This window comes from Tepidibacter sp. (assembly GCF_025210165.1).
Classification (GTDB): Bacteria; Bacillota; Clostridia; order Peptostreptococcales; family Peptostreptococcaceae; genus Tepidibacter_A.
The window spans coordinates 1-57,671 of the sequence record NZ_JAOASI010000084.1; the positions used below are offsets into that span (position 1 = coordinate 1).

The window sequence follows — 57,671 nt, forward strand, 5'->3', positions numbered from 1 at the left end:
GCCAACTATAGGAGTAGCTAAATCGTATCTAAAGATAAAAGGAATAGATTTTAATATGCCTGAAAATGAAAAGGGTTCATATAGTGATATAGTAATAGAAGAAGAGGTATATGGAAGAGCATTAAAAACTAGAAAAGATGTTAAACCGATATTTATTTCCTGTGGAAATCATATAGATTTAGAAACTAGTCATAGAATAGTAATAAATTTAATAAATAACGAAAGTAGAATACCCATTCCTGTAAGATTAGCAGATCTAGAAACACATATACTTAGAAATGAATTGAAATAATTAATATGATGATTAAAGGGCAGATTGAAGAAATCCAATGTGTCCTTTTGAGGATGAATTTATAAATTGTATTATGGTAGAGGAAGATTATAATAAATAGATATTATGTACTTTAAAAATTGAAAAGGAACATCCCTTGAAGGTAAAGTAATAGATACAAAAGCTGAACTCGTGAAACTTCACCTTAATATATATATAATGGTTACTGCTGGAAGAGATTCATTCGTAGTTTCAGTATCAGGAGCTATATTTGGACTATTTGCTAAATAAATTCACAGAAATAGGAAATGAACTTGGAAAAAAGGTTTTAATAAAGTTCAAAAAGTAGCTAAAGAGTTAGAACTATAATTAGAAAGAAAATTGAAGATTTATTAAATGAAAAACTATAATTTATAAGAGGAGATTTGATTAATATGGAACAGAAACTTGATTTTTTAAGAAGATATAATAATGGTAATGTTAGTATATTAACAATTGATGAAATTGATAATATTGATTGTGACTTAATACCTAATATTTGGCGTAACCTTTTTAAAGAAAATGATATAAAAAGTAGAATTAATATTATTTTAGCGATTTGGAAAAATCATTCAGGAGTTGAATTGAGTAATACAATATCCTATTTATGTGATAAACTAGAAAATATAGAGATGATTAAGATTAACAATAGATATTCTATTTTATATACAATTAAAAATTCAATTGGTAATATATTATATTATGAAGGTAGGAATCCAAATGAAAAATTTAATAATGAAATACTAGAAGAATCATGGAAAGAGATACCTGATGGTATTAGAAATTTTTATCAAAATGTTCACAATGGATTTTACTATTATTCTAGTGTATCAATGGGACTAGTACCTTTAGAGTCTGTAACATATTTAGATGATTACGAATGGGGTATTATTGAAGAATTAAAAGAAGAAATTCAACTGGATTTAAAAACTACTTTTGGTTTTTTCAGTAATGGAATGGGTACTTATGTTGCTATTGATTATAAAAATTGTACTAATGATAATGCTACTTTATGGTCAGCAAAGAAAAAACCTACATATAATATTAATTTTTGGGATGTAGTAGATGAATGGATTGTTATTGGATTTGAAGTATAATTCTTATTAAAACAGTTACAGCAGGACAAGTTGAAATCGACTATATGTTAGGTGGTGTAGGAGAGATAAATGCAGGTGCGTTTAAGCCTGGAGGATTTGTAAATAAATAAAAAGGAGATGTTAAAATGATAATAAATGATGCAGTTTTTGGCGAACTTGAATATGATTATGGATGGACTAAAAATACTACTATTGAATTTTGTAGAAAAAGCTATGATATAGCATTAATAGTAGATGGTGAAGAAGATGGTATATTTGATAAGGAACAGTATGAAGCATACAATTCATTAGTGAAAAATTGGGAGCAACTACAACAAAATTTATTGCAGAGCATTTTAGAGTATTATAAAAAAGAGAGACATGAATTGGGATATGACATTGAATTTAATGTAAATTATCCTTTAATTGAAAAAATAGATAAACTACTTGAAATGATAAATTTAGTTGGAATAACTATTCCGTATGGAATTTGTTTTGAGGGTAGAGATATAGGAATAATCTTTGATTGTACATGGGATATAGAAAATGGACTAGGAATTCGCCTTATAGATGAAAATATAATTGAAGTAGGTTACCAGGATGTTGCAATTTAAATAGGGGCATTTTTTTATTTTAAAAAGTATTGACATATATATAAAAATATAGTATTATGTATGTGTCGGAAGACAGTGTAAAAAATATTAAAAAAATTTCATAATGATGGGGATTCGCCAAGTCGGTAAGGCTCAGGATTTTGATTCCTGCATGCGTTGGTTCGAGTCCAGCATCCCCAGCCAGTTAAAAAACCTCAAGAATTTTATTCTTGAGGTTTTTTGTTTTTTCAATAATTTCTAATATATCTTTTTAAGGATTGGTTAAATTAATAAAAAGATATAAATAAAACAAGGAGGAATTTTGATGAATAATAATAAAAACCTTATAAGAACACGTCCAAAATCAAATTCAGAGCTTAGAAAGATGTATTCTGAACAGGGAAGTGACATTGGAATTGTAGATAGCAAAAAAATTGATCCAAACAATAAAAGACTTACAAAAAGATCAAAGCTTTCACATAAAAAATCAGGATCTTCTAACGAAAAAGCATAAAAAATAAAAATAGATCTTAATTTTAATTAAGATCTATTTTTATAACGAATAGCAAGTGATATTCATTCTCGAATTGTGGATAGATATGATTTTCGCTTAGAAGTTATTAATAAAAGAAATACATAATTTTAAAATATATTATATAATTTTTTTGAAAATATGATATAATTTTCATGAACAAAATTATATGGATAATATTGGGAGGGTTGTTTATGAATGATATTATAAAGAACATAAAAGAGAGAAGAAGTATTAGAAAGTTTAAAGAAGAACAAATAAAGGAAGAAGAGATACAGACTATAATAGAAGCTGGAATATATGCTCCAAGTGCACATAATCAACAGCCGTGGCATTTCACCGTAATCCAAAACAAAAACATAATATCTGAAATGAATGAAGAATCTAAAAAAGCAATGAAGAATCATAGTGATGAATGGATAGCTAAATTAGGAAATAATGAAAAATTTGACATACATTACAATGCTCCAACTGTAATATTGGTATCTGGCAAAAAAGATTGTTATAGCCCGATTGTAGATGTATCGGCTGCAATTCAAAATATGTTATTAGCTGCAGACAGTATAGGGGTTGGATCTTGTTGGGTAGGTCTTAGTAAATTTGGTTTAATAGAAGAAGACAAGGTTAAACAGTTTAATATTCCTGACGGATATGAACCATACTATACAGTAGCCTTAGGGTATAAAGCTTTAGATAAAAAACAAAATGCACCAAAAAGAAATGAAGATGTAGTTAATTATATAAAATAAGAAAATTGATAGTATAATTTTAAATTTGTATTTTATCAAAATGAAAATAAATATTAGTATATTTTAACATTGAAAAGGCTATTGAGCTGTATATAACACAGTTTAATAGCTTTTTTGATGTGAAAATAAAAAACATGTTGCATTATCAAATTGACAATGCTAGAATATAATTATCAATTTGATAAAAACACAAATTTTAAGGAGGATTCAAAATGATATTTAACAAAAAAGGAATTATACTAGCATTAACAATATTTATTTTATTAGTAGGAGTTATAGGATGCTCTTCAAAGAATGTAGATGAAACAGATAAGAATGTAATAAAAATAGGAACATCTGGAGGATATCACCCTTACACATTTAAAAATGACAAAGGAGAATTAGATGGTTTTGAAATAGATGTATGGAATGAAATTGGCAGTAGAATAGGATACGAAGTGGAATATGTAACATCTGAATTTAGTGGATTATTTGGAATGATTGATATTAAAAAAATTGACACAATAGCAAATCAAATAACTATAACAGATCAAAGAAAAGAAAAATACATATTCCCAACACCGTATGTATACAGTGGAGCACAATTAATAGTTAAAAAAGGAAATGAAGATGTTAAATCGTTAGAGAATTTAAAAGGTAAAAAAGTAGGTGTAAGTCTTGGATCGAATTATGAACAAATTATAAGAGAGTTTGATGTAAATAATGAAATTGAAGTAATTACTTATGAAGACTTTTTAGGATCACTTCAAGATGTAGCGCTTGGAAGAATAGACGCTGTTTTAAATGATAAGTTAGCAGCTATGACTAATGTACAAAAATCAGGGCTGGATATTCAATTAGGTGGGAATCCTATAAGTAAAATAGAGAATGCATTCCCCTTTGTTGATAGTGAAGAAAATAGAGAATTAGTAGATAAAGTAAGTAAAGCGATTGAAGATATGAGAAATGATGAAACCTTAGAAAAAATATCTAAAAAGTGGTTTGAAATAAACATTACTAAAGAATAGAAGATGGTGGATTAAATGAGCATTAATTTTTCGGTAGAGTATTTTATAAGCAGATTTCCAGAATTTATTAAGTTTTTACCTATTACATTAAGTTTAGCATTAATATCAATAGTTATTGGATTAGTGCTAGGAACTAGCATAGCTTTAATTAGAACGTATAAAATAAAAATATTATATCCTTTATCTAATATATATGTTTCATTTTTTAGAGGAACACCACTGCTTGTACAGTTATTCATATTTTATTATGGACTTCCACAAGTTATTCCATCGTTAGGTGGAATAAATGCATACACAGCAGCTTTTATAACTTTGAGCGTTAATAGTGCAGCGTATATGTCTGAAATTATTAGAGCAGCTATTAATTCTGTAGATAAAGGACAGATGGAAGCTGCTTTATCAGTTGGGATGACACCGTTTCAAGGTATGACAAAGATAGTTTTCCCTCAAGCTTCAAGAATTGCTATACCATCTTTAGGAAATACTTTTATAAGCCTTATGAAAGAGACTTCATTAGCTTTTGTATTGGGAGTTTCCGAAATGCTTGCAGCGGCTAAGATGGGCTCAGCAGCAAGCTATAGATTCTTTGAAAATTATTTGGCAGTAGGAATAATGTATTGGCTAATTACAATTTTATTTACTTATATTATGGATAAATTAGAAAGAAATATCTCTAAGTCATATTAGGAGTGAAAAAATGATAAATATAAAAAAAATTCATAAAAAATTTGATAATGTACATGTTTTAAAAGGTATAGATTTAAATGTTAAAAAAGGGGAAGTTGTAGTTATTATAGGACCTTCAGGATCAGGTAAATCAACATTTTTAAGATGTATAAACTATTTAGAAAAACCAGATAGTGGAATAATAAATATTGATGATATATCTATAGATGCAGCTAATCCGTTTAAAAAAGACATAAATAGTTTAAGAAAATCAACTGCAATGGTTTTTCAAAATTATAATTTATTCAAAAACAAAACAGCACTTGAAAATGTTACTGAGTCTTTAATAGTAAATAAGAAAATGAGCAAAAAAGAAGCTAAATTTTTAGGAATAGATTTATTAACTAAAGTTGGACTTTCTGATAAAATAAATAATTATCCATCTACACTATCAGGAGGTCAAAAGCAAAGAGTAGGTATTGCTAGAGCTATGGCATTAAATCCTAAAGTTATATTATTTGATGAACCAACATCAGCGCTTGATCCTGAACTTGTGGGAGAAGTATTAAATGTTATTAGAACTTTAGCTCAAAAAGATATGACTATGATTATAGTTACTCATGAAATGGGATTTGCAAAAGAAGTTGCAAATAGAATTATCTTTATGGATGATGGAAGTGTAATAGAAGAAGGAAATCCTGATGAAATATTTAATAATCCAAAGAATCAAAGAACTAAAAGATTTTTAAAACAGATAATAAATAAGTAAGTACGATAAAAGGAGGATGTCTTATTCTAGAATAATAATAATTTGAAGGAGAAAATTGTATGATAAAAGTAGATTTTTATGAAATTGGAAACATAGAAGATAAAAAGTTAGAATTTGCAGTTATAGTGGCAGAATTTAAAAATGAATATATATTTGTTAAACATAAAGATAGAGATACTTGGGAGTTACCAGGAGGGCATAGAGAAGTAGATGAAAGCATAGATAAGGCGGGAGAAAGAGAACTATTTGAAGAAACAGGAGTGAGAACATATAGTATTGAAGGGGTGTATGATTATTCAGTAACAATAGATAGTAATACTAGGTTTGGAAGATTGTTTTATGCAAAAATAGAAAAGCTTGATGAATTACCAGAATTTGAAATAAAAGAAATAGGATTCTTTAAAGATATTCCAGATAATTTAACTTATGCTAAGATTCAACCAGAACTATATAAAAAAGTACTAAAATATTTTTAAACCCCCATGAAACTAGGTTTGAATTTTAAAACCTAGTTTCTGTTTATTCAAAATATTTGTTATAATGAATAGAAAATTATAATTAGACTAACTGTTAAGGGGTGAAAAGTTTGTATTTTGCATATTTAAATTCTCCAATGGGTTTATTAAAAATTGTAAGTGATGAGGATTCAATTTTAGAAGTTCTTCATGTTAATGAAGAGAAAAGTAATTCAGAGTATATTCCTCAAATTTTAAAAGATGCTATAAATCAGTTTAATGAATATTTTAAAGGGGATAGAAAAAAATTTGATTTAAAAATAGATTTAAAAGGAACAGAGTTTCAAAAGAAGGTTTGGAATGAGCTTACTAATATAGAATATGGTCAAACAAGAAGCTATAAGGATATAGCTATTAAAATTGAGAATGAAAAAGCAGTAAGAGCAGTAGGAAGTGCAAATTCTAAAAATCCTATAAGTATAGTAGTACCATGCCATAGAGTTATAGGTTCGAATAAAAAGTTAACAGGGTATGCAGGTGGACTTGACAGGAAAAAGTGGCTACTAGATCATGAAAATTTTCACAAATAAAACAGTTGGATAATCCAACTGTTTACTCATTTCTAAAAGTTAACTCTTCACTCAAATTCTTAGGTATATCTTCAATTAATATATTGTCATCTTTAGTAGAGGGATGTTCGTCTTTATTTATCATATAAACAGAGAATAATAGTAGGAAACCACCTATGATTTGATTAAAACTTATAACTTCATGAAGAATAGTAAAACTTGCCAAAACTCCCACTAATGGTATCAAGTTTAAATAAACAGCTGCATCTGATACTCCAAGGTGAGACATAGCAAAAATATACAAAGTATAAGCTAGAGCAGAACACAATACTCCTAGAAATAAAAGGTGCATTATTATTGATATATCAAAGCTTTTAAAATCAATTTTTTCAAATAAAGAAAATGGTATTAAAAATATTACTCCGAAAATACTTTGATAATAAAGTATAGTCATTTGTGAATATTTTTTAAACAAAGGTTTTATAACCATACAGTATAATATCCATGAAACTACGGTTGCAAACATCATAAAATATCCTAGAAAACTTGATGAAGATGAATTTTGATTTACTCCAGTTAATATAAATACTCCTATAAATGATAGTAAAACATAGAATATTTTTTTTCTTGTAAGTTTAATTTTATATACTAACGATTCTGCTAAAAGAGAAAATATAGGTATGGCTCCAAGTATAATAGAGGCTTGAGATGCTGGTATTAGTTTTATTCCTGTATTTTGAAAATAATAATAAAAGGATATTCCTAAAAGTCCTGCTAACATCATTTTAGGAATATCTTGTTTTTCAATTTTAGAAAAATCTTTTTTTATAATTCTAAATAAAAATAAGGTCGTAATAGCTATACTAAATCTAAGTATGGCAAGTGATATAGGTGGAATAGCAATTACGGTTACTTTTATACTCAAAAAAGAAATTCCCCAAAGCAAAGAACATGTTATAGCGCTGAGTATTGCCATTATCTTATTTTTTTCCAACTTACTCACTCCTTTAGATAAAAATTTATCAATTATATTATACTATTAATTTACAACAAATGGAACGTAAAAATAGTTATTTCAAAAGGATAGAACAAAATAAGATGATGGAAACTAAAGAAATAGTTAATATGATAAAAAGATAGTGCTTATTCAAGGATATAATATAATGTGATAAAATACATATAAGCATAAGTCGAGATTTGGAGTGATTATATGGAGCTTAGTAGAAAAATTTTAATTACTAATAAAAAGGGTATTCATGCGAGAACTGCTGCGATGATAGTTTCGTTTATAAGCAGGTTGGAAAAAAAATATAATATAAAGCTGTATATACAAAATGAATCAGACATAAAAGTGCCAATTTCGAGTATGTTATCTTTAACATCTCTTAAGATAAAACAAGGAGATACTATATATATAACTTGCGTTGGAGATAAGTGTAATGAGGTCTTGGAAAAGGTAGAAAAATATATATCAGGTCAGATAGACCAAAAAATCAATGATATAGAAGAGTTTGACAAGGTGTTAGAAGAAAATACTATAAATATAAATACAGAATTAGAGTCTATAAAAGAGATAAAAGATAAATTTGGAAGCATATTAAATCATATAAATGATGGAATATGTCTAATGGACAATAAAGGGACTATAACTTATGTAAATACAGCATACCAAAGTATATTTGATATTAAGAGTGAAGATATAATAGGAAAAAATGCTAAAAATATTTATCCAAATAGACCTAGTGTTAAAGCTCTTGATAAAAAGAGAAATATACTAAATTCCTTAATGATTGAAAAAAATGGTAAGAAGATAATATCTAATTCAAACTGTATATTTGTAAATAAGATATTTGAGGGAGTTTTGACAACTTATAATGACATTACTGATTTAAAGGATATTATGCATAGCTTAGATAAGGCAAATCAAAAAATTGAGTATTATAAAGAAGAGCTTAAAAAGAAAAATAAGGTCCATGAGGCTTTTGATTTTATAATAGGGAGGAGTTCTTCTCTTCAGGATGCAATTAATATGGCATCAAAAGCTGCTAAAACATCTGCAACAGTAGTAATAAGAGGAGAAAGTGGTACTGGAAAAGAACTTGTTGCAAAGGCAATACACCAGGCTAGTAAAAGAAATAAAGGTCCATTTATAAAGGTAAATTGTGCATCAATACCAGAAAATCTACTTGAAAGTGAACTATTTGGCTATGAAAAAGGAGCTTTTACAGGAGCTATTAAGAGAAAAATAGGAAAATTTGAGCTTGCAAATAATGGGACTTTATTTTTGGATGAAATAGCAGAGATAAACTATAATCTTCAAGCAAAATTATTAAGAGCTATACAAGAAAGAGAAATAGAGAGAATCGGAGGAAATGAGACAGTCAAAATAGATATAAGAATAATAACTGCAACACATAGAAATCTAGAACAGATGATAGTAGACAACGAATTTAGAGAAGACTTATACTATAGATTAAATGTAATACCTATAATGTTACCTCCTCTTAGAAATAGAAAAGGGGACATACCTTTATTAGTTGAGCATTTTATACAGAAAATATGTGATAGTGAAGAAATAGAGATAAAGACAATATCAAATGAAGCACTGAGATATTTACAAGAATATACATGGCCTGGAAATATACGAGAGATAGAAAATATAATAATGAGAGCTATTACTCTAAGTGATGAAGATCAAATAGAAATAGATGTTCTTCCAAACTTTATAAAATCTATATTTAAGCCAAAAAATACAAATTTAATAAACTTAAAAGATGGAGATGTGGCTAGTATGGAAGAATATGATAAAGAAATTATAAAGATGGCACTTCAAAAACATAAAACATTTAATAAATCTGCAAAAGCCTTAGGTATAACGCATAGAACCGTATCGTTAAAAGCTAAGAAATACAATCTATGAAAATTGATAAAATTTATCGGTGGTTGATAAATTTTATCAATTTTTCGAAAATATTAAAACAGAAATAACATATTATTGATTAATTTTTCATCTGTTTTATTCTGAAAATTCCTAAAATAGTAATTATATTAATAAATTATTTTTGTTATTTAAAAAAATATGATTTTTGGCATGAAAATTGCTTTGAAATACAATAATATTCTTAATAATGAAAAAACACAGAGGTATATATAAATAAATAAAGAATAAAATAATGGAGGAGGATTATAAAATGGTACAACAAAGTATAGTAGTTAAAGAGAGTAATGGATTACATGCAAGACCAGCAGGTGCAGTTGTAAAAACTGCAGGAAAATTTGAATGTTTAATAAATATTTTATATAAGCAAAAAAAAACTAATGCAAAAAGTATAATGGGAGTTATGTCTTTAGGTGTTAGAGAAGGTGAAGAAATAACTATTGAAGCTGATGGTGTGGATGAAAAAGAAGCATTAAAGCAGATAATTGAATTAGTAAAAGCAAACTTTGAAATTTAAAATAATACTAAATTAGGAGGAGTTAATATGAAAAAGATTATCAATTCTACTGAAGCAATAGTTAATGAAATGTTAGAGGGTATAGTAAAGGCACATCCAGAGCATATAAAAAGAGTAGAAGGATTCAATGTTTTAACAAGAGTTAATTCGCCTATACAAGGAAAAGTTGCATTAATAAGTGGTGGAGGAAGTGGACATGAACCATCACATGCAGGGTTTGTAGGAAAAGGTATGCTTGATGCAGCAGTAGCTGGAGAGGTATTTACATCACCAACTCCTGATCAAGTACTTGAGGGAATAAAAGCTATAGGTTCTGATAAAGGAGTTCTATTAGTTATAAAAAACTATTCAGGAGATGTAATGAACTTTGAAATGGCAGCTGAAATGGCTGAAATGGAAGGTATAAAAGTAGATAAGGTAGTAGTTAATGATGATGTTGCAGTTGAAAATAGTACTTACACAACTGGAAGAAGAGGTGTAGCTGGAACGATATTTGTTCATAAAATAGCAGGCGCAGCAGCAGAGGAAGGAAAATCTCTAGAAGAAGTACAAAAAATAGCTCAAAAAGTAGTAGACAATACAAGAACTATGGGAATGAGCTTGGGAGCTTGTACTGTTCCAGCTGTTGGGAAGCCAAGCTTTACATTAGGTGAAGATGAAATAGAAATGGGACTTGGTATTCATGGCGAGCCTGGAACTCATAGAGAAAAACTATCTAGTGCAGATGAACTAACAGAATACATGCTTGGAAAGATTCTTGAAGATATGTCAATTGAAAAAGCAGAAGAAGTAGGAGTAATAGTTAATGGATTAGGAGCAACTCCTTTAATGGAACTATATATAGTAAATAAAAAATTACATTCATTATTAGAAGAAAAAGAAATAAAAGTTAACAAAACTTTAATTGGAAACTATATGACTTCTCTTGAAATGCCAGGATTTTCAATAAGTGTAATTAAATTAGATGAGGAACTTAAAAGATTATTAAATGCAGAAGCTGATACACCAGCACTTAAGGAAATATAGATAAAAGGGAGAGTTTGAAATGATAGATAAAACAATGTTTTTAGAAATAATCAATAAAATTGCTGATAACATTATATTAAATAAAGATTTATTAAACGAGCTTGACATGGCAATAGGAGATTCTGATCATGGATCTAATATGGCTAGAGGGTTTAATGAGGTTAAGAAAAAATTAGAAACACTTAAAGATTCTGATTATCAAACTATATTAAAAAATATAGCTATGACATTGATATCAACAGTAGGTGGAGCATCAGGACCACTTTATGGAACAGCATTTTTAAAAGCATCTTCTGTGGTGGGTGGTAAAAAAGAAATTGATTCTAATGATTTAATAAAAATTTATGAAGTAGTTATAGATGGAATAAAGCAAAGAGGGAAGTCTGATAAGGGAGATAAAACTATGCTTGATTGTATAATTCCTGCTTATGAAACTTTTAAATCCTCAGTTGAATCAGGAAAAGATTTGAAAGAAGCTTCAAAACAAGCTGAACAAGCAGCTCTTGAAGGAGTTGAATATACAAAAACTATAAAGGCGTTAAAAGGAAGGGCTAGTTTTTTAGGTGAGAGAAGTATAGGACATCAGGACCCTGGAGCAACTTCAAGCCATATAATTATAAAAACAATATCAGATGTAGTTAATAGTTAGGGAGGACATATAAATGGTAGGGATTGTAGTAGTATCTCATAGCAAAAACTTAGCACAAGAAATAATTAATTTTAGTATGCAAATGGCACAAGCAGATATTAAAGTGATTAATGCTGGTGGAACAAGCGATGGACGATTTGGAACAGATGCAACCAAAATAATGGATGCAATACAACAATCAGATGATAAAGATGGAGTGTTAATACTAGTTGATCTTGGAAGTGCTATTATGAGTGCAGAAATGGCAATGGACTTTTTAGATGAAGATTTAAAGGAAAGAGTATTAATAGCTGATGCACCTATAGTTGAAGGATGCATAGCAGCTGTTAGTCAAGTTTCAATAGGAGCATCTCTTGAAGAAGTTAAAAATGCTGCTGAACAAGCACGAAATTATTCTAAAAGATAAAATCAAAGGGATTCTAATTAGAATCCCTTTTTAAATATTCTATACTATTTTCATATGGATGATTTATATATATACAAAAAGCTTTTACAACTTGCTCGGCATATATTTTCCAATCCTTAAGTATATTATCTCTATCGTTTTGATTATCTATAAAGCAGTATTCAAGTATATTAGTTATACAAGGTCCTGTATTTCTATGCATAAAATAATAATCCTTACCAGGATATTGATTACTTTCTTTTGAATACACTCTTCTAGGATGTAGACCAGCTTCTACTAATTTATTGAATATTTCAGACGCTAATTTCCCATCGGTGTATATAGAGTGAATAACTTCACAGCCTTTTCCACCACCTGCATTAATATGATTGCTTATGCAATAGATTGCTTTAGAATCTCTAACTAATTTAGTCCTATTATGGGGGTCAAGGTACATATCAGAGAATCTAGTTATAACAGCATTAATTCCAAGCTCTTCAAATCTTTTGAGTTGATATAAGCTAATATCAAGTACAATATCTTTTTCATAAATATCTTGATAAGAACAACCAGGGTCAATATCTCCGTGACCAGGGTCTATAATTATTAATGGATTACTTATTTTAATCACCTCTTTATATAAATTTACTTAATACATATATATGTTTAAATGTTTGAATATAGGTTACAAAAACATTGAAAAAAAAATAACGAAGTAAGCAAGAAATTAAAAAACCTTTAAGAAAATATAAAGTTGTTTCTAAAAACTAATCATGATTAGAAACATAAAAAATATTGAAATTTCAAATGTTCAAAACGTGTTTTTGGAGTGCAAAAATACAAAATATTTCTTTGTAGAAAAAATATCAAAAAAACATGATATTAAAAAAATAACAATGCTAGAAAAACCAAATAAATGGTGTTAATATTGAAGTAAGAAAAGTAAATTTTTTAAAAAAAAGAGGTGTAGGGAATGCAAAAAAGAGAATTAGTTTATGGTAAAAGAAGAAATCTTGTTAGTGAAGTAGTTGATAGTTTAGGTAAAGGAATTAAGGGGAAAATAAAATCATCAACTCCACAATTTAGCATAGTAGAAAGTATAGGTATTTTAGGATTATGCTCTATTGTATTTAGTTTAATGAATATGGTGTTTTTAGCCAACCTTTCTTCTAGTAATATCATAAATAGCATATATAGGTTGGCAGGAAATCTTGAATTATCAAAAGGTATCACTTTGTTTAACTTGTCCAACTGGACAAATGTATTTGTAATTGGATCAAAAGTTGTATTCATTGAAAGTTTAATGATAATGAGTTTTATAGCTTTAACAAATTTATTATGTGATAAAAAAGTAGATTTTAAGAATTTAATAGTTTCAATAAATATATCTTATATTGTACCTATTGTATATATATCTTTAGGAATAGTTGTATCAGCTGTATCTATTCAAATTAGTATGATATTATTTTTAGTAGCAAAGATTACTCAATATAAGCTACTTTATAGCTATATTAAAAATTTAACTGGATTATCTGCATTAAAAACTGCCTATGTACATCCTATGATAATAGTTGCAAGTGAGCTTATTTGTATAGTTTATCTTAAGGAAAGTATATTTTATTTAATTAGTTCAATATTATAGAAGAAAAGATGTGTATGAATAATCATACACATCTTTTTTTTGAAATAATACCTAAAAATTAAACAAAAGTTAAAAATTGACAAGAGGAATATTGTCGTATAAAATTGTTATTAAAAGAAGTTCATTTAATAGGAGGTATTCTTGTGAATAAAAGTAGAAAAATAGATATTGAAATAATTAATCAACTTTTCAAAAATCTAAATGAGGTTACAGGTATAGAAAATATAGCTTTTCATAAATTTGTTGATGAAGAACTTTCACCAGTACATATGATGGGGACAAAAACTTTAAAAACAGAAGATTGGAAAGAAGTACATAGCAAGAATCCTGTTAGAATTTTAGAAAATCCTGTTTTAAAAAAGGTAGTTAAAGGTGAGATAGTATTTATAAATGATACAATCAATGATAAAGAATCATCTCCTGAATTTAAATATTTTGGTATTAAAAGTATTGCAGTCTTTCCGCTTTTTAAAGATAGTGAGGTGTGTGGAATAATAGTTATTCCATCAATTGGTACTAAATTTGAATTTTGTAGTGAGATTATAGGCAAGTGTAAGGAATTAATAGAATCTTTTAATAAAAATAGTATGTAAAAATTGCTTAAACTATAGCGGGTTTTGTATACAAAAGTAAATATGATGATAGAGAGGAATTGTAATGAAAACAAGTGAAAAAATTTTAAGATATTTACATAAAAATGAAGTAAATGCAGTATTTGGATTACCATCTGGTACAATTAGTCCAATTGTAGATAGTTTTAATGATTTTAATGAAATAGAGTACATAATAACTAAAAATGAAGCCGCAGCTAGCTATTCTGCTTGTAAATATGCTAGAGTAACACAAAAACTAGGAGTTTGTTTAATTTCAGGTTCTGTAGGAGTTGGAAATGCAATAAATGGAATTGCAGAAGCAACTCAATCAAAATCTCCAGTTTTAATACTAAGTGGGTATGTTGATACCTCTAAGCAAGGATTAGGAGCGATTCAAGAATTAGAAGCAGAAAAACTTTTAGGTGGAATAGTAAAACATTCAAAAAAAATTGTAGATGAAAAAGATGTTATTTCAAGTATAAAAGAAGCTATAGAAATAGCATACGAGCATCCACGTGGAGCTGTTCATATAGGATTACCTTTAGATGTACAGAAAAAAGAGTATACAGGATTAGAATATAAAGCAGGAGAAATAAAAAAAGCATATACAGATTACGATAGCTTGAAAAAAGCAGTAGATATAATAAATGAATCTAAAAGTGGATTGTTGATAGTGGGTGGTGGATGTAGAAGGTTAGGGGGAAAAGTTAAGAAATTAGCTGAAAAGTTAAATTGGAGATTGGTAACTACTATATCAGCAAAAGGCGAAATAGAAGAAGATTTTAGATTACATATGGGATATTATGGGTTTTCAGGAACTGACTTATCAGATAAGTATATTAAAAATGAAAATTTAGAATGCGTAATTGCATTAGGAAGTAGACTGGGAGAGTGTTCTACTCAAAATTTTAATAAAAATTTAATTAAAAATAAGCTTATTCACATAGATATAGACAAAAACGTTTTTGATAGAGCATATAAATCAGATTTAAATGTTGAGGCAGATTTGAGTGAAGCATTAGATTATATTACTGATAGTATTGATTATAAAGATTTAAATAATGATATTACAGAGCCTTTAAATAAAGCGTATAAACCTAATCATACAGGATTATCTCTAAGAATACTTGCAGAAAAAATCACTAATACAATGCCTAGAAATACTTTTTATGTTAATGATATAGGAAGTTCTAAAATTTTCAATCTCAATTATATGAAAATACCAAGAGAAGGAGATTTTGAATGTAATGTTAACTATGCGTGTATGGGATCTAGTATAGGTGCCATAGGCATTAGTAGAATTGATACAAATAGAGTAATAGGAGTATTTATAGGGGATGGCTCATTTTATATGAACGGTATGTCAGAACTTATTACAGCTAAAAAATACAATATGAAAATTGTATTTTTTATAATCAACAATTCAGAATTGAGGTTTGTAAATGAAGGACATAGGAAAATTTTTGGTAGAAGTCTTAATGAATTCTGTGATGATTATATAGAAATAGCAAATATAGTAAGAGGGATGGGAATAAAAGCTATAACTATTAGAGAAAATGAAGACATTGATAATCTCAAAGGTTTTTTAAGCGAAGTTGATGGACCTATTGTTGTAGAGGTAGTAACTAATACATCTGAAACTATTCCAACGAATAGATATAAATCCTTAAAAGTATAATTTTATAAGGTTTGATATAAAAACAAGGACATATGAAAATTTTAATAATTTAATATGTCTTTTTATAATATAATTTTAAAATAATTGATGTGAAAAAATAAAGGAATATTATAAAAAAAATAGAATTCATCTAAGTTCGGTTAACTTTTAAAGGAGGATTTCTTTATTATGAAGGAAACTAGGATAAATAATAAATTTTCTTTAAAAATTATTCTATACATATCCACTATTGTGTTTATTATTTTCATGGTTGTATATGGTGTAATGATGGAACAGATACAAGATTATCAGAAAGCAGAAATGAATAATTTTGCAATAATTATAAGAAAATCCATGAACAATATTTACTTTACAGATAAAAAGATAGAAAATAGTACAGATGAAAAACTGTATGTTATATGTAAGAGTATATACAGTAAAATAAAAGAAAACTCAATTGAAAGTTTAGATGATGAAGATTTGCAGCAACTTAAAAATGACTATGGATTATATGGTATATCAATTTTAGCTAAGGATAACAAAAATATAAGAATTACTAAATCTACAGTAGTGGAAGAAGTGGGGAAATGGACTAAAGACTGGGGATATTGGAATGACGCATTACTAGAATTGTTTGAAGGAAAAGAGGTCAGTGTTAAAAAAGGTTATAAGAAAGATAGATTTTGGGTAGGGCCTAGAACTCTTTCTTATGTTACGGATGGATTTTTTAAATATGCTTACTATTATAATGAAAAAAATGATTATATTATAAATCCGTTTATATTAGAAAATAAAGTTAATGAATCATCATATAAAAAAGGATTAGATGAAATTTTATTAGAAATAAAAAATACTGTGAATTTTATAGATGAAATTGCAGTAATAGATGGAGATGCTTGGTTAAATTATAGAAGCAAAGATTTTAAGGCTGGGGCAGATCCTGTAATATTATACGGAGATATAGAAAACAAGGCATTTGATTATACGAATAAAAAAATTGAAGAAATTATGTATTCAAAGGATAAAATTTATGAAGAATTGATTTATAAGCAAAAAAAATATATTTTCACATATATACCTATAGGGGATAAAAAAATTGTAGTAATGCTGATGAATAATCGAGACAAGATAAAATTAAGGAATAAGACTTTATCTTTGTTCTTGTTAATGGGAATCATTAGTATTATCGGAATTCACACAGTTGCTAACTTTATGGTAAAGAATTATAATAATCTGTTAGAGGTTGAAAAAAATCGATTAAAGATTGCAGAACAATTTAAGAAAACCATTTCTATGCTTCCAGAATTAGTATATAGGTGCAAAATGGATGAAAGTAGAGATATATATTTAACCTATAATGAAGGCAAATTAGTAGAGAAAAATCAGTTTTTAAAATTAGATGGAAAACTAAAACGAATAGAGGAAGTATATACAGAGGAGGTATATACAAAAGAAACATTTAATGTTGTAAAAGAACAATTGAAATCTGCTTTTAAACAAAATAAGGTTAGATTTGAAGTGAGAATAGACAATAGAGTATTTGAAAATTTAGTTACACCAATATACGATAGTGGTATAGATGAAGAAACAGGTATGGTAAAAGAGGTCATGGGACTTGCTACTGATATTACAGAGAGGTTCGAAGCAGAAAAAAGTCAAAGTATATGGCTTACCATGATCTTTTAACGGGATTACCAAATAGATTCTTGTTACAAGAGTACCTAGAGGAAATTATATATTATGATGATAGCAAAAAAGTAGCAGTATTTTTTATGGATTTAGATGGATTTAAATTAGTAAATGATACAGCAGGCCATAAAGTGGGAGATTTTCTTTTGAAAAGTTTAGGTAAAAGAGTAGAAAAAACTTTAAAGGAAGGTTTGTTTGCAAGGATTGGTGGAGATGAATTTGCCTATGCTCATAGGATTAGTTCAAATAATGAAATTAAAGAAATAGCTAATAAATTTATTCAAATAATTAATGAACCTTTTATAATAGATACAAATTGCTATCAAATAGGAGTAAGTATAGGAATTAGTATTTATCCAGATCATGGAAAAGATAGGAAAACAATTCTTCATAATGCTGATATGGCTATGTATGAGGTGAAAAAGAAAGGAAAAAATGATTTTAAAATTTATAATGAAGTGTTTTGATGCAAAAATATATGATTATGGTATATAATATTAAAATAGCAAATAATTATTACCATTCATATCAATATATTTTATAATGAGTAGGAAATTATAATCTTATTCAATTGTTATATTATACACTTATAAAAGATAGATTTATTAGAAAGGATTTTGAAGTAGTGTAATTATTAAGCTGAATTATATTTTAAATATAAACATTATGAAAAGGAGGTTCAATATGATACCAACAGCACATATTGAAGTAAAAGAACAAGGAATTATTGCAAAAACAGTATTAATGCCAGGAGATCCATTGCGTGCAAAATTTATTGCTGATACATTTTTAGAAGATGTTGAAAAATTTAATAATGTACGTAATGTATTTGGATATACAGGAACATATAAAGGTCGTAAGATTTCTGTAATGGCTAGTGGGATGGGAATGCCAAGTATAGGTATTTATTCATATGAGCTATTTAAGTTTTATGGAGTAGAAAATATTATCCGTATTGGTTCATGTGGAGCTTATACTGCTGACTTGAACTTATATGATGTAATATTAGCTAATGATGCTTGGAGTGAATCAACATTTGCTAAAGTTCAAAGTGGGTATGATAAAGATGTAATTGCTGCATCTTCTGAGTTAAATAGTAAGTTAGAAAAAATCTCAGAGGATTTAGGAATAAAAATACATAAACAGAGAATTCACTCATCTGACGTATTTTATCGTGAAAACTTTGAAAAATACAAGGAGATTAATAAGAATCACGGGTGTACAGTGGTAGAAATGGAAGCATTTTCACTATTTCATAATGCAAATATATTGGGAAAAAATGCAGCCTGTTTATTAACAGTTTCAGATAATTTAGTTACTCAAGAATTAACTACATCTGAAGAAAGACAAGAATCATTTACAAATATGATGAAAATTGCTTTGGAACTGGCTGAATAGTTAATAAGGTAGCTACTTATAATTTGTAGTTACCTTCTTTATTTACAAATATTATATTAAGTGTGAGAAAGTTATATTGTTACCAATAAAATTTTTATAGAAAGACTTTTTTATTTATCATTAAAATAGTTAGCTTTAAGCTTAAGATATAAAAAGAGAGGATAGGGTAGAGTGTTTGGAAAGCTTGAAAATGTAGGTAAAGTTCAATTGATTTATTATTTAATTATTGCACTTACAGCGCTTGGTTTAGGTCTTAGTAATGATGTTATTTCTAATTATTTTAAAGATGCATATCAAATTACAGCGTATCAAAGGGGCCTTATAGAATTTCCCAGAGAATTACCAGGAGTACTCGTTATAGTTATTGTTGCATCATTATCATTATTTTCAGATATTCGTATTGCTATGGTAGCACAATTATTAAGTATAATAGGTATAGGAACATTAGGTTTTTTTACACCGTCTTTTGAAATTATGTTGATTTTTATTTTTATTAATTCTCTAGGTATGCACATGTTTATGCCTATACAAGATAGTATAGGGATGTCGCTAATTAAGGATGAGAATATTGGTAAGAAATTAGGACAATACAAAGGACTAGCAACTATTTTTACTGTGCTAGGGAGTATGATGGTTTTTGTTGGATTTAGAGTAGGCCTTTTTAGCTTTACAAGTAAGATGAAATGGATATTTATTATATCAGCATGTATTTTGGGGGTTGTACTTATTTTATTTTTTGTTTTGGAAAAGCTAGTTGATCAACCAATAAAAACCAATAAGAAGGTGAATTTTGTCTTTAGAAAAGAATATAAGTATTATTATGTTCTAGTAGTGATGTGGGGTGTACAGAAACAGATAATGATTGTTTATGGACCCTGGGTATTAATTGATATATTAAGTAAAAGGGCCGATACTCTAGCAATTTTAAGTATTATTGGTTCGTTTATAGGCGTATTTTTTATTCCGGCTGTTGGTAGATGGATTGATAAATTTGGAATTAAGAAGTTACTTTACGCTGATGCTTTATCATTTATTATTGTTTATTTGGTTTATGGATTATTGAGTGCAGGATTTTCAACAGGAAAATTAGCTACTATAGGTGTTCCTGTATTTTTAGCTTATATAGTGTTTATATTTGATAAAATGTCTACTCAAATGGGTATGATAAGAACAATTTATTTGAGGTCTATAGCAGTTAAAACTTCTGATATTACCCCTACATTATCTTTAGGGCTTAGTCTAGACCATATAGTTTCAATTATGTGTGCGTATTTAGGCGGAATTGTGTGGAGTTTGTGGGGACCGCAATATATATTTTTTCTAGCGGCTTCGCTTTCTTTAGTGAATTTGTATGTAGCAAGTAAAGTAAATGATGATAAACTTATTAAATTGAAAAATTGTTAGTAATTAAAAAATAAAAGTATAAAAAAGGGAGAAAAATATTATGGAATTGAACATAGTTTATGAGGATAGTTATATTTTAGTAGCAGAAAAGCCTCCAAAAGTACCTTCTCAAAAGGATAAAACAAATGATATGGATATGCTTTCTATGGTAAAAGAGCATATTAAGATTTGCTATCCTAAAGCCAAAAATCCTTATGTAGGATTAGTACATAGGCTAGATAGACCTGTAGGAGGATTGATGATATTTGCAAAAACAAAAGAAGCTAATGCAAATTTATCAGAACAAATAAGAAATAAAACCTTTAAGAAAGAATACTATGCTGTAGTTTGTGGAAAACCAGATGAGAAAGATGGAATATTTAAAGACTATCTTTTAAAGAATGGAAGAATTAATATGTCAAAGGTAGCTTCAAAAGAAAATAAAAATGCTAAGGAAGCAATTTTAAAATATGAAGTTATAGATAGTGTTAATACAGATAAAGATGGAATTTTAAGCCTTGTAAAAATAAATCTTAAAACAGGTAGACATCATCAAATACGTGTTCAATTTTCAAATGCAAACATGTCTTTGTGGGGAGATAATAAATATAATAAAAAATTTGTTAAGATGAAAGGTTATACTCAAATAGCGTTGTGGGCTAAGAACATAGAATTTATTCATCCAAAGGATAAAAGGGTATGTAAATTTGAATTAAAACCGCATAATGAATATCCTTTTTCTTTATTTGTAGATTAAAAATCTCCCTAGAATTATTGGGAGATTTGTTTGGTAAAATGTAATTTTATATAGGTTAACTCCATAGTTCTTGTTCATCTTGTATTAAACCTTTTTTTGCTGCCTTGTTTACTTTAAATGATATGTTCTCTAATTTAGCTCTTATTTTTTGACGTGCTTTTGATGTGTATAAATCACTATTAACTACATCATAATGTCCATCTGATGCTTCACCGTACCACTCGATTTCTATACCATTATTAGTATTTTTATCTTTTTCATCTATATATACTTTTTCTAGATTTAAACATCCAACATCTAAATTGTCTAAATCACTTTTTATTTCGTGTAAAAATGTTTCTGTATTATTCATCTTATAACCTCCAAGCTGATTTTCTTGATATTATTATGCTACTATATATAGAATTTATTCATATGTAGATTTTACTATTAATATAGTAAGTACTTTAAAGGAGAAGACAAATGAAAAAGACAATTATTGGAATCACATTAATATTATTAGCGCTAATACTTATCTTTATAGATATAAAAAATAATGATAATATGAAAAAAATAGAAGAAAATAAAGAAAATGTGTTAACTAAAGAAGAAGTTGAAGAAAATAAAATAAATGATATTATAAATAGTTTATCCTTAAAAGAAAAATTAGGACAAATGATAATAGTAGGTTTTAATGGATATGAAGTTGACTTGGATTTTAGAGATTTATTAGAAAATCATAAAGTAGGAGGAGTTATCCTATTTAAACGTAATATAAAAAATGCAGAACAGCTTTTAAATTTAAATAATAGTATAAAAAGTATAAATTCAAAGAATAAATTGGGTTTATTCATATCAGTTGATGAAGAAGGTGGAAGAATTACAAGATTACCTAAAGGAAGCACAAAATTTCCATCTAATAAATCAATAGGAAAACAAAATGATAAAGATTTATCTTATAAAATAGGCAAAGAAATAGGAAGGGAACTTAGTTCTTTTAAATTTAATATGGATTTTGCACCAGTACTTGATATATATAGTAATCCTAAAAACACAGTTATAAAAGATAGAGCCTTTGGAAAAGATTCTGAAATAGTTAAGACACTTGGGACGGCTACTATGAAAGGGTTGCAAGATTCAAATGTTATTTCTGTTATAAAGCATTTTCCGGGTCATGGAGATACAACATTAGATTCTCACTTTGATCTTCCAGTTTCAAATCATGACAAACAAAGGCTTGATGAATTTGAATTAATTCCATTTAAAGAAGCTATTAACAATGGAGCAGATGCAGTAATGACAGCTCATATAGTTTTACCGAATGTTGACAAAAGTGAGAAATCAGCCACTTTATCTAAAACAATATTGACTAATATTTTAAGAGATGAATTGAACTTTGATGGAGTTATAATTACAGATGATATGGAAATGGGTGCTATTGCAAATAATTATGGTGCTAGAAATGCATCAGTTGAAGCTATCAAAGCAGGAGCTGATATTATTCTAATGTGTCACACTAAAGAAAAGCAAATAAAGGCATTAGAGGCTTTAAAAGAAGCTGTTGATAGTGGAGAAATTAGCGTAGAAAGAATTGATGAGAGTGTAAAAAGAATTATTAGATTAAAGAGGAAATATAATTTGAATAATATGTGAACTACCACCACTTCTACAAGTGGTGGTAGTTCATGAAAATGGGCATAAAGGACTCTATTTATTAAAAATAGTACAATAATTTCCATTAGCAGTTCTACACTTTGAACATCTAACGCACTTTACTGGTTCTTTATTTCCATCTTTCCATCTTTTTATTAAATTAGGCTCTGTAAGTAGTGGTCTTGATATGGCAAAGAAATCTATATTTGTTTCATTTAAGATTTTTTCTATATTATTGATATTAGTAAGTCCTCCGACTGTAATTATTGGAATGTCAACTTCATTACTAATAATATTTCCATATTCAAAGAAGTAACCTTCTTTTTTTATTTCATAGCCATCAAAAGATTGTCCAACCATTGATTTTGCTTTTCCGTGTATATTACCTGAAATTTCTATACCGTCAACGCCTAGCTCTTCTAATTTTTTGCATATTATTTTAGTTTCTTCAAATGTTAATCCACCATCAAAAAACTCTGATGCAGTTAACTTGACTAATATAGGATAATCTCTACCTACCATTTCTCTCATTTTAGAATATATTTCTATTAAAAATCGCATTCTATTTTCTAAGCTACCACCATATTCATCTTCTCTTTTATTATAGTAGGGACTTAGAAATTGATTTATTAAATATGTGTGAGCTCCATGTATTTCGACACCATCAAATCCAGAATCTTTTGATCTTTTACCAGCTTTAGCAAACGCGTCTACTATATAATCAATTTCCTCCTTTGTCATTGACTTACCTAGAGTTTTTGTACCTCTCTCAGGGACTTCACTAGGAGCAAATATAATTCTTTGGCCAACATTATATTTGGTTTTTGTTCCACCATAAGCAATTTGCATTACTATTTTTGAATCATACTTATGTACTAGATCTGTTAATTTTTTATATTCATCTATAAATGAATCATTATATATTCCCATCATACCTGGATTAGGTTGTTCTTCTTGAACAACATTTGCATATCCGGTTATAATTAATCCAACTTCACCTTTTGCTAATTCTTTATAAATTTTATATAGTTCATCAGTCATATGACCATCTTCAGTAGTCATATTTTCCCAAGTAGCACTTCTAACAAAACGATTTTTAAGTGTAATATTTCCAAGTTGAGTTTTTTCAAATAAGTTTTTCATTTTCATTCTCCTTTATGTATTTGTATTTTTTCATTAATATTATTTTTCAAAAAAAGTTTTACAACAAACTAATTTTACAACTTAAATAGTTTTATGTCAAACTATTTTTAGTTATGAAAAAGACTATCCTAAATTTTATTTAGAGATAGTCCTTTTCATGATTTATTTTAAAAACTTCATTTGATCTTTACGATGTTCTTGTTTTTCATTAGCTCTTTCAAGACCTTGTTGATTCATATTCTCATGATTATGTTCTATATATCCCTGAGTATAATGATAATTTTGTTCTAAATTTTCAAGGTCGTTGTCACCCTCATGGTGTCCATATGCTATTATATTTTTCAAATTGTTTATTTGGTGTTCTCTTTCACATTGAACTTCTCTACAATGTTCAATTTGTTCAGGAGAAGAAATGTCAGAATGTTGCTCAAGATGACGCTCTGTTCTTGTATGCTTTTGAACTAAATCTACAAGCTCATCTATTCTACGAGAATTTTCTAAATCTAAATGCTCACTTTTATTTGTATTCACATCATGATCTTTTTCAAATTGTTTCATTATAAAACCTCCTTAAATTAAATGTACTATTATTTTCTCATGTTTGAAAATTAAAATACGTTATAAACATTTCCAACTAAAAAATTACATATAAAAAATATATTTTTTGAAATTTTTATAATTTATACAAAATTAAAAAAGTAGTTGAACTTTCAAAAAATATAAAGTATACTCCTACTAAAAAGGTTTTAAAAATATAATGCTATTATTGAAGAAGGAAATGGAAATATATAGATTTGATTTATAAGGAGTGATTATAATGATAAGAAAAGCAGTATTAGGTGATTTGGATAATATTATGGAAATTATAAAAAAAACTGTAGAAGAAATGAATTCTTATAATAATTATCAATGGGATGAAAACTATCCTCAATCTAAAGATTTTGCTAATGATATTGAAAAAGGGGATTTATACGTTAAAGATATAAATGGACAAGTTGCTGGATTTATATGTGTTAATTATGTAGAACCAGAGGAATATAACGGATTGAATTGGTCTTCTGACGAAGTATGTATGGTAATACATAGAATGGCAGTTAATTTTGATTGTAGAAATAAGGGAATTGGTACAAGTTTAATGAAATTTGCTGAAGAATTAGCAATAGATAATGGAGTGAGGTATCTAAAGACGGATACTTATTCATTAAATAAAAAAATGAATACATTATTTAAAAAGCTTGACTTTAAATTAATAGGAGAAATGATTTTTTTAGGAAAAGAAAAACCTTTTTATTCTTATGATAAAGTATTAAGCATATCTAAATAGTTAAATGAAGTTTTTGGTTATTCAACTATAAATTCACTATTTATATTCCTTTTGTCTTGGGTAAATTAAATACTATAGACAGAAGGGAGGGTTTTTTGTGACTAAAAAAGTTAAAAAGAAAAAAATAGGAAGAAATAGATATAAAGATTATAAAAATAATACATTCAAATACACACTTGACATTGACACTACGTTGATGGATATAAACACAGTTAAAAATGAAGGTAAAAATAAATCTTATTAAAATTAAAAGGACTGAAAAGTCCTTTTTTTTCGCATAATGGAAAAACTAATTAATTAAGCATCTATTTTATGTTATATTAGTATTTGCTAGGTAAAATACACAAGAAAAGAGTGATTATATAATGATATTAAAGTTTAAAAATTACAACTTAAGTAAGGAAGTATTAAAAGCTATAGATAGATTAAACTATACATCACCTACACCAGTTCAACAAAAAGTAATTCCACTAGCGCTTAAAGGACGAGATATTGTAGTTAAATCTCAAACAGGAAGTGGAAAAACAGCATCATTTGCAATACCTATATGTGATAAGGTTGATTGGGATGAGAATAAGGCACAGGCTTTAGTTATTACTCCAACAAGAGAGCTTGCAATTCAAGTACGAGAAGAATTTTTTAATATAGGAAGATTTAAAAGACTTAAAGTATCTGAAGTATATGGACAGTTCTCATTTAGAAGACAACAAAAGGAACTTAAGCAAAAGACACATATAGTAGTAGGGACTCCAGGAAGACTTATCGATCATATAGAAAGAAAAACTATAGATTTATCTATGATTAAATATTTAGTTATAGATGAAGCAGATGAAATGTTAAACATGGGATTTATAGAACAAATTGAAGCTATAATACAAAATCTTCCTAAAAATAGAATAACTATGTTACTTTCTGCAACTATACCTAAAGATATAAAGAATCTTTGTAAATCATATATGAAGAATTACGAGCAGATAGAAATTGAGGCTCAGAATTTAACTGTTGATAAAATAACTCAGGAAAGATACTCTGTAGAAGAAAATGATAAATTTGAATTTTTAAAGGATATTTTAGTTGTTGAAAATCCAGATAGATGTATGATATTTTGCAATACTAAAAAAATGGTTGATGAGCTTTGTGACAATCTATATCCTTGGATAAAATCTTGCAGTAAGATTCATGGTGGAATGGAGCAGCAAGATAGAAGCTTAGTTATGAATGATTTCAGAAAAGGTAAATTCAGACACTTAATATGTACAGATGTTGCAGCTAGAGGTATTGATATAGAAGGTATAACTCATGTTATAAATTATGATACACCTGAAGATAAGGAAGATTATGTTCATAGAATAGGAAGAACTGCTCGTGCAAGTAAATCTGGCAAATCTATTACTTTTGTAACAGAAAATGATATAAAATTTATAGATATTATACAAAAGTATATAGATAAGGAAATAGAAGCTAAACAACATCCAGATAAGCTTACTGTTGATGAACGTAGAGATGATTTTAATACAAAAATTAATACAAAATTGAATATAGGACCTTTAAAAAGTGAAAAGGTAAGTGAAGGAATAATGAAGCTTCATATAAATGCAGGTAAGAAAACGAAGATGCGTCCAGTTGATATAGTTGGAACTCTTTGTAATATAGATGGAATGACTGCTGCTGATATAGGGATTATAAATATAATAGATGTTTCTACTTTTGTTGAAATATTGAATGGAAAAGGTGAAATGATTTATAATGCTCTTCAGGGTAGACCTATTAAGGGTAGGATTAGAAAGGTTAGTAAGTGTGAACAATAAATATCTAATCAAAAATATGCTTAAGGAAATTATACCATTCGCAACTATTCTTGAGCAACGGAGCCTGTAGGGATAGTTAGCGAGTAGACGAATTATTTGTAATATAGATTAAAGTGACGATTTGTAAAGTGATAAAATTTTAGCGTTTTATACCAAAATATAGATATTTATGATAAAATATATAATAATATGTATATATATTTACAAAATATCCTATATCTTAGCTAGGACTATCCAAAAGGGGGAATTAGTTATGAAAAAAATAAGCAATAAAATAGTATTACTGACAATTTTTATATCTATACTTACAACATTATTTATAGGCGGAAGTAATATATATTCAATGAAAAAAGCAAATGATAATACAATGAAATTAATTGAAAGATCAGCTAAGGAAGATTATGATACTTTGATTAAAGGACAGGTTGATAGTGTTATCTCTATGTTAGATAGTATATATGGTAAATATGAAAGAGGAGAACTTACATTAGAAGAAGCTAAAAAGCAAGGTGCTGACATAGTTAGAGATCTCAGATATGGAGAAGAAGGATACTTTTGGATAGATACATATGAAGGTATAAATGTTGTTTTACTTGGAATTGAAAAAATAGAAGGAAGCAATAGAATGAATATTCAAGATACAACTGGAAAGTATATAGCAAAAGAAGTTATATCTAATGGATTAAAAGAAGGTGGAGGCTATACAGATTATTTCTTTCCAAAAAAAGGAGAAGAAAAAGCTTCTCCAAAACGTGCTTATAGTAGATCATTTAAACCATTTGAATGGGTAATTGGAACAGGAAACTATACGGATGATATAGATGAATTTATATTACAAAAAAATAATTTACTAAAAGATCAAATTGACAAAAGTATTAAATCCACTATAATACTATCAATAATGGTACTGCTATTAGGTATTGCTCTAGCTCTATACTTTGCTAAGAAAATAACTAATCCTATTTTAGTAGTAACAGAGCTTGTCAATAAAACATCCAATCTAGATTTAGTTTATGATAAAAGCTTTGAAAAAGTATTTAAATACAAGGATGAGACGGGTATTATAGCTAGAGCTGTAGTTGATTTAAGAAAAGAACTTAGGGTAATTGTAGGTATGTTAAAAGAAAATTCAAGTGAGGTTTTAGATCGCTCCTATGGAATATCAAATTCTACAAATGAAATAGTAGATGCAATAGAAGGTGTTAATACATCTATGGAAGAATTAGCTTCTGGATCACGCGATCAGGCTGAGGAAGCACAAATGAGTGTAGCAAACCTACAAAAACTTGCAAATGAAATTAATACTTCAGTAAATGATTCTAAAAAAGTTAAAGAAGATACAGATAAGTCAAAGAAGGCAAATGTTGAAGGACTAAAGAATATGAGAATATTAGTAGATAAGTTCAAAGAAATTACAAAGACGAATGAAGAGGTCGCTCAAAATGTAGATATTCTTGCAGCTAAATCTAATTCTATTGGACAGATAGTAAGTACTATTGAAGAAATAGCAGAGCAAACAAATCTTCTAGCTTTAAATGCAGCGATAGAATCTGCTAGAGCTGGGGAGGCTGGAAGAGGATTTGCAGTTGTAGCAGATCAGATAAGAAAATTAGCAGAGCAAACAGGATTATCTACAAAGAAAATAAGTGATATGATAGAAGAAATTCAAAACCAAGTAAATGAAGTTAAAGTAAATATTGATATTGAAGAAGACATAAATAAAGAAGCTATTATATCTATGGAAGAATCTGAAAAATCATTTAAAAGCATAGATGTAACTATTGAGAATATGGCGAAGAATATAGAAAGCTTGGTTGAAAATATAAATCTTGTAAATAAAGACAAAGATGAAGTTATAGTTTCAATAGAAGGAATATCGGCTATAACTGAACAATCAAGTGCATCTACTGAAATGGTACTATGTTCTATGGAAGAACAAAGTAGTATAATAAATAATATATCAAGTAGTGCTAATGACTTAAAAAATGTGGCTAATACATTAGATGAAGTAGTTAAGAAGTTTAATTTATAAATAAAAAAGTCTTCTTTTTGAAGATTTCCAATGTAGATTTTTTTGGGACTCGTAACGAAAATTATATTTATACACAATTTGAAGATGAATATAATTCCTATTCGTTATAAAAAATACCCTATAGATTAGAGAATAAAAAGTCTAATTTATAGGGTATTTTTATCTATCAAAAGCAAATGATTTCACAACTGCAAAATATTCTCGGATAAAATATTTAGGAGCTATGGTATTTATAGTTTTTGAGGGAAGACCATAAGGAGTAAATCCTAATCTTTTAGCTATAAACTTAGACCTAAATAAATGAAATTCATTTGTAACAATCATGATTATGTGATTGTTTTTTCCATCTAAATCTGAAAGAATTTTTTTTGCAAACTTTAAATTTTCTAGTGTACTTGTAGATTTATCTTCTTGTATAATTTTATTTTTATTTACTCCATTTAAAACTAAGTAGTCGCTCATAGCTTCAGCTTCAGGAAGATTTTCCCCTATACCTTGACCTCCACAAACAACTATTTTGGTATCAGGATTATTGTCAATAAACTCTAAAGCTTTATTCATACGACCTAAAAGTGTAGGAGATAAAGCATCTCCCCAAAGACCTGATCCTAAAACTACTAAATAATCAACATCATATTGTTTATCTTCTTGTCCGTTAATTATAATAAGTCCTTCAATCATAATAAAAGAAGACATTGAGATTAAAACTATTATTTTAATTATTTTTGCTATTAATGTTTTTTTCATAATTATTTCATCCTTTGTATATATTTTTTTATCTATTATATATTATAACTGTTATAACAGAAAAATGGGTACAAAAATATTAAATTTTTATATTTAAAAATGTTAAATCTAGTTGCTACTGTTAATAACATAAAATTGATAATAAATACAAAATATTATATAATTTAAGTTGAATAATGTAAGGGGATGAAAATATGGAAGAGTGTGTAGAATTAATAGTTCATGGTTTTGTAGTGAGTGTAAAAACAGTAGTAGAGTTTATAGACTTTGATATTGTATTTGATATTATAGAATCTGTGTTAGAAATTAAGAATAATTGTTAGGAAAATAAAGGGAGATACTAATGATCTGTAAATTAAAAGGTATATACAAACGGTTTGATGATTTAGATGTTTTAAATAATTTAAATTTAGATATAAATAAAGAGGAAATTATTTGTATAGTAGGTCCGTCAGGATGCGGTAAATCAACACTTTTAAATATTATTTCGGGGTTAATTAAGCCTGATAAAGGAAAAATTACAGGTGATTTGGACCTTGTAGGATATGTTTTTCAAGAGGATAGATTACTACCTTTTAAAACTGTTTATGAAAATATAGCTATTGTAGGTAAAGAAAAAAATCATAAGAAAATAATCGACTTAATATATGAAGTTGGTCTTAAAGGATTTGAAGATTCATATCCAAATAATCTGAGTGGAGGTATGAGGCAGAGATGCTCAATAGCTAGAGCATTTTATTTTAACAGTAAGATACTTTTAATGGATGAACCTTTTAAATCACTAGATTATAATCTTAAAGTTAACATGATAGATTATTTAATAAAATTATGGGACAAGTCCAAGAGTTCGATAGTATTTGTTACTCATAATATAGATGAAGCACTTTTATTGGGAAACAGGATAATAGTTTTATCAAATAGACCTATTAATGTTTCAAAAATTTTTAATATTGATATTCATCAGAGCAAAAGAAGCTTGACTGATAAACATTTTACATACTTAAGAAATCAAATAATAGATTTATTATCAAATGACAAGGAGGAATAGTAATGAAAAAAATTATAAGTTTGATGCTTAGTTTAATCATGGTATTAGTATTAACTGTAGGCTGTACAAATAGTAATGAAGAGGCAAAAAAAGAAGAGAGTACACCTTCGAATATTAAGGTTGTTACACCTGCTGGAACACCAACCCTTAGTATGATTAAAATGTTTAAAGAAAATCCACATATAGGTGATAATATAAGTGTATCTTATGAGAGTGTAAAGTCAACTGATCTTTTGACTTCTAAGATATTATCTAAGGAAGCAGATATATTCATAGTACCTACTAATCTAGCAGCAAATTTATATAATAAGAACTCTGGTTATAAGATAGCTACATCTACTGTATGGGGAACTTTTTATTTAGTAGGAAATGAAAAAGTATCTAACTGGGATGATCTTAAGGGAAAAGAAATAGATATGATAGGAAGAGGATTAACTCCAGATGCTATATTTAGGTATTTACTTATTCAAAATAATATAGATCCAGATAAAGATGTAAAATTAAATTATTTTGGAGGAGCTTCTGAGCTTGCTACAAATTTTATCTCAGGCAAAAGTGATTTATCATTAATGCCTGAACCAATGCTTACCAAGGCTTTAACAAAAAGAAGTGATAGTAGGGTTTTAATAGATTTACAAAAGGATTGGGAAAAAGCTACTAAATTAAATTCAAGTTATCCTCAAGCATCTTTAATAGTTAGTGAAGAATTAATAAATAATCATCCGGATGCTGTTAAAAGCTTTTTAGGTGAGTATAAAAAATCTGTGAATTGGGTTAACCAAAATCCTAGTGAAGCTGGAGAGTACTATGAAGAATTAAATATGGGACTGACTAAAATGATAGTAGAAAAGTCAATTAAAAGATGTAATATAGAGTATGTAAGTGCTAAGGATGCAAAAGAGTCTATAGATAAGTATTTAAATGTGCTGTTTGAATACAATTCTAAGCTTGTCGGAGGTAAACTTGTAGATGAAGATTTCTATTTCACAAAATAGATTGTATACCGTGATTTCCATAGTGTTCATTATAGTGCTATGGAAATTTCTTTCTATATGGGTAGATAATTCAATTATGATTCCCACGCCTAAAAGTACTGTTATGGAATTTATAAAAATAATTAGATCTCAAAATTTTATTATAATAGTACTTTCTACTTTAGTTAGGGTAATGATTGGATTTTTAATATCATTTATATCAGCATTGATTCTAGGTCTTTTATCTGGATTTTTTAAACCTGTATATTATTTACTAAAACCTTTAATAGTTATTCAAAAGTCAATTCCAACTATGGCAATAATACTTCTTGCTATAATATGGTTAAAGTCAGAGAAGGCACCTATATTGGTTGGAATTTTAATTATATTTCCGATTATATATGCTACAGTTATACAAGGAATTAAAAGTGTTGATATAAAGCTTATAGAAATGGCTAAAGTTTATAAACTAAGTAAAATGACAGTCATGAAAGATATATATATACCGTCTATTAGATCTTCTATAATATCCGTTGCATCAGCTACTATAGGATTAAATCTAAAGGTAATAATAGCTGCTGAGGTTTTAAGTCAACCAAGTGTTTCTATTGGAACGAGTTTTCAAATTGAAAAAGCGAACCTAAATACTGCTGGAGTATTTGCGTGGGCATTAGTTAGTATAATTATTGCTGGAGGTTTTGATTTAGCAATAAAGGTATTTGTAATGAAGACTATGAAAAATTAAATTTAAATGAATATCAATTTGGGGGGAGATATTATGAAAACTTTTTTTGTTTTCTTAATTTCAATATCTATGGCTTTTTCAAATCCTATAGAGCAACCAAGAGACAATAAGGTTGTTTTGGGAAATGAGAGGTTAATAAGTGAATACAACCAGTTAATAGATTCAAAGAATATAGGTGTTATAACTAATCAAACTGGAGTTGATAGTTTAGGACAAAATACTTTTGAAAAACTATATAACTACGAAAATACTAATTTGGTAGCAATTTATACTCCAGAGCATGGTCTAGATGGGTTGACTCCTGCAGGTAAATATGTAGAATCGTATACAGATTCTAATATGAATATACCTGTGTATAGTCTGTACGGAAAAACTAGAATGCCTAGTGAGGACATGCTTAAGAGCATAGACGTTTTGATATTTGATATACAAGATATAGGATCTAGAACATATACATACATTTCAACTTTAAATTACTGTATGATAGCAGCTCAAAAGTATAATAAACAGATAGTAGTTCTTGATAGACCTAATCCTATAGGAGCTAATAAGGTTGAAGGATTTGTTCTTGAGGACAGGTATAAGACGTTTGTTGGAGTTGACAATCTACCTATGTCTCATGGAATGACTGCAGGAGAGTTAGCTAAGTATTTTAATAGAAATATAGGTGCTAATTTAACTGTTATACCTATGTTAAATTATAATAGAGATATGATATATCAGGACACTAATTTGCCGTGGCGTATGACATCTCCTAATATACCGACTATAAAGTCAGCTTTTGGATATATGGCAACTGGTATTGGAGAAGGAACGGGGATAGGTCAAGGAGATAAGTTCACTTGGATAGGTGGAAAAGGGATAGACAGTAATAAGTTTGCTCAACTTCTAAATAATTCAAGTCTTGAAGGAGTAGAATTTATAGCAGAGAATAAAGGAGATAAGGGTGGAGTAAGACTTAATATAACTGATTATCATAAATTTAATCCTTGCAGAGTTGGGACATATGCTTTAACTTATGCACATGATTTAACCAATTTTAAGGTTCCAAAGAGTGGTAAGAACATAATTATGTTTGAAAAAATAATGGGAACTTCAAAATACGGGAAGATGCTTGAAATGGGATATACTCCTGAGCAGATAGTGGATTCTTACCAAGAGGATTTAAATAAATTTAAGGTGGAAAGAGAAAAGTATTTAATCTATTAAAATAAATTTATTATACAGGGGGACAAAAAATGTATAAATCATTTGTAAGTTTTGATTTTGACTTTATTTTTCAAATTATAAATACAATATTCTTATTTGGTATTTTATTATTAATTTTTAACTTTATCTTTAAATCACCTAGAAAAATCAAAAAAATTGAAACGAGAATAAGTGAAATTGAGAAAGAAATAAAAAGTATAAAGAAAAGGTGATTTTTATGAGAAAAATAGAGTTTAGAAGTAAAATAAGAGTAAAGATAACATTTGCCATGATTTCATGCTCTTTAATTACTGCATTATTGATAAGTAGTATAAGCATATGTATTAATTATAATTTTAGTAATGAACAAGTTTTTGAAAAATTGAAAATATTTTCAAAAAATTATACAAATATATTTGATAGTGATCTTAGATTGATTGAAAATTCTATAAATGTGATGAGTCCATTTATTAGTGAAAGTTTTGATAAAGATAAATTTAATAAGAATTATAATCACATTGAAGAATATAAACAAAATATGAATTCTATACTAAACAAAATTGCAAAAGATATAAATACAGATAAAGGCATAAATATATATAGTAGTATAGAATCGGTTTATTTTACTTTCAATCCAGAAATTACAGGAAATGTATACGAAATTTGGTATTCTGATAAGAAAAAAAATGGAGTATTAGAAAAATTAGATTCAGATTCAGATATAAATGATCCATATATAGAATGGTTTTATCCTGAAAATGAAAAAATGAATTGGTACTATGAACCTATAAAAAAGAAAAAAGGCATATGGATTGAACCTTCTGAAGAACCTGAGTTAGGTACTGATGTGATTTCGTATACAAAAGCAATTTTTAAAGATGATACGTTGATAGGAGTTTTAGGGATAGATATTAATGTAGAGGATATTAAGAATACTATAAAAAATATAAATGTATATAACAGTGGATATGCTTTTTTAATCAATAAAAACCGAGATTTTTTAATTCATCCTAAGATTAATATTAATGATGGTTCAAAATCTGAATATAATAAAAAAATCAAATTCTTATTACAAGAAATAGAAAAAAAAGAATCGGGGATTTTAGAATATAAATTGAATTCAGAAGGAAAGATACTAGCTTATTCGCATTTGAAAAATGATTGGATATTAACTTTTGTAGTACCAATGAGTGAAATTTACTCATCTATAAAAATACAAATGATTTTAAATAGTATAGTAATGTTATTATCAATTTGTATGGTTATGCTAATTGCCTTATATATAGGAAAAACAATATCAAGACCTATACTAGCAATAGCAGAGTTGATTAAAAATACATCTGAATTTAATTTTGATGATGATATTTCTTTAAGAAAATCGATTAAAAATAAAGGTGAAATAGGGGTAATGGCACAAGAAGTACTGAATATGAGAAGAATATTAAAAGAAACAGGTGTTGATAAAGCTGCAAGAATGCAAATGGGGCAATTGAAAAAAGAATTTCCTCTTTATGATAAAGCGCATATGGATACATTATATGCTCCAGCAAAAACTGTTAGTGGAGATTTTTATAATATAGAAGTTGTAGATGATGATTTTGTAATAGGGGTAATATGTGATGTTAGTGGAAAGGGTGTTAGTGCAGGACTTAGTACATATGCTTTTAATGTTTTATTTCAAGAAGCTATATTGCATAATCAAAAACCTATTGATATATTAAGTTATTTAAATAAAAAAGTAGATAAATTTCTTGGACAAACTTATATTGCGGCTTGTTGTTTTAGTTTGGATTTTAAAAATAATATAGCAAATATAGCTGGTGCAGGAATTAGTCAATTTATTTATTCCTCAGATAAACGTTACTATAAAGAAAAAATAGTTAAAGGGGCATTTCTAGGAATGTTTGAAGATAGCAAATTTGACCAAGAGGTAATTAATTTCAAATCAGGTGATAAATTTTACTTTTTCACAGATGGTTTAGATTTTATAGTAGAGGATGAAAAAATAAAGAAAGATTTAAGTGAAATAATTAACAACTATGATTTGATAAAATTTTTAAATAATAATTTGAAATTTATTCAATCTAAAAATAGACTTATAGTGGATGATTGTACTCTGATTGGAATTAAAATTAAATAAATATAGTTAATCTATATAGTTTATCTGATCGAAATATTAACAATATTGAGGAAATATGGTATTATATGAGTTATAGTATTTTGATAAAAATAGAACGATTAACCAAATTAGGAACATCGTTTATTACCTAGAATAAAAATAAAATAGATTGAGGTGAGATTTAGTGTGAGAACAAAAAAAAATGAAGTTATATTATATGGAATAAATGAATATAAACAGGTTATTGATGATATTATTGCTGATTTAAATATTACAAATGATTGTTTTGATATTAAATTAATACTCACAGAAGCACTAACGAATGCTTTTAAGCATGGAAATAATGGTAATAGTAAAAAACCTATTTATTTAAGGTATATTTACAATAACAATAGTATAGAATTTGAAATAGAGGATTGTGGTAAAGGATTTAACTGCTTAAGTATTCCAAATGAGTTATCAGATGAAAAACTATTAAATAATTGTGGAAGAGGTTTATTCATTATAAAATGCATTGCTGATAAAATTGAATTTAAAGGGAATAAATTAGTTATACAAAAATATTTAAATGTTGGATAGAAAATTCGTCAAACAAAAACATTATAATTTCTTATAGAGTTAAAAATTAATAAAATAATATAATTTGCTTAAAAAAATGATAATAATTAGTGAATGGAGGGTAATAATGAAAACAAGTCTAAAAACCAAATTAATTTCTATGTTTTTCATATTTATATTAATTCCGCTTCTTATTTTAGGGTTTACTTCTAGCTATATGACTTCACGTTCAATGCAAAATATAACTGAAGAAGAATTAAGAGAGATTACTAAACAAACAGGAGAAATTATAGAATTAAGTATAGATTCTGCAAGCAAGTACATCCAAGTTTTAAGTTATAACAAAGATATAATAAATCAAGCAGCTGGATATAATGAAAATAATCATGAAGTATATACATACTTATCAAAACTACAAGAGGAAAATAATAACATAGAAAGAATATCAGTAATAGATGCAACTGGTAAAGGTGTTGTAAGTAGTTCTAGTGAAATATATGATATTGATTTAAGTGATAGAGAATATATTCAAAATGCATTAAATGGATCTTTTTCTCAAAGTGATGTTATAATATCTAGGGTTAGTAATAAACCTGTAATCGCTATTGCTTATCCGTTAACAATGAATAATGAAATAGTAGGTGCTATAGTTGGAAGTATTAATTTTGAAAATATTTCAAATAGTATATCTGAAATAAGTATAGGTAAAAATGGATATGCATATATGGTTAACAAAAATGGAATGGTTATATATCATCCTAAAAAAGAAAAAATATTGACTGAGAATTTGAGTAATACAGACAATAAGGATTTAAAAGCTATAGTAGAAAAAATGAAATCAGGTGAACCTGGTGAAGGATATTATACATATGAAGGAGTATATAAGTTTATAAGATTTATTCCTGTTAATAATTGGACATTAGCTATAAGTGCTGAGTATAATGAATATATGGCTCCAGCTATAGCTATTAGAAAAATTACAATAATAACAATTATATTGTCTCTGGTTATTGTTATGATTTTAGCTTATTTTATTACAACTAAGAATATTATAAGCCCTATTAAAAATTTAGAAGAATTAATGATTAAGGCAGGAGAAGGAGATTTAACAGTTAAATCAAATATTAATACAAATGATGAAATACAGGTATTAGGTGAATATTTCAATGATATGATTGATCATCAATCAGATATAATAAAACATGTTAGACTTGGATCAGAGGAGCTAACAGCATCATCAGAAGAGTTAGCTGCATCAGCAGAGGAAATAAGTGCATCAACAGAAAATATAACAGAAAATATAAAAGGTGTTGCATGTAATTCAGAAGTACAAAATAAGTCAATAATTGAAACCTCTGAGGTTTTAGTTCAGCTCTCAAGTTTAATTCAAATAGCAAAAAATAAAGTCGTTACAGCTAAGAAAAATTCTGATAATACTATGAATACTGCCAAACAAGGAAGAATAAAAGTTGAAGAAACAGTTGAAGCTATTGAAAACATAAGTAAAGTATCAAATGAGACACAAGATATACTTAGAGTTCTAGATAATCTCTCTAAACAGGTTAGTGGAATTATTAATACTATTAACAACATCTCAAGTCAAACAAATTTATTAGCGTTAAATGCTTCTATAGAAGCAGCAAGAGCTGGAGAACATGGAAAAGGGTTTAGTGTAGTAGCAGATGAGGTTCGTAAGCTTGCAGAACAAACAAATGTTGAATCAAATGAAATATCATCATTAGTAAATGAAATGGTAGTACAAATAGAAAAAGCAGTTAGTTCAATGAATGCAGCTAAACAAGTAGTGGAAAATGGAGTTGTAGTAGCAAAGGAAACAGATAAGTCATTTATAAATATTATAGAAGCTGTAGAGCAAATAACTAATGATGTTGATCAAGTTGTAGATGTTACAAATGATGAAGTGGCAAGTTCAGATCAAATAATAAAGCTTATTGATTCTGTAGCAACTACCACCGAAACTACATCAGAAAATAGTCAACGAGTTGCATCCGCAACCCAAGAGCAATCATATATAATTCAAAATTTAGCTGCTAGTTCAGAAGAGACTAGCGCTATGGCGGTTAGCTTAAATAGTCTAGTAGAGAAATTTAAAATTTGAGGTGAATATAAATGAATGAGTTAAAAATATCAATACCTGAAAATTTCGCAGTAGATGAGGCAGCAGAATTTAGACAAAACATGAATAATTTAATAAATGAAGGCAATAAGAACTTTATACTTAACTTTAACAGTTGTACATTTATTGATAGTACAGGTCTGGGAGTATTGGTAGGAGTATATAAAAAGTGTACTGAGTTAAATGGAACTCTAACGCTTAATTCAATAAATCCAAAGGTTATGAAGATTTTTGAATTAACAAGATTAGATAAAGTGTTTGAAATTAAATAATTATAAAGTGAAAGGACTTAATGAGTTGAATATGACTCGTTAAGTCCTTTTAAAAAAGATAAAAATTCCAGTTGTGTAACTTGTGTTACCGAATCAAGCGTATCAATATGGTAAACTTTACTCATAGCAATACAAAATAAGAAAATTACTTATAAAGATAATATAAATGAGGAGGAGTTAACTATGGGTATGTTTTGTTATCAATGTCAAGAGGCAGCAGGATGTAAAGGATGTTCAGTAAGAGGTGTATGTGGTAAGAATGAATCAGTAGCAAAATCACAAGATGTGTTAGTTTATGTAAGTAAAGGACTTGCGGTAGTAAGTAACGAGGGAAGAAAGGTAGGAGTTATTGATCCTAAGGCAGATAAGTATATAACTGAAAACTTATTTACTACAATAACTAATGCTAACTTTGATAGAAATGCTATTTTAGATAGAGTTAAAGAAACTTTAAGATTAAGAGAAGAATTAAAGGTTAAGGTTGAACAAGTTGGTAAAAAAATAACTGGTGATGCAACTGATTGGTCTGCAGTTACAGAAGAAGAATTTGACAAAAAGGCAGAAACTGTTGGTGTGTTATCTACAGAAAATGAAGATATAAGAAGTTTGAGAGAACTTATTATTTATGGATTAAAAGGTTTGTCAGCTTATATGAAGCATGCTATGAACTTGGGATATAATAATGAAGAGGTTCATGGTTTTATGGCTAAAGCTTTAGCAGCAACACTTGATGATAGTTTAACTGCTGATGATTTAGTTGCACTTGCTATGGAAGCTGGAAAATACGGTGTTGATGCAATGGCTTTATTAGACAAAGCTAATACTAAAACATATGGACACCCAGAGATAACTAAGGTTGATATTGGAGTTAGAAATAAACCGGGTATATTAATATCAGGACATGATTTAAAAGACTTAGAGTTATTGTTAAAGCAGACAGAGGGTACTGGAGTAGAGGTATATACTCATAGTGAGATGCTTGCAGGACAGTATTATCCAGAATTTAAAAAGTATTCTCATTTTGCAGGAAACTATGGAAATGCATGGTGGAAACAAATAGATGAGTTTGAAAAATTTAACGGACCTATATTAATGACTACAAACTGTGTAGTTCCTCCAAAGGATTCATATAAGGATAGATTATTTACAACAGGAGCTTCAGGTGTACCTGGATGTAGTCATATAGATGCTGATGAAAATGGATATAAAGATTTTAGTGATATAATAGAAATGGCTAAAGATTGTAAATGTCCAACAGAAATAGAAACGGGAGAAATAGTAGGTGGGTTTGCTCATAATCAAGTATTAGCTCTTGCGGATAAGGTTGTAGATGCTGTTAAAACTGGTGCTATAAAGAGATTCTTTGTAATGGCTGGTTGTGATGGTAGAGCAAAATCAAGAAATTATTATACAGATTTTGCAAAAGCTATACCAAATGATACTGTTATATTAACTGCTGGATGTGCAAAGTATAAATATAACAAGCTTGATTTAGGTGATATAGGAGGAATACCAAGAGTTTTAGATGCAGGACAATGTAATGATTCATATTCGTTAGTAGTAATTGCTTTAAAACTTAAAGAAGTATTTGGGCTTGATGATGTAAATGAATTACCTATATCCTATAATATCGCTTGGTATGAGCAAAAGGCTGTAATAGTTTTATTATCACTGCTACACTTGGGTGTTAAAAATATCCACTTAGGACCAACATTACCTGCATTTTTATCTGAAAATGTTGCTAAGGTTTTAGTTGATAACTTTGGAATAGGTGGAATTACTAATGTAGAAGATGATATAAAGATGTTTATGCAAGGGTAACCAAAAGCGTGGCTATTCAAATAGCTACGCTTTTTTGGATGATAGATTAGTATTAATACAAAATTTAAATAAATAGGTTTGTAAATAATAAAAAAAATTGATATAATTGTTTAGAAAATGTAAAGTAGATAAAGGAGGACTAAAATGAGAAAAAAACTAATGACAATTATTATTTCCCTAATTTATTTAATTTTTATTTTATTAATTAATGCAACAATTTTAAATAAAGATAATTTTTTATTTGCAGTTACAGTAAATATTATAGTTACTCTATTATATTCATATTCGATATTCAAAATAACCTATAAATTTAAAATAGACAAAATTGAAAATATGATGGATATTATAAATGAAGGTCGGTATGATTATAAATTAGATGATTCTAATGAGAAAATCATATCGGCTCTTCAGAAAAATTTTTATAACACTAAAGAAACTTCTAAATTAGCACTCAACTCATCAGTAAAACTTGCACTTGAATCTGATAAAGTTGCAAATATGGTAGATAATATGGAAGAATCAACCGAACAGATAGCAAGAACAAGTGAAGAGATTGCATCAGGATCTTTAAAACAAATGGAATCTATAAATAGCATTTTTAGCAATATAGAGGGCGTTGGAAGCAATATAGATAGAATAAGATGTGAACTCAAAAATATAGGGCAGCAAACGGATGAATCTGTGAAACTTACAGAAAAAGGAAATGAAAATATTATGAAAACAAAACAGTCTATAGATAGTTTAAGAGATATTATGATTGAGTATAACAATAATTTAAATAATTTTATAGAAAGCTTTTGTGAGATAGAAAAGTTTTCTGATATAATAAAGGGAATTACTGAGCATACAAATTTACTTGCTCTAAATTCATCTATAGAAGCAGCAAGAGCTGGAGAACATGGAAAGGGTTTTGCAGTTGTAGCCACTGAAATTGGAAAACTATCAAATCAATCAAAGAATGCTTCTGACAAAATAAGTGAAGTTATCGAAGAAATAAAACATAAAATGTCTGAATTAACACAGGAAATGTCCTATGGAATAAATAAAGTAGATGAAGGTGTAATTGTAGCACAAAAAGCTGAGCAGTCGTTTAATCAAATATCTAATAGTACAATAAAAACAAAGGATCAAATAAGTACAATTAATAAAAATATGAGAGCAATAGGTTCGTATACTGGAAAAGTTATAGAGTCTGTTGAAACTATTCAGGGTATATCTGAGAGTGGTGCATCTGAATGTCAGCAGTTTAATGCTATTGTAGAAGAAATGAATAGTTCATTTGGAGAAATAGTTCAAAATATAAATTTCTTAAAAGATTATGCAAATAATCTTCAACAAAGCTTTGCTCAAAATACGATGGATATATATATGTATAATAAAGCCCTTGATATAAAGAGATATATTGATAAATCTGAGAAATTAGATTTAAGAAAGTTCGCCAACGAACTTAATATAGATGATATATATATAGTAGATTCTCTAGGAATAATAAAGCAGTGTTCTGATAAAGATGGAATAGGACTTAATTCTTTTGAAATAGATCCTATATCGTATAAGGCTTCAAAATTAAAGGAAGGATATAAAGCAACGCCTATTAGAAAAAGATGTCATGATAATGAAATGTACAAATTTTTACATATTCCATACAAAAATGGGGGAGTAATTAGTGTATCTTTATCATTACAATCTGTATTAAATATATAGTGTAGAATATTTAAGGCTATACTCGTATAATAATGAGTATAGTCTTTATATATAATACCTATTATGAAAAAATGTTAGTGTGACTAAATGGAGGTGGATTTATGGAAAAACAAAAAAGGCTTGGAACTCAAAACGTAGCCAAACTACTCATGGAATTTTCATTTCCAGCAATTATAGGTATGTTGATTAACATATTATACAATATTGTAGATAGGATTTTTATAGGAAAAGGAGTAGGGGCTATTGCTATATCAGCAGTTGGTTTAACTTTACCATTTAGTACGATAATGATGGCATTTGGAATGCTTGCTGGTATAGGAGGATCGGCTTTAATATCTATAAGACTTGGAGAAGGAAAACATGATGAAGCTGAGAAGATACTTGGAAATACATTTATACTTTTGAGCATTATTTCTATTTTAGTAACGGTTGCTGGTATTGTTTTTTTAGATCCTTTGTTAAGATTATTCGGAGCAAGTAATGTAACTTTTAATTATGCTAAAGACTATATATTTATAATACTTGCAGGAGCTATTTTTAATGCAGTTGGATTTGGACTTAATGGGTCTATTCGATCTGATGGAAGTCCAAAGACTGCTATGATGACGAATTTAATAGGAGCTATAACTAATATAATTCTCGATTATATATTTATAATGAAGATGAATATGGGTATAAAAGGAGCAGCTATAGCTACGATTATAGGACAGAGCTTTAATACTATATGGGTACTTAGATACTTTATAATTAGTAATAAATCTTCTATGAAGCTAAAAGTTAAAAATATGAAATTAGATATTAATACTGTTAAGGGAATATTTGCAATAGGAATGTCGCCTTTTGTAATACAACTTGCATCTAGTGTTGTGAATGTACTTTCAAATAACACTCTAAAATTAAATGGTGGAGATTATGCTATAGGTGCTATGAGTATACTTATAAGCATTACAATGATCTTCTTAATGCCAGTATTTGGAATAACTCAAGGTGCACAGCCTATACTAGGATATAATTATGGAGCTATGAAAATAGATAGGGTTAAGAAATGTTTGATTCTTGCAATAAGTGCAGCATCTGTACTTTGTATAACAGGATTTGTATTTGTAGAATTTTTACCAGGTTTTATGATATCTATATTTAGTGATGATGAAAATATACTTAGAATAGGCACTAAAGGACTTCAAATGTTTTTATTCATGATTCCTATTATAGGATTTCAAATAGTAACATCAAACTTTTTTCAAGCAATTGGTAAAGCTAAGATTTCTATTGCGCTTAGTCTCTCAAGACAAGTACTTATATTAATACCAATGCTTATATTATTACCTAAGTTATATGGACTTAATGGAGTTTGGATAGCATACCCTATATCTGATTTTTTATCTTCACTAATTACATTGATATTTTTAATAAAGGAATGGAAGAGTATGACTCTAAGAGAAAATACTGAAGAAAATATAAATATGAATGAATTAGTTGAAATATAGAAAAGGTACTGGCGAATTGCCAGTACCTTTTTATGCTTAAGGAATTATATCATTTTTGTTTTGTGGATAACTTATTGAAAAGCTATACTTACAACTATTTTTTAGCTTATTATATTCCCATCTGTTGATATTATAAACTCATTGTATAAAGCTTTTGTATTAGAATTTGAAATAGCTTCTTTAACGGCACGAACTAATCCTGAACAGCAAGGAACTGACATTCTTGTAACTGTTATACTTTTTATATTTTTTGTACTAAATATTTCTGTAAGCTTGTCTATATAATATTGATTGTCATCAAGCTTTGGACACCCTATAACAGTTATTTTATTTTTCATAAAATCAGTGTGAAAGTTTGAGTAAGAATATGCACAACAATCTGCCGCTATTAATATATCTGCATTATCCCAAAAGTCAGCTAATGGACTTACAAGCTTTAATTGTACAGGCCATTGATTTAATTGTGACTCAGTTGAATTTATTTCTTTAGGAGATGATCCACTACATCCACATCCTGAATTATTCTTTAATACTTTACTTATAGATCCAGGACATCCGCCAGATGTTTTTTTCTTATTAACTGCATATCCTTTTCTAGATTGGTCAAATTCTACAGTTTCTTTTTGAGTTAATTTTATTGCATCAACTGGACATGCAGGTAAACACATTCCAAGTCCATCGCAGTAAGAATCACTCACTAACTTTGCTTTACCATCTATAATTTGTATAGCCCCTTGGTGACATGCATTTGCACATAATCCACATCCTATACATTTTTCTTGATTTATCTCGATTATTTGTCTTTTCATATTTTAAATCCTCCTTTAAGGTATATGAAAAAAATAAATAGGTCAGGTTACGAAGTAATTTTGATTATTTTCTAGGCACTCAATCATGAGCATACTCACTGTATGTAAGTGATTGAGTAACGACGAAAAGAATCAAAAGGACGAGTAAGATGACTAGTTTATTTTTTGAATATGCCTAATATAATGTTGTTATATGTATATTATACACCATGCTTTGAGTCGATTAGAGAACATATGTTACGAAAAATATAAATTTTAAAATTGAATTCTTGGGTAATATAGATTAAAGTATTAAATTTTTTGTTATTATATAAATATAAGGAAGTGATTAAATGTTGAATGTTTGTTTATTAGCACCTGGAGGTGTTATGCCGTTTCATGATAGATTTCTTACATCTATGATATTAAGTTGCAATGGAAGTATGGTACTTGTAGATTGTGGAGAAGGAACTCAGATTCTTTTAAAAAAGTTAAAATGGGGTTTAAAAAATATAGATATAATTTGCTTTACTCATTATCATGCAGACCATATAGCGGGTCTTCCTGGTCTTTTAAGTACAATAGGAAATTCAGGTAGAGAGGAGGAACTTATATTAATTGGACCTAAGGGATTAAAAAAGGTAGTAGAGGGTCTTTTGGTTATAACTCCTGAACTTGGATATGATATAAAACTTATTGAGACTTGTGATAAATTAGAAGAATACACACATAAGGATTTTGTAATAAATTCAATACCTGTAAAACATAGTGTTGATTGTATGATGTATAGTGTTGAAGTTATGAGAAGAAGAAAATTTGATAAAGATAAGGCCAATAGTCAAAATGTACCTATGAAATATTGGAATAGACTTCAAAAAGAAGAGATAGTAGAGGTAAATGGAATTATATATACTCCTGATATGGTACTTTCGGATAGAAGAAAAGGGATTAAAGTTTGCTATTGTACTGATACAAGACCTCTTCCTGAAATCGTAGATTTTATAAAAGGTTCTGATTTATTTATTTGTGAAGGGATGTATGGAGATGATGCTTATGCTAAAAAAGTAGAAGATACAAAGCATATGCTGTTTTCAGAAGCAGCTAATCTTTCTAAAGAAGGGGAAGTTGAAGAATTGTGGCTTACTCATTTTAGTCCAGCACTTCAGAATCCATATGAGTTTTTAGATGTAGCTAAAAATATTTTTAAAAACTCTATCATAGGTCAAGAACTTATGGTTAAAGAATTAAAATTCAAAGATTAAGGAGGAACTATGAAGATAGATATACCAGTAGAAGTTGAGATGATATTAGATGTATTAAATAAAAATAATTATGAGGGTTTTATAGTAGGCGGATGTGTAAGGGATACTCTTTTAAAACATGTACCTAAGGACTGGGATATAACCACGAATTGCCTGCCTGAAAAAATTATTAAAATATTCCATGAAAATAATATAAAAACTATTCCAACAGGGCTTAAGCATGGTACTGTAACTGCAGTTATAGACAATAATAACTATGAAATTACAACCTATAGAATAGATGGAGAATATAAAAATAATAGACGTCCTGAAAATGTAGAATTCACTGATGAAATAGAAAAAGACTTATCAAGACGGGATTTTACTATTAATTCAATGGCATACAATAGGGAATATGGTTTGTGTGATCCATTTTTAGGAAAGCAAGACCTAAAGAGAAAAATTGTAAAGTGTGTTGGAAATCCTTTGAATAGATTTGAAGAAGATGCACTTAGGATATTAAGAGGAGTAAGGTTTGCAACTAAATTAGATTTCAAATTAGATGAAGCTACAAGGTATGCTATGTTTGATAAAGGGAATTTACTTTTAAATATTAGTTATGAGAGAATAAGAGAAGAATTATGTAAAATACTACTCACTGACAAACCTTCGTTGGGATTTAATATTTTAAAGGAATTAGATTTGTTAAAATATATTATCCCAGAGCTTGATAAATGTGTAGGTCTTGACCAAAAAAACCCTTACCATGATAAAGATGTATTTAATCATTGTATGTCTGCTCTGGACTATACACCTTGTAATATAAAAACTAGACTGGCAGCCCTGTTTCATGATATAGCAAAACCGGAATGCTTTAGTATAGATGAAAAAGGTATAGGTCATTTTTATGGACATAATATAAAAGGTGAAAAACTTACTAAAAATATATTAAGAAGACTTAAATTTGACAATAAAACTATAGATGAAGTTTCAATACTTGTTAAGGAACACATGAACATGCCGAATCTTGAAAATAAAAAATCTATAAAAAAATTTATAAATAGGTCAAAAATAGACAATGTATTTGATCTTATAGATTTAAAAATAGCTGATAGAAAATCTAGTGCAAATCCTAATAATATAGATACTATTTTAGAACTTAAAGATAGTATCAAAGAGATTATAAACAAAAAAGAACCGTTATCTGTAAATGATCTAACTATCAATGGCAATGATTTAATTGAACTTGGAATAAAACCTGGTAAAAAAATAGGTAAAATATTAAATGAGTTGAATGAATTAGTACTAGAATATCCAGAATTCAATACTAGAAGATATTTGCTAGATAGAGTGAAAAAATATATGTAGTAATTTTTCACTTGATAATCATAATCAAATATGAGATACTGTAATAGTAAAAAATACATGGAATAGAGGGTGAATTAATATGAGTAATGAGAAAAAACATAGTTGTGGATGCGGTGGACATGAACACGATCATGGAGAAAATCACGAGTGTGGGTGTGGTGGACATGGACACAATCATGGAGAAAATCATGAGTGTGGATGCGGTGGACATCACGAGCATGAAGAAGCTCAGATGATATACTTAACACTAGATGATGAAGAAGAAATTGCATGTAAGGTATTGACTATATTTGAAGTAGAAGGTAATGAGTACATATCTTTATTACCTGAAAACTCAGAAGATGTATATATATATAAATACAAAGAAACTGATGAAGGACCAGAATTATCACAAATAGAAAAAGACGATGAATTCAATAAAGTATCACAAGCATTTTATGATTTATGTGATTAAGAATAAAATTTTAAAGGGCAACTAATGGCTAGATTTTAGCTATTAGTTGCCCTTTTTGTTCTGTAGAAAATATAAAATAACTCTTGCGTTATCAAAATGATAATGATAAAATAGGAAATATCAAAATGGTAAAAAATGCAACTAGATATAATTAGATTTGTGTAACTTAAATTAAGTAAATATATATAATGTTATTAGATTTGGGGGGATTTATATGATGTTAAATAATATTATTGATTCAATAGGAAACACACCGCTCATAGATTTGAGTAAATTAACTGGAATTAATATATATGCTAAAGCTGAGTTTTTAAATCCTGGAGGAAGTATAAAGGATAGAATAGGAAAGTTTATGATAGAACAAGCTCAAAGAGATGGAATATTAAGAAAAGGGATGACCATAATGGAGCCTACATCTGGAAATACAGGTATAGGTATATCATTAGTTGGGGTTCAAATGGGATATAAAGTAAAGATTGTTATGCCTGAGAATATGAGTGAGGAGAGAAAAAGGATTATAAAATCATTTGGAGCAGAGCTTATACTAACGCCTAAAGAGGAAAGTGTAGAAGGTGCCTTGAATGAGGTCAAAAGACAAATACAGGCTAATGATAACATATTTGTTCCTAATCAATTTAGTAATATTAACAATCCCTTGATACATTACAATACAACTGCTGTTGAAATATTTGAGGATATGAGTGGAGATGTAGATGTATTTGTATCAGGGCTTGGGAGTGGAGGAACTTTGCAAGGAATAGGGAAATATTTAAAAGAAAAAAATCCTAATTGTATGATTATAGCAGTTGAGCCAAAAGGAGTATCCGCTCTTAAAGGGCATAGTGCTGGGATTCATAAAATACAGGGAATAGGTGATGGATTCATACCAGACGTATTAGATGTATCTTTAATAGATAAAGTCATAGAGGTTAGTAATGAAGATGCTATTTCAACTTCCAGACAATTAGCAAAGGTATGTGGATGCTTAGTTGGAGTATCGGCTGGAGCTAATGTATGGGCATCTATGAATATAGCAAAGCAATATCCAGATAAAAAAATAGTTACTATTCTTCCGGATAGAGCAGAGAGGTATTTTAGTGAAGGGCTTTTATAAAGCCACTAAGTTTTATTTTGAATGATTGATTTGGGATTACAAGTGAAATTAATTTAATTAAAAGATGTAAAAAGACTTTAAAAAGGTCTTGTTTACATCTTTTTTTTGCATAAAATGAAATTTATATATAATAAAATTGCAATTTTAGCTTGTAAGTATAGGAATACCATGTTAAAATATGAAATATGAGATAAAAGTTAAATCATAAACAAGCGAAAATTCAAATGAAATACATTATCTAGTACTTTGCAGATGAAAAAGGAAAATAACTTATATATGTTGAAAAAACAACGTTTATCGTTAGATTGAAATAAAAAGCACATGGTGAAAAGATAAATGTAGTAATAAACTAAATGAAATATCTCAACTTATAAATTTCAAAAATATAAAAATGCTTTTGAAAGGGGTTGTATTGTTATGAAAAGTTCTATTGTAAATTTGTCTAATCCAAATTATTTTAAAAATGTATTTCCATATTCTCAAATTCCTAAGGTAGAGTTTAATAATATTTTACTTCCAATGGAACTTCCGAATGATATATGGATTACTGATACAACTTTTAGAGATGGTCAGCAGTCTATGTCTTCTTTTAATGTGGATCAAATAGTTAGACTATATGATTATTTACATAAGATAGACAATAAATCAGGAATTATTAGACAATCTGAATTTTTTCTTTATTCAAAGAAGGATAGAAAAGCAGTTTTAAAGTGTATGGACAGAGGATATACTTTTCCTCAGATAACTTCTTGGATTAGAGCCAAGAAAGAAGATTTAAAATTAGTTAAAGAAATGGAGATTAAAGAAACAGGAATGCTTATGTCTTGTTCTGATTATCATATATTCAAAAAATTAAAAATAACAAGAGAAAAAGCTCTTAATATGTACCTAGATATTGCAAGAGAGGCTATTGAAAATAAAATAGTACCAAGATGCCACCTTGAGGATATAACTAGAGCAGATTTTTATGGGTTTGTAGTTCCTCTAGTTAGGTCTTTGATGGATTTATCAAAAGAATCCGGAGTTGATATAAAAATAAGAGCTTGTGACACATTAGGGCTTGGAATTTCTTATACAGGAACATCTCTTCCAAGAAGTGTACCTGCAATTATACATGGTCTTAGAAACGAATGCAATGTCCCATCTAAGTCTATAGAGTGGCACGGACATAATGATTTTTACTCTGTTGTAACAAACTCTGTATCAGCTTGGATGTATGGAGCATCTTCTGTAAATACTACTCTATTTGGGATAGGAGAAAGAACAGGCAACTGCCCGATTGAAGCTATGTTAATAAATTACGGACAGTTAAAGGGAAATATTAAGAGTATGAATCTTAAACTTTTATCTGAAGTTGGTAAATGTTTCCAAAGAGAGATGGATTATGTTATTCATCCACAAACTCCATTTGTAGGAAGTGAATTTAATGTAACTAAGGCTGGTATACATGCTGATGGAATATTAAAGGATGTAGAAATATACAACTCTTTTGATACTGAGAAAATACTAAGTAGACCTATAATAGTATCTGTTAATCAATATTCAGGAGTAGCTGGTATTGCAGCTTGGATTAATACTTATTTTAGATTGAGTGAAGGTCAAAAAATATCTAAGACTGATGAGAGGATATATCCTATTAAAAGATGGGTAGATGATCAGTACGCAGGTGGAAGAACTACAGTTATAAGAAATGAAGAGTTAAAGAAAATAACTTATATGTATTTACCACATATAGAAAAAATAGAAAAAATCCAAGCAGTTTAAGGAGGGGTAATATGAATCTTACAGTAGCTCAAAGAATTATTAATAGTCATATTGTCAGTGGGGAGTTTAAAAAAGGATGTGAGGTTGGAATAAGAATAGATCAAACTTTGACACAAGATTCTACAGGAACTATGGCCTATCTTCAACTTGAAAACATGGGCATAGATAAAGTGAAAACTAAAAAATCGGTAGCTTATATAGATCATAATACAATTCAAGCAGGGCCTGAGAATGCAGATGATCATTTGTATATTCAAACGGTTGCTAAAAAGTATGGAATATATTTCTCAAAGCCAGGGAATGGAATATGTCATCAGGTTCATCTTGAAAGATTTGGAGTTCCAGGTCAAACACTTTTAGGGTCTGATAGTCATACTCCTACTTGTGGAGGTCTTGGGATGTTGGCTATTGGAGCTGGAGGACTTGATGTGGCGGTTGCTATGGCAGGTGGACAGTATTATATAAACACTCCTGATATAGTAAAGGTAGAATTAACAGGTAAACTAAACAAAGGGGTATCTGCAAAAGATATAATATTAGAGGTTTTAAATAGATATACAGTAAAAGGTGGAGTCAATAAGATATTTGAATACTGCGGTGAAGCGTTAAAGTATTTAAGTGTTCCTCAAAGAGCAACTATAACTAATATGGGAGCAGAACTTGGTGCTACAACATCTATATTTCCATCTGATGATGTAACTTATGAATTTTTAAAGTCTCAAGGTAGAGAAAAAGATTACGTTGAAATATTAGCTGATGAAGGAGCAGTATATGATGAATCTATAATTATAGATTTAGGTAAGTTAAAACCTTTGGCAGCGTGTCCTCATAGTCCTGATAATGTAGTGCCTGTAGATGAACTTAAAAATATAAAGGTAAATCAAGTTGCAATAGGAAGTTGTACTAACTCATCTTTTGTAGATATGATGAAGGTAGCTAAAATTTTAGAGAATAAAACTATTGCAGAGCATGTATCGCTTGTTATATCTCCAGGGTCTAAGCAGGTATTGAATATGCTAGCTGCAAATGGAGCTTTGGCCAAAATGGTATCTGCTGGTGCTAGAATACTTGAATCTGCATGTGGGCCTTGTATAGGAATGGGTCAGGCACCAAGTACTAATGGGGTATCACTTAGAACATTTAATAGAAACTTTAAGGGAAGATCTGGAACGACATCTGCTGATATATATATAGTAAGTCCAGAGGTTGCTGCTGTATCTGCTATAGCAGGATATATAACAAGTCCTGATGAAATAGATAATGTGGAAATTTCTATGCCTGATAAGTTCTTGATAAATGATAACTTAATCATTTCCCCTGCTAGAGAAGGAGAAGAGGTTGAGATAATTAAAGGTCCTAATATTAAAGATTTTCCTAAAACAGAGCCTTTAAAAGATACATTAAAAGGAAAAATACTAATAAAGGTAGATGACAATATAACTACTGATCATATTATGCCCTCGAATGCAAAATTACTTCCATATAGATCAAATATCCCTTATTTGTCTGAATACTGCTTTAAACCATGTGATTCGGATTTTCCTAGTAGAGCAAAAGAGCTTAAAGGAGGATTTATAGTAGGAGGATTAAATTATGGTCAAGGATCTAGTCGTGAACATGCAGCCTTAGCTCCGCTGTATCTCGGAATAAAAGCAGTAATTGCAAAATCCTTTGCAAGAATACACAAGCAGAACCTTATAAATAACGGTATACTTCCTCTGACTTTTGAAAATGATACAGATTATGATGATATAGAATTAATGGATGAAATATTGATTGATGATAGTTTGAAAAATATAGATATAGGGATATTTATATTGAAGAATTTAACTAAGAATAAATCATACAAAGTAAATCTGGATATAACAAATAGACAAAAGAAAATGATACTATCAGGTGGACTTTTAAACTTGATAAAAGAAAATAAGGATATAGGGGGAAAATAATATGCCAAATAAAATAACGTTAATTCCAGGAGATGGAATAGGACCTGAGGTAGTATACGCTACAAAGGATATAATAGACAAAAGCGGAGCAGAAATTGAATGGGAGATATTAAATGCTGGTATTTGTGTAATGGATGAGTATAATACACCTTTGCCAGATAAGGTAATAGATAGTATAAAAAAGAACAAAGTAGCACTAAAGGGACCTATAACAACTCCTGTAGGAACAGGATTTAGAAGTGTGAATGTAGCTTTGAGGCAAAAACTTAATTTATATGCAAATATAAGACCTATTAAATCTTATGAAGGTATAAATACACTTCACAAAAATGTTGACTTCGTAATCGTAAGAGAAAACACTGAAGGGCTTTATGCTGGTATAGAGCATAGAGTTGGGGATGAGGCGTGCGAGAGTATAAAAATAATAACTAAAAAAGCATCTGATAGAATAGCAAAATTTGCATTTGAACTTGCAAAAAAAGAAAACAGAAAAAAAGTAACTGCAACTCATAAAGCAAATATAATGAAGCTTTCAGATGGACTATTTTTAAAATGTGCAAAGGATGTAGCAAAAGATTATGAGATAGACTTTGAAGATGTTATAGTAGATGCTATGAGTATGAAACTTGTTATGAATCCTCAAAATTATGATGTAGTAGTGGCACCTAATTTATATGGAGATGTTTTATCTGATATGAGTGCTGGGTTAATAGGAGGATTAGGAATGGCTCCTGGTGCAAATATTGGAGATAATATAGCCGTATTTGAACCCGTTCACGGTTCAGCTCCTGATATAGCAGGTAAAAATTTAGCAAATCCTATATCTTGCATACTAACAGGCGTTATGATGCTTAAATATATAGGTGAGAATGATGCTGCTTTAAAGATCGAATCAGCACTGGAAAAGGTGTTCAAACAAAAGGATAAGTTGACCAAGGATTTGGTGGGAGGATTACTTGGAACAAAAGAGTTCGCACAAACTGTTATAGAGCATATGTAGAAAAATTTATTTAATATAATAAAAAGTAGTTACCTGGGTTTAATTTATAAATCCAGATAACTACTTTTTTGGGGAGTAGACGATTTCTAATATATAGAAGTCTCGCTCAAAACTAATCCTTCATTTCTGCTTACTAATTGGTTAGGAGACCATTCGCTTTGGAATAAGAAAGCTGGATTTTTATCCTTATCCTCAACAAGTATAGTATCCATTGTCATAGACATATTATGAGTGTCAAAGCTTCCGATTTCTGCCCAACGTATAAAGCGGTAAGGAAGTCTTTGCATTGTTATATCAACATTATATTCGTTTTTTAATCTGTATTCTAATACTTCTAACTGAAGAACACCGACAACTCCTACTATAAGCTCCTCCATACCTATATTAGGACGCTTGTAAACTTGTATAGCCCCTTCTTCTGATATCTGAGTGATTCCTTTTAAGAATTGTTTTCTCTTTAAAGAATTTATAGTAGAGATTCTAGCAAAGTGTTCAGGAGCAAACTGTGGAATTCCTTTATACTGTAACTTTGATTGTTTTTGAGATAAAGTATCTCCAATATTAAATATTCCAGGATCATGTATACCTATTATATCACCTGGATAAGCAGAGTCTACAATAACACGATCTTGTGCTACGAATTGTTGAGGTTGAGCAAGTTTAACTTTTTTGCCTCTTTGAACATGATTTACTGACATACCTTTTTCGAATTTACCAGAGCATATTCTTAAGAATGCTATTCTATCTCTATGAGCTTTATCCATGTTAGCTTGAATCTTGAATATAAATCCTGAGAAATTATCAGATTCAGGATCTACAACTCCCATATTACTATCACGAGGTGTTGGTGGTGCAGTTATATCAAGGAATGATTCAAGGAATGGCTCAACACCGAAGTTTGTAAGAGCACTTCCAAAAAATACTGGTGTTAATTCTCCCTTTAATATTTGATCTAAATCAAATGGATCTCCAGCTACATCTAAAAGTTCGATATCATTTAATAATTGTTCATGAAGAGCATTACCTAACAGGTCAGCAAATTTTTCATCATCTACTTTTCCAACTATAGATTTAGCTATAGATTGTCCGTGATTTCCATCGTCAAATACCTCTATTTGATCTTTCAGGCGATTAAATACTCCTTTAAACTCTTTACCTGATCCTATTGGCCAGTTAACAGGACAAGAACGAATTCCTAATACATTCTCAAGATCCTCCATTAGTTCAAATGGATCTTTTCCTTGTCTATCCATTTTATTTATAAAAGTAAATATTGGGATTCCTCTCATCTTACAAACTTGGAATAATTTTTTTGTTTGTGCCTCTACACCTTTAGCAGAGTCTATAACCATTACGGCACTATCAGCTGCCATAAGAGTTCTATAAGTATCTTCACTGAAGTCCTGGTGTCCAGGGGTATCTAGTATGTTAATGCAAAAATTGTTGTACTCAAATTGAAGTACACTCGATGTAACAGATATACCTCTTTGTTTTTCTATCTCCATCCAGTCCGATACAGCATGTTTTTGAGATCTTCTAGATTTAACAGATCCTGCTTGGTGAATTGCTCCTCCGTATAATAAGAATTTTTCGGTTAATGTAGTTTTTCCGGCATCAGGATGGGAAATGATTGCAAATGTTCTTCTTCTTCTAACCTCATCAATAAAGTTTAAATTTTGTTGTGACATTTTAAAACTCCTCTATTTTATAAATTTTAATGTATATTTAAGTAAAAGCCTAACATTATGATGTTATAACTTTATTGTTAAACTGTCAATTAGTATTTAAAATATCTTTAATAAAGATTGTATAACTTGTAAGTAAACCAAGAATAGTATATGTGGGAAAATTCTGAAAAAACGGATATGAATATAAAGATAGATGCTTATCGTACGATATATATAGCGGAGGTGTTAGAATAATGAAAAATAAAATCGACTTTTCTGGAATTAAAGCAAAACTAACTAGCGCTATATTGATTTTCATGTTAATACCTATTATCGCAATTAGCTTTTATGTGAATATTGAATTTGAAAAACAATTAAATGAAGATTTTGTGAAATCAACAACAAAAGAAATTATACAGGTAGATAATGCTATAAATATGTATTTTGAAACGGTTGAAGAAAATACTAATTTATTAGCAAGTAATCCTTTGGTTAAGAAAGCTGATGAAACAATAACATCATATATTAATCTACAAGGAGATAGTGAAGGTAATATAAAAATGACTCCTTCTCAAAATGGAGGAATTGAACAAGCAATTTATAATCTATATTTAAATTTTAAAGAATCACATCCTAAGTCATCTTATGTTTATATGGCTACGAAAGATGGAGGCTATATACAATTACCGGAAGGTAATATATGGGAAGGATATAATCCTAAAGAAAGACCTTATTACAAATACGCTATAGAAAATAGCGGAAAAACAGTTAGAACTGCTCCTTATTATTTTGAAGCAGATAATAGTACAAATATAAGTACGGTGAGAACTATAGAAAATGATAAAGGAGAAGTAATTGGAGTTCAAGGGCTTGATGTAAGCTTAGATGGACTAACTGATATATTGAAAAATATAAAAATTGGAGAAACTGGATATATAATTTTGGTTGATAAAGATGGAACGATAATATCTCATCCTAAAAATAATGAGATGAATTTCAAAAATATTAAAGAGCTTGAAGTTGAAAGATTAAATAATATACAGGATATAAATTCGGAAAATTTCGAAATTATTCTTAATAATAAAGATTATTTCGTCAATATATATACATCGCCTAAAACAGAGTGGAAATTTATAGCTGTGGTAGAAAAAGAAGAATTAATGCAGAGTGCAAATAAAATAAAAAAATCTATTTCATTTATAGCAATAATGTTCATATTAATTGCATTTATAATATCTATTATTTTTTCAAATAAATTCTCAAAGCCTATATTAGTTATAGTAAACCAGTTAAACTATATAAAAGATGGGAATTTCACAAAAAAAATGCCTGATAATCTTTTAAAAAGAAAAGATGAATTTGGAAATCTTTCTATTACTATTGAGACTATGCAGGAGTATTTAAGTAATATGGTTAAACAAATAAAAGATTCTGCTAAAATGGTATCTGATTCTTCAAAATCATTAGTTGAAATGACTGATGAAACAAGTAAGGCTACAAATGAAATAGCTACATCTATTGAGCAGGTTGCAACAAGCAGTTATGAGGAAGCTAAAGATATAGAACAAGGAGCAGTTAAATTAAATGAACTGTCAAATAGTATACAGAGTGTTTCAGATAGAAATATTGAAATGAAAAGTATATCAAATGATACCTATGGATTTAGTAGCAAGGGCTTAAATGTTTTAAAAACACTTATAGAAAAGTCATCAAATGTAAATGAATCTGTAGAAGAAGTAAATGATATAATTAAGGAAATGGATGGAATGTCAGATCAAATAGGAACTATTACAGATGCTATTAAGCAAATAGCAGAGCAAACAAATCTACTTGCTTTAAATGCCGCTATAGAAGCTGCTAGAGCAGGAGAGAGTGGGAAAGGATTTGCAGTTGTTGCGGAAGAAGTTAGGAAATTAGCTGAACAATCTGAAAATTCTACTGGAAACATAAAACGATTAATTGAAAAAATACAATATCAATCTAAAGTTGCAGTTGAAAGAATGGCTGTAACTAAAAATATAACAAAAGAACAAAGAAGTTGTGTAAATGAAACTGAAAGTATTTTTAAAGAAATATTAGATTCTATAAAAATAGTAACTGAAAAAGCTGTGGAAATACAAGATTATAATGAAGATATGAATGGAAAAAGAAATGAATTGGTAGATATAATAAGTAATATATCCGCTGTAGCTGAGGAAACAGCAGCTAGCTCACATCAAATTTCAGCTGC

General features: G+C 28.5%; 57 protein-coding genes and 1 tRNA gene (1 of these 58 running past the window's edge). 50 read left to right on the forward strand and 8 right to left on the reverse strand.

Translation table 11 applies throughout. The features are described from left to right. From N4A48_RS14480 to N4A48_RS14530, 11 genes are all read left to right on the forward strand, one after another. Positions 1-292: endonuclease V (locus tag N4A48_RS14480; RefSeq protein ID WP_293667118.1), on the forward strand; the 292-nt coding region annotated here is incomplete at its 5' end. A gap of 413 nt (positions 293-705) precedes the next feature. Further along, positions 706-1,407, forward strand: a complete 702-nt coding sequence (locus tag N4A48_RS14485) for an SMI1/KNR4 family protein (protein WP_293667120.1) — start codon at positions 706-708, stop codon at positions 1,405-1,407. A 125-nt stretch (positions 1,408-1,532) separates the two neighbouring features. Continuing rightward, positions 1,533-2,000, forward strand: a complete 468-nt coding sequence (locus N4A48_RS14490) for a DUF6985 domain-containing protein (RefSeq protein WP_293667122.1) — start codon at positions 1,533-1,535, stop codon at positions 1,998-2,000. Between the two features lie 107 nt (positions 2,001-2,107). Further along, positions 2,108-2,183 (forward strand) — tRNA-Gln (locus N4A48_RS14495). Between the two features lie 118 nt (positions 2,184-2,301). Next, positions 2,302-2,493 (forward strand): hypothetical protein, encoded by a 192-nt coding sequence (locus tag N4A48_RS14500; protein ID WP_330665145.1) that lies wholly within the window; start codon positions 2,302-2,304, stop codon positions 2,491-2,493. A 212-nt stretch (positions 2,494-2,705) separates the two neighbouring features. Next, the gene (locus tag N4A48_RS14505; RefSeq protein WP_293667124.1) at positions 2,706-3,260 is read left to right on the forward strand and encodes a nitroreductase family protein; all 555 of its coding nucleotides are present in this window, start codon (positions 2,706-2,708) and stop codon (positions 3,258-3,260) included. Positions 3,261-3,472: 212 nt separating this feature from the next. Further along, on the forward strand, positions 3,473-4,267 hold the full coding sequence (locus N4A48_RS14510) for an amino acid ABC transporter substrate-binding protein (protein ID WP_293667125.1): 795 nt from the start codon (positions 3,473-3,475) through the stop codon (positions 4,265-4,267). Between the two features lie 15 nt (positions 4,268-4,282). Continuing rightward, entirely contained in the window at positions 4,283-4,954 is a 672-nt protein-coding gene (locus tag N4A48_RS14515) for an amino acid ABC transporter permease (protein ID WP_293667127.1), read from the forward strand. A gap of 10 nt (positions 4,955-4,964) precedes the next feature. Beyond that, positions 4,965-5,702, forward strand: coding sequence for an amino acid ABC transporter ATP-binding protein (locus N4A48_RS14520; RefSeq protein WP_293667128.1), 738 nt, complete (start codon positions 4,965-4,967; stop codon positions 5,700-5,702). A 59-nt stretch (positions 5,703-5,761) separates the two neighbouring features. Next, complete coding sequence (locus tag N4A48_RS14525; protein ID WP_293667130.1) at positions 5,762-6,178, forward strand: NUDIX hydrolase; 417 nt, start codon at positions 5,762-5,764, stop codon at positions 6,176-6,178. A 110-nt stretch (positions 6,179-6,288) separates the two neighbouring features. Then, positions 6,289-6,747, forward strand: a complete 459-nt coding sequence (locus N4A48_RS14530; protein WP_330665146.1) for a methylated-DNA--[protein]-cysteine S-methyltransferase — start codon at positions 6,289-6,291, stop codon at positions 6,745-6,747. A 22-nt stretch (positions 6,748-6,769) separates the two neighbouring features. Here N4A48_RS14530 and N4A48_RS14535 read toward each other — a convergent pair whose 3' ends face one another. Beyond that, positions 6,770-7,720 (reverse strand): DMT family transporter, encoded by a 951-nt coding sequence (locus tag N4A48_RS14535; RefSeq protein ID WP_293667131.1) that lies wholly within the window; start codon positions 7,718-7,720, stop codon positions 6,770-6,772. A 216-nt stretch (positions 7,721-7,936) separates the two neighbouring features. Here N4A48_RS14535 and N4A48_RS14540 point away from each other — a divergent pair, with 216 nt between their 5' ends. The 5 genes from N4A48_RS14540 to dhaM all read left to right on the forward strand — a co-directional run bounded on the left by N4A48_RS14540 (position 7,937) and on the right by dhaM (position 12,262). Next, on the forward strand, positions 7,937-9,646 hold the full coding sequence (locus tag N4A48_RS14540) for an HPr family phosphocarrier protein (RefSeq protein WP_293667133.1): 1,710 nt from the start codon (positions 7,937-7,939) through the stop codon (positions 9,644-9,646). A 271-nt stretch (positions 9,647-9,917) separates the two neighbouring features. Beyond that, positions 9,918-10,181, forward strand: a complete 264-nt coding sequence (locus N4A48_RS14545) for an HPr family phosphocarrier protein (protein WP_293667134.1) — start codon at positions 9,918-9,920, stop codon at positions 10,179-10,181. A gap of 27 nt (positions 10,182-10,208) precedes the next feature. Then, on the forward strand, positions 10,209-11,207 hold the full coding sequence (gene dhaK / locus N4A48_RS14550; RefSeq protein WP_293667136.1) for a dihydroxyacetone kinase subunit DhaK: 999 nt from the start codon (positions 10,209-10,211) through the stop codon (positions 11,205-11,207). Between the two features lie 19 nt (positions 11,208-11,226). Further along, positions 11,227-11,856, forward strand: a complete 630-nt coding sequence (gene dhaL / locus N4A48_RS14555) for a dihydroxyacetone kinase subunit DhaL (RefSeq protein WP_293667137.1) — start codon at positions 11,227-11,229, stop codon at positions 11,854-11,856. A 13-nt stretch (positions 11,857-11,869) separates the two neighbouring features. Further along, positions 11,870-12,262, forward strand: coding sequence for a dihydroxyacetone kinase phosphoryl donor subunit DhaM (gene dhaM, locus N4A48_RS14560; protein ID WP_293667139.1), 393 nt, complete (start codon positions 11,870-11,872; stop codon positions 12,260-12,262). Positions 12,263-12,275: 13 nt separating this feature from the next. On the opposite strand, the gene N4A48_RS14565 is transcribed toward dhaM, so the two are convergent. Beyond that, positions 12,276-12,872 (reverse strand): N-acetylmuramoyl-L-alanine amidase family protein, encoded by a 597-nt coding sequence (locus N4A48_RS14565; RefSeq protein ID WP_293667140.1) that lies wholly within the window; start codon positions 12,870-12,872, stop codon positions 12,276-12,278. A gap of 342 nt (positions 12,873-13,214) precedes the next feature. Here N4A48_RS14565 and N4A48_RS14570 point away from each other — a divergent pair, with 342 nt between their 5' ends. The 8 genes from N4A48_RS14570 to N4A48_RS14605 all read left to right on the forward strand — a co-directional run bounded on the left by N4A48_RS14570 (position 13,215) and on the right by N4A48_RS14605 (position 21,360). Beyond that, a complete protein-coding gene (locus tag N4A48_RS14570) occupies positions 13,215-13,883 on the forward strand; it encodes a hypothetical protein (RefSeq protein ID WP_293667141.1) in 669 nt (222 codons plus the stop codon). Positions 13,884-14,026: 143 nt separating this feature from the next. Next, on the forward strand, positions 14,027-14,476 hold the full coding sequence (locus N4A48_RS14575; RefSeq protein ID WP_293667142.1) for a GAF domain-containing protein: 450 nt from the start codon (positions 14,027-14,029) through the stop codon (positions 14,474-14,476). A gap of 64 nt (positions 14,477-14,540) precedes the next feature. Then, positions 14,541-16,154 carry a thiamine pyrophosphate-binding protein gene (locus N4A48_RS14580; RefSeq protein WP_293667143.1) on the forward strand — a complete coding sequence of 538 codons (1,614 nt, stop codon included), beginning with the start codon at positions 14,541-14,543 and terminating at the stop codon, positions 16,152-16,154. Between the two features lie 168 nt (positions 16,155-16,322). Then, the gene (locus tag N4A48_RS14585; RefSeq protein ID WP_293667145.1) at positions 16,323-17,819 is read left to right on the forward strand and encodes a hypothetical protein; all 1,497 of its coding nucleotides are present in this window, start codon (positions 16,323-16,325) and stop codon (positions 17,817-17,819) included. Beyond that, complete coding sequence (locus tag N4A48_RS14590; RefSeq protein ID WP_293667147.1) at positions 17,798-18,289, forward strand: GGDEF domain-containing protein; 492 nt, start codon at positions 17,798-17,800, stop codon at positions 18,287-18,289. Before N4A48_RS14585 ends, N4A48_RS14590 begins: the two co-directional genes overlap by 22 nt. Positions 18,290-18,506: 217 nt before the next feature. After that, on the forward strand, positions 18,507-19,220 hold the full coding sequence (gene deoD, locus N4A48_RS14595; RefSeq protein ID WP_293667148.1) for a purine-nucleoside phosphorylase: 714 nt from the start codon (positions 18,507-18,509) through the stop codon (positions 19,218-19,220). A 171-nt stretch (positions 19,221-19,391) separates the two neighbouring features. Beyond that, positions 19,392-20,624: an MFS transporter gene (locus N4A48_RS14600; RefSeq protein WP_293667150.1), complete on the forward strand. Its 1,233-nt coding sequence runs from the start codon at positions 19,392-19,394 to the stop codon at positions 20,622-20,624. 40 nt (positions 20,625-20,664) lie between these two features. Then, positions 20,665-21,360, forward strand: coding sequence for an RluA family pseudouridine synthase (locus tag N4A48_RS14605; protein ID WP_293667152.1), 696 nt, complete (start codon positions 20,665-20,667; stop codon positions 21,358-21,360). 55 nt (positions 21,361-21,415) lie between these two features. Here N4A48_RS14605 and N4A48_RS14610 read toward each other — a convergent pair whose 3' ends face one another. Next, the gene (locus N4A48_RS14610) at positions 21,416-21,712 is read right to left on the reverse strand and encodes a hypothetical protein (RefSeq protein ID WP_293667153.1); all 297 of its coding nucleotides are present in this window, start codon (positions 21,710-21,712) and stop codon (positions 21,416-21,418) included. Positions 21,713-21,822: 110 nt separating this feature from the next. Here N4A48_RS14610 and nagZ point away from each other — a divergent pair, with 110 nt between their 5' ends. Beyond that, positions 21,823-22,992: a beta-N-acetylhexosaminidase gene (nagZ, locus tag N4A48_RS14615; RefSeq protein ID WP_293667155.1), complete on the forward strand. Its 1,170-nt coding sequence runs from the start codon at positions 21,823-21,825 to the stop codon at positions 22,990-22,992. Between the two features lie 54 nt (positions 22,993-23,046). Here nagZ and N4A48_RS14620 read toward each other — a convergent pair whose 3' ends face one another. Next, positions 23,047-24,135, reverse strand: coding sequence for an NADH:flavin oxidoreductase (locus tag N4A48_RS14620; protein WP_293667156.1), 1,089 nt, complete (start codon positions 24,133-24,135; stop codon positions 23,047-23,049). A 162-nt stretch (positions 24,136-24,297) separates the two neighbouring features. Then, the gene (locus N4A48_RS14625; RefSeq protein WP_293667158.1) at positions 24,298-24,693 is read right to left on the reverse strand and encodes a hypothetical protein; all 396 of its coding nucleotides are present in this window, start codon (positions 24,691-24,693) and stop codon (positions 24,298-24,300) included. 259 nt (positions 24,694-24,952) lie between these two features. On the opposite strand from N4A48_RS14625, the gene N4A48_RS14630 reads away from it, so the two are divergent. The 4 genes from N4A48_RS14630 to N4A48_RS14645 all read left to right on the forward strand — a co-directional run bounded on the left by N4A48_RS14630 (position 24,953) and on the right by N4A48_RS14645 (position 29,299). Continuing rightward, positions 24,953-25,459, forward strand: coding sequence for a GNAT family N-acetyltransferase (locus N4A48_RS14630; protein ID WP_293667159.1), 507 nt, complete (start codon positions 24,953-24,955; stop codon positions 25,457-25,459). Positions 25,460-25,556: 97 nt separating this feature from the next. Further along, on the forward strand, positions 25,557-25,703 hold the full coding sequence (locus tag N4A48_RS14635; protein ID WP_293667160.1) for a hypothetical protein: 147 nt from the start codon (positions 25,557-25,559) through the stop codon (positions 25,701-25,703). Between the two features lie 121 nt (positions 25,704-25,824). Next, complete coding sequence (locus N4A48_RS14640; protein ID WP_293667162.1) at positions 25,825-27,267, forward strand: DEAD/DEAH box helicase; 1,443 nt, start codon at positions 25,825-25,827, stop codon at positions 27,265-27,267. A gap of 253 nt (positions 27,268-27,520) precedes the next feature. Then, positions 27,521-29,299, forward strand: a complete 1,779-nt coding sequence (locus N4A48_RS14645) for a methyl-accepting chemotaxis protein (RefSeq protein WP_293667163.1) — start codon at positions 27,521-27,523, stop codon at positions 29,297-29,299. A gap of 159 nt (positions 29,300-29,458) precedes the next feature. On the opposite strand, the gene N4A48_RS14650 is transcribed toward N4A48_RS14645, so the two are convergent. After that, positions 29,459-30,046, reverse strand: coding sequence for a YdcF family protein (locus N4A48_RS14650; RefSeq protein WP_293667164.1), 588 nt, complete (start codon positions 30,044-30,046; stop codon positions 29,459-29,461). 194 nt (positions 30,047-30,240) lie between these two features. Between N4A48_RS14650 and N4A48_RS14655 the strand changes: the two genes are divergently transcribed. The 13 genes from N4A48_RS14655 (at position 30,241) to N4A48_RS14715 (ending at position 44,099) form a co-directional block, all read left to right on the forward strand. Continuing rightward, complete coding sequence (locus N4A48_RS14655; RefSeq protein ID WP_293667165.1) at positions 30,241-30,369, forward strand: hypothetical protein; 129 nt, start codon at positions 30,241-30,243, stop codon at positions 30,367-30,369. Positions 30,370-30,389: 20 nt separating this feature from the next. After that, on the forward strand, positions 30,390-31,094 hold the full coding sequence (locus tag N4A48_RS14660; RefSeq protein ID WP_293667166.1) for an ABC transporter ATP-binding protein: 705 nt from the start codon (positions 30,390-30,392) through the stop codon (positions 31,092-31,094). Between the two features lie 2 nt (positions 31,095-31,096). After that, on the forward strand, positions 31,097-32,089 hold the full coding sequence (locus tag N4A48_RS14665) for an ABC transporter substrate-binding protein (RefSeq protein WP_293667167.1): 993 nt from the start codon (positions 31,097-31,099) through the stop codon (positions 32,087-32,089). 76 nt (positions 32,090-32,165) lie between these two features. Then, positions 32,166-32,813, forward strand: a complete 648-nt coding sequence (locus N4A48_RS14670; RefSeq protein ID WP_293667168.1) for an ABC transporter permease — start codon at positions 32,166-32,168, stop codon at positions 32,811-32,813. 33 nt (positions 32,814-32,846) lie between these two features. Beyond that, positions 32,847-34,022, forward strand: a complete 1,176-nt coding sequence (locus N4A48_RS14675; protein ID WP_293667169.1) for a DUF1343 domain-containing protein — start codon at positions 32,847-32,849, stop codon at positions 34,020-34,022. A gap of 29 nt (positions 34,023-34,051) precedes the next feature. Then, the gene (locus N4A48_RS14680; protein WP_293667170.1) at positions 34,052-34,234 is read left to right on the forward strand and encodes a hypothetical protein; all 183 of its coding nucleotides are present in this window, start codon (positions 34,052-34,054) and stop codon (positions 34,232-34,234) included. A 5-nt stretch (positions 34,235-34,239) separates the two neighbouring features. Further along, the gene (locus N4A48_RS14685) at positions 34,240-36,141 is read left to right on the forward strand and encodes a SpoIIE family protein phosphatase (protein ID WP_293667171.1); all 1,902 of its coding nucleotides are present in this window, start codon (positions 34,240-34,242) and stop codon (positions 36,139-36,141) included. A gap of 165 nt (positions 36,142-36,306) precedes the next feature. Then, positions 36,307-36,699: an ATP-binding protein gene (locus N4A48_RS14690; protein ID WP_293667172.1), complete on the forward strand. Its 393-nt coding sequence runs from the start codon at positions 36,307-36,309 to the stop codon at positions 36,697-36,699. Between the two features lie 106 nt (positions 36,700-36,805). Further along, on the forward strand, positions 36,806-38,797 hold the full coding sequence (locus N4A48_RS14695; RefSeq protein ID WP_293667173.1) for a methyl-accepting chemotaxis protein: 1,992 nt from the start codon (positions 36,806-36,808) through the stop codon (positions 38,795-38,797). Positions 38,798-38,808: 11 nt separating this feature from the next. Then, complete coding sequence (locus tag N4A48_RS14700; protein WP_293667174.1) at positions 38,809-39,087, forward strand: STAS domain-containing protein; 279 nt, start codon at positions 38,809-38,811, stop codon at positions 39,085-39,087. Between the two features lie 183 nt (positions 39,088-39,270). Next, complete coding sequence (hcp, locus tag N4A48_RS14705; protein ID WP_293667175.1) at positions 39,271-40,908, forward strand: hydroxylamine reductase; 1,638 nt, start codon at positions 39,271-39,273, stop codon at positions 40,906-40,908. Positions 40,909-41,052: 144 nt separating this feature from the next. Beyond that, positions 41,053-42,612 carry a methyl-accepting chemotaxis protein gene (locus N4A48_RS14710; RefSeq protein WP_293667176.1) on the forward strand — a complete coding sequence of 520 codons (1,560 nt, stop codon included), beginning with the start codon at positions 41,053-41,055 and terminating at the stop codon, positions 42,610-42,612. 101 nt (positions 42,613-42,713) lie between these two features. Further along, positions 42,714-44,099: an MATE family efflux transporter gene (locus N4A48_RS14715; protein WP_293667177.1), complete on the forward strand. Its 1,386-nt coding sequence runs from the start codon at positions 42,714-42,716 to the stop codon at positions 44,097-44,099. A gap of 101 nt (positions 44,100-44,200) precedes the next feature. Here N4A48_RS14715 and N4A48_RS14720 read toward each other — a convergent pair whose 3' ends face one another. Beyond that, on the reverse strand, positions 44,201-44,908 hold the full coding sequence (locus tag N4A48_RS14720) for an ATP-binding protein (RefSeq protein ID WP_293667178.1): 708 nt from the start codon (positions 44,906-44,908) through the stop codon (positions 44,201-44,203). A 332-nt stretch (positions 44,909-45,240) separates the two neighbouring features. On the opposite strand from N4A48_RS14720, the gene N4A48_RS14725 reads away from it, so the two are divergent. The 7 genes from N4A48_RS14725 to N4A48_RS14755 all read left to right on the forward strand — a co-directional run bounded on the left by N4A48_RS14725 (position 45,241) and on the right by N4A48_RS14755 (position 53,774). Continuing rightward, positions 45,241-46,149 carry a ribonuclease Z gene (locus N4A48_RS14725; RefSeq protein ID WP_293667179.1) on the forward strand — a complete coding sequence of 303 codons (909 nt, stop codon included), beginning with the start codon at positions 45,241-45,243 and terminating at the stop codon, positions 46,147-46,149. 9 nt (positions 46,150-46,158) lie between these two features. Next, a complete protein-coding gene (locus N4A48_RS14730; RefSeq protein WP_293667180.1) occupies positions 46,159-47,496 on the forward strand; it encodes a CCA tRNA nucleotidyltransferase in 1,338 nt (445 codons plus the stop codon). Between the two features lie 79 nt (positions 47,497-47,575). Next, positions 47,576-47,950 (forward strand): DUF1292 domain-containing protein, encoded by a 375-nt coding sequence (locus N4A48_RS14735; protein WP_293667181.1) that lies wholly within the window; start codon positions 47,576-47,578, stop codon positions 47,948-47,950. Positions 47,951-48,164: 214 nt separating this feature from the next. Next, on the forward strand, positions 48,165-49,064 hold the full coding sequence (cysK, locus tag N4A48_RS14740) for a cysteine synthase A (protein ID WP_293667183.1): 900 nt from the start codon (positions 48,165-48,167) through the stop codon (positions 49,062-49,064). Positions 49,065-49,481: 417 nt separating this feature from the next. Continuing rightward, positions 49,482-50,828: a 2-isopropylmalate synthase gene (locus tag N4A48_RS14745; protein WP_293667184.1), complete on the forward strand. Its 1,347-nt coding sequence runs from the start codon at positions 49,482-49,484 to the stop codon at positions 50,826-50,828. An 11-nt stretch (positions 50,829-50,839) separates the two neighbouring features. Continuing rightward, a complete protein-coding gene (locus tag N4A48_RS14750; RefSeq protein ID WP_293667186.1) occupies positions 50,840-52,774 on the forward strand; it encodes an aconitate hydratase in 1,935 nt (644 codons plus the stop codon). 1 nt (position 52,775) lies between these two features. Then, the gene (locus N4A48_RS14755; RefSeq protein WP_293667188.1) at positions 52,776-53,774 is read left to right on the forward strand and encodes an isocitrate/isopropylmalate dehydrogenase family protein; all 999 of its coding nucleotides are present in this window, start codon (positions 52,776-52,778) and stop codon (positions 53,772-53,774) included. 86 nt (positions 53,775-53,860) lie between these two features. On the opposite strand, the gene N4A48_RS14760 is transcribed toward N4A48_RS14755, so the two are convergent. Beyond that, the gene (locus N4A48_RS14760) at positions 53,861-55,462 is read right to left on the reverse strand and encodes a peptide chain release factor 3 (RefSeq protein WP_293667190.1); all 1,602 of its coding nucleotides are present in this window, start codon (positions 55,460-55,462) and stop codon (positions 53,861-53,863) included. A gap of 233 nt (positions 55,463-55,695) precedes the next feature. On the opposite strand from N4A48_RS14760, the gene N4A48_RS14765 reads away from it, so the two are divergent. After that, positions 55,696-57,671: the 5' portion of a methyl-accepting chemotaxis protein gene (locus N4A48_RS14765; protein ID WP_293667192.1), read on the forward strand. The gene runs 106 nt beyond the window's last position; the window shows 1,976 of its 2,082 coding nt (coding positions 1-1,976); the start codon lies at positions 55,696-55,698; its stop codon lies beyond the right edge, outside the window.

What these genes read in the sequence shown, in the direction of transcription:
- N4A48_RS14525 (WP_293667130.1), top strand. Translation starts at nt 5,762, where the DNA reads ATGATAAAAGTAGATTTTTATGAAATTGGAAACATAGAAGATAAAAAG.
- N4A48_RS14665 (WP_293667167.1), top strand. Translation starts at nt 31,097, where the DNA reads ATGAAAAAAATTATAAGTTTGATGCTTAGTTTAATCATGGTATTAGTA.
- N4A48_RS14540 (WP_293667133.1), top strand. Translation starts at nt 7,937, where the DNA reads ATGGAGCTTAGTAGAAAAATTTTAATTACTAATAAAAAGGGTATTCAT.
- N4A48_RS14570 (WP_293667141.1), top strand. Translation starts at nt 13,215, where the DNA reads ATGCAAAAAAGAGAATTAGTTTATGGTAAAAGAAGAAATCTTGTTAGT.
- N4A48_RS14520 (WP_293667128.1), top strand. Translation starts at nt 4,965, where the DNA reads ATGATAAATATAAAAAAAATTCATAAAAAATTTGATAATGTACATGTT.
- N4A48_RS14645 (WP_293667163.1), top strand. Translation starts at nt 27,521, where the DNA reads ATGAAAAAAATAAGCAATAAAATAGTATTACTGACAATTTTTATATCT.
- N4A48_RS14735 (WP_293667181.1), top strand. Translation starts at nt 47,576, where the DNA reads ATGAGTAATGAGAAAAAACATAGTTGTGGATGCGGTGGACATGAACAC.
- N4A48_RS14720 (WP_293667178.1), bottom strand. Translation starts at nt 44,908, where the DNA reads ATGAAAAGACAAATAATCGAGATAAATCAAGAAAAATGTATAGGATGT.
- N4A48_RS14655 (WP_293667165.1), top strand. Translation starts at nt 30,241, where the DNA reads ATGGAAGAGTGTGTAGAATTAATAGTTCATGGTTTTGTAGTGAGTGTA.
- dhaL (WP_293667137.1), top strand. Translation starts at nt 11,227, where the DNA reads ATGATAGATAAAACAATGTTTTTAGAAATAATCAATAAAATTGCTGAT.
- N4A48_RS14610 (WP_293667153.1), bottom strand. Translation starts at nt 21,712, where the DNA reads ATGAATAATACAGAAACATTTTTACACGAAATAAAAAGTGATTTAGAC.
- N4A48_RS14630 (WP_293667159.1), top strand. Translation starts at nt 24,953, where the DNA reads ATGATAAGAAAAGCAGTATTAGGTGATTTGGATAATATTATGGAAATT.
- N4A48_RS14730 (WP_293667180.1), top strand. Translation starts at nt 46,159, where the DNA reads ATGAAGATAGATATACCAGTAGAAGTTGAGATGATATTAGATGTATTA.
- N4A48_RS14725 (WP_293667179.1), top strand. Translation starts at nt 45,241, where the DNA reads ATGTTGAATGTTTGTTTATTAGCACCTGGAGGTGTTATGCCGTTTCAT.
- N4A48_RS14605 (WP_293667152.1), top strand. Translation starts at nt 20,665, where the DNA reads ATGGAATTGAACATAGTTTATGAGGATAGTTATATTTTAGTAGCAGAA.
- N4A48_RS14755 (WP_293667188.1), top strand. Translation starts at nt 52,776, where the DNA reads ATGCCAAATAAAATAACGTTAATTCCAGGAGATGGAATAGGACCTGAG.
- N4A48_RS14680 (WP_293667170.1), top strand. Translation starts at nt 34,052, where the DNA reads ATGTATAAATCATTTGTAAGTTTTGATTTTGACTTTATTTTTCAAATT.
- hcp (WP_293667175.1), top strand. Translation starts at nt 39,271, where the DNA reads ATGGGTATGTTTTGTTATCAATGTCAAGAGGCAGCAGGATGTAAAGGA.
- N4A48_RS14650 (WP_293667164.1), bottom strand. Translation starts at nt 30,046, where the DNA reads ATGAAAAAAACATTAATAGCAAAAATAATTAAAATAATAGTTTTAATC.
- N4A48_RS14710 (WP_293667176.1), top strand. Translation starts at nt 41,053, where the DNA reads ATGAGAAAAAAACTAATGACAATTATTATTTCCCTAATTTATTTAATT.
- N4A48_RS14515 (WP_293667127.1), top strand. Translation starts at nt 4,283, where the DNA reads ATGAGCATTAATTTTTCGGTAGAGTATTTTATAAGCAGATTTCCAGAA.
- dhaM (WP_293667139.1), top strand. Translation starts at nt 11,870, where the DNA reads ATGGTAGGGATTGTAGTAGTATCTCATAGCAAAAACTTAGCACAAGAA.
- N4A48_RS14750 (WP_293667186.1), top strand. Translation starts at nt 50,840, where the DNA reads ATGAATCTTACAGTAGCTCAAAGAATTATTAATAGTCATATTGTCAGT.
- N4A48_RS14660 (WP_293667166.1), top strand. Translation starts at nt 30,390, where the DNA reads ATGATCTGTAAATTAAAAGGTATATACAAACGGTTTGATGATTTAGAT.
- N4A48_RS14590 (WP_293667147.1), top strand. Translation starts at nt 17,798, where the DNA reads ATGGCTTACCATGATCTTTTAACGGGATTACCAAATAGATTCTTGTTA.
- dhaK (WP_293667136.1), top strand. Translation starts at nt 10,209, where the DNA reads ATGAAAAAGATTATCAATTCTACTGAAGCAATAGTTAATGAAATGTTA.
- N4A48_RS14510 (WP_293667125.1), top strand. Translation starts at nt 3,473, where the DNA reads ATGATATTTAACAAAAAAGGAATTATACTAGCATTAACAATATTTATT.
- N4A48_RS14620 (WP_293667156.1), bottom strand. Translation starts at nt 24,135, where the DNA reads ATGAAAAACTTATTTGAAAAAACTCAACTTGGAAATATTACACTTAAA.
- deoD (WP_293667148.1), top strand. Translation starts at nt 18,507, where the DNA reads ATGATACCAACAGCACATATTGAAGTAAAAGAACAAGGAATTATTGCA.
- N4A48_RS14625 (WP_293667158.1), bottom strand. Translation starts at nt 24,693, where the DNA reads ATGAAACAATTTGAAAAAGATCATGATGTGAATACAAATAAAAGTGAG.
- N4A48_RS14760 (WP_293667190.1), bottom strand. Translation starts at nt 55,462, where the DNA reads ATGTCACAACAAAATTTAAACTTTATTGATGAGGTTAGAAGAAGAAGA.
- N4A48_RS14580 (WP_293667143.1), top strand. Translation starts at nt 14,541, where the DNA reads ATGAAAACAAGTGAAAAAATTTTAAGATATTTACATAAAAATGAAGTA.
- N4A48_RS14670 (WP_293667168.1), top strand. Translation starts at nt 32,166, where the DNA reads ATGATTCCCACGCCTAAAAGTACTGTTATGGAATTTATAAAAATAATT.
- nagZ (WP_293667155.1), top strand. Translation starts at nt 21,823, where the DNA reads ATGAAAAAGACAATTATTGGAATCACATTAATATTATTAGCGCTAATA.
- N4A48_RS14485 (WP_293667120.1), top strand. Translation starts at nt 706, where the DNA reads ATGGAACAGAAACTTGATTTTTTAAGAAGATATAATAATGGTAATGTT.
- N4A48_RS14745 (WP_293667184.1), top strand. Translation starts at nt 49,482, where the DNA reads ATGAAAAGTTCTATTGTAAATTTGTCTAATCCAAATTATTTTAAAAAT.
- N4A48_RS14585 (WP_293667145.1), top strand. Translation starts at nt 16,323, where the DNA reads ATGAAGGAAACTAGGATAAATAATAAATTTTCTTTAAAAATTATTCTA.
- N4A48_RS14505 (WP_293667124.1), top strand. Translation starts at nt 2,706, where the DNA reads ATGAATGATATTATAAAGAACATAAAAGAGAGAAGAAGTATTAGAAAG.
- N4A48_RS14675 (WP_293667169.1), top strand. Translation starts at nt 32,847, where the DNA reads ATGAAAACTTTTTTTGTTTTCTTAATTTCAATATCTATGGCTTTTTCA.
- N4A48_RS14640 (WP_293667162.1), top strand. Translation starts at nt 25,825, where the DNA reads ATGATATTAAAGTTTAAAAATTACAACTTAAGTAAGGAAGTATTAAAA.
- N4A48_RS14685 (WP_293667171.1), top strand. Translation starts at nt 34,240, where the DNA reads ATGAGAAAAATAGAGTTTAGAAGTAAAATAAGAGTAAAGATAACATTT.
- N4A48_RS14715 (WP_293667177.1), top strand. Translation starts at nt 42,714, where the DNA reads ATGGAAAAACAAAAAAGGCTTGGAACTCAAAACGTAGCCAAACTACTC.
- cysK (WP_293667183.1), top strand. Translation starts at nt 48,165, where the DNA reads ATGATGTTAAATAATATTATTGATTCAATAGGAAACACACCGCTCATA.
- N4A48_RS14490 (WP_293667122.1), top strand. Translation starts at nt 1,533, where the DNA reads ATGATAATAAATGATGCAGTTTTTGGCGAACTTGAATATGATTATGGA.
- N4A48_RS14700 (WP_293667174.1), top strand. Translation starts at nt 38,809, where the DNA reads ATGAATGAGTTAAAAATATCAATACCTGAAAATTTCGCAGTAGATGAG.
- N4A48_RS14545 (WP_293667134.1), top strand. Translation starts at nt 9,918, where the DNA reads ATGGTACAACAAAGTATAGTAGTTAAAGAGAGTAATGGATTACATGCA.
- N4A48_RS14695 (WP_293667173.1), top strand. Translation starts at nt 36,806, where the DNA reads ATGAAAACAAGTCTAAAAACCAAATTAATTTCTATGTTTTTCATATTT.